Annotated in this window: 58 protein-coding genes and 6 pseudogenes (2 of these 64 cut by a window edge); 19 read left to right on the top strand and 45 right to left on the bottom strand. The window is 55.9% G+C overall.

Annotated elements, in window-relative coordinates:
* Positions 1-1,777: the 3' portion of a GcvT family protein gene (locus ACR0IK_RS16400; RefSeq protein ID WP_480642277.1), read on the top strand. 644 nt of this gene lie to the left of the window's left edge; 1,777 of the gene's 2,421 nt are visible here — the last part of the coding sequence; its start codon lies beyond the left edge, outside the window; the stop codon is at positions 1,775-1,777.
* A gap of 48 nt (positions 1,778-1,825) precedes the next feature.
* Here ACR0IK_RS16400 and ACR0IK_RS16395 read toward each other — a convergent pair whose 3' ends face one another.
* From ACR0IK_RS16395 to ACR0IK_RS16370, 6 genes and pseudogenes are all read right to left on the bottom strand, one after another.
* Positions 1,826-2,116 (bottom strand): hypothetical protein, encoded by a 291-nt coding sequence (locus tag ACR0IK_RS16395; RefSeq protein WP_480642276.1) that lies wholly within the window; start codon positions 2,114-2,116, stop codon positions 1,826-1,828.
* 7 nt (positions 2,117-2,123) lie between these two features.
* A pseudogene (locus ACR0IK_RS16390) lies at positions 2,124-2,526 on the bottom strand (IS5 family transposase); the annotation flags it as partial.
* Between the two features lie 557 nt (positions 2,527-3,083).
* Positions 3,084-5,012: a lanthionine synthetase LanC family protein gene (locus tag ACR0IK_RS16385; RefSeq protein WP_480642274.1), complete on the bottom strand. Its 1,929-nt coding sequence runs from the start codon at positions 5,010-5,012 to the stop codon at positions 3,084-3,086.
* A 416-nt stretch (positions 5,013-5,428) separates the two neighbouring features.
* A complete protein-coding gene (locus tag ACR0IK_RS16380) occupies positions 5,429-6,550 on the bottom strand; it encodes an aminoglycoside phosphotransferase family protein (RefSeq protein ID WP_480642272.1) in 1,122 nt (373 codons plus the stop codon).
* On the bottom strand, positions 6,520-7,047 hold the full coding sequence (locus ACR0IK_RS16375; RefSeq protein WP_480596065.1) for a hypothetical protein: 528 nt from the start codon (positions 7,045-7,047) through the stop codon (positions 6,520-6,522). Before ACR0IK_RS16375 ends, ACR0IK_RS16380 begins: the two co-directional genes overlap by 31 nt.
* Positions 7,048-7,583: 536 nt before the next feature.
* Positions 7,584-8,717, bottom strand: a pseudogene (locus ACR0IK_RS16370) (IS3 family transposase).
* A gap of 56 nt (positions 8,718-8,773) precedes the next feature.
* Between ACR0IK_RS16370 and ACR0IK_RS16365 the strand changes: the two are divergent.
* Positions 8,774-8,944, top strand: a pseudogene (locus tag ACR0IK_RS16365) (IS6 family transposase); the annotation flags it as partial.
* Between the two features lie 39 nt (positions 8,945-8,983).
* Here ACR0IK_RS16365 and ACR0IK_RS16360 read toward each other — a convergent pair.
* The 4 genes from ACR0IK_RS16360 to ACR0IK_RS16345 are packed head-to-tail and all read right to left on the bottom strand — an operon-like array spanning position 8,984 to position 11,439.
* The gene (locus ACR0IK_RS16360; RefSeq protein ID WP_480642271.1) at positions 8,984-10,243 is read right to left on the bottom strand and encodes an FCSD flavin-binding domain-containing protein; all 1,260 of its coding nucleotides are present in this window, start codon (positions 10,241-10,243) and stop codon (positions 8,984-8,986) included.
* Between the two features lie 24 nt (positions 10,244-10,267).
* Positions 10,268-10,657: a c-type cytochrome gene (locus ACR0IK_RS16355; protein ID WP_480642270.1), complete on the bottom strand. Its 390-nt coding sequence runs from the start codon at positions 10,655-10,657 to the stop codon at positions 10,268-10,270.
* On the bottom strand, positions 10,654-10,986 hold the full coding sequence (gene soxZ, locus ACR0IK_RS16350; protein ID WP_480594690.1) for a thiosulfate oxidation carrier complex protein SoxZ: 333 nt from the start codon (positions 10,984-10,986) through the stop codon (positions 10,654-10,656). The genes ACR0IK_RS16355 and soxZ overlap by 4 nt, the downstream gene beginning before the upstream one ends.
* Positions 10,987-11,001: 15 nt before the next feature.
* Positions 11,002-11,439, bottom strand: coding sequence for a thiosulfate oxidation carrier protein SoxY (locus tag ACR0IK_RS16345; RefSeq protein ID WP_480642269.1), 438 nt, complete (start codon positions 11,437-11,439; stop codon positions 11,002-11,004).
* Between the two features lie 180 nt (positions 11,440-11,619).
* On the opposite strand from ACR0IK_RS16345, the gene ACR0IK_RS16340 reads away from it, so the two are divergent.
* From ACR0IK_RS16340 to pqqE, 9 genes are all read left to right on the top strand, one after another.
* Positions 11,620-12,366: an ABC transporter ATP-binding protein gene (locus ACR0IK_RS16340; protein WP_480642268.1), complete on the top strand. Its 747-nt coding sequence runs from the start codon at positions 11,620-11,622 to the stop codon at positions 12,364-12,366.
* Positions 12,363-13,154, top strand: a complete 792-nt coding sequence (locus tag ACR0IK_RS16335; protein ID WP_480642266.1) for an ABC transporter permease — start codon at positions 12,363-12,365, stop codon at positions 13,152-13,154. Before ACR0IK_RS16340 ends, ACR0IK_RS16335 begins: the two co-directional genes overlap by 4 nt.
* Positions 13,151-14,752, top strand: a complete 1,602-nt coding sequence (locus ACR0IK_RS16330) for a sensor histidine kinase (protein ID WP_480642265.1) — start codon at positions 13,151-13,153, stop codon at positions 14,750-14,752. The genes ACR0IK_RS16335 and ACR0IK_RS16330 overlap by 4 nt, the downstream gene beginning before the upstream one ends.
* 9 nt (positions 14,753-14,761) lie before the next feature.
* Positions 14,762-15,445 carry a response regulator transcription factor gene (locus tag ACR0IK_RS16325; protein ID WP_480642264.1) on the top strand — a complete coding sequence of 228 codons (684 nt, stop codon included), beginning with the start codon at positions 14,762-14,764 and terminating at the stop codon, positions 15,443-15,445.
* 101 nt (positions 15,446-15,546) lie between these two features.
* Complete coding sequence (gene pqqA, locus ACR0IK_RS16320; RefSeq protein ID WP_085823998.1) at positions 15,547-15,648, top strand: pyrroloquinoline quinone precursor peptide PqqA; 102 nt, start codon at positions 15,547-15,549, stop codon at positions 15,646-15,648.
* 23 nt (positions 15,649-15,671) lie between these two features.
* Positions 15,672-16,568 carry a pyrroloquinoline quinone biosynthesis protein PqqB gene (pqqB, locus tag ACR0IK_RS16315; RefSeq protein WP_480642263.1) on the top strand — a complete coding sequence of 299 codons (897 nt, stop codon included), beginning with the start codon at positions 15,672-15,674 and terminating at the stop codon, positions 16,566-16,568.
* Entirely contained in the window at positions 16,565-17,314 is a 750-nt protein-coding gene (gene pqqC, locus ACR0IK_RS16310) for a pyrroloquinoline-quinone synthase PqqC (protein WP_480642262.1), read from the top strand. Before pqqB ends, pqqC begins: the two co-directional genes overlap by 4 nt.
* The gene (gene pqqD, locus ACR0IK_RS16305; RefSeq protein WP_480594696.1) at positions 17,314-17,586 is read left to right on the top strand and encodes a pyrroloquinoline quinone biosynthesis peptide chaperone PqqD; all 273 of its coding nucleotides are present in this window, start codon (positions 17,314-17,316) and stop codon (positions 17,584-17,586) included. Before pqqC ends, pqqD begins: the two co-directional genes overlap by 1 nt.
* On the top strand, positions 17,586-18,698 hold the full coding sequence (gene pqqE, locus ACR0IK_RS16300) for a pyrroloquinoline quinone biosynthesis protein PqqE (RefSeq protein ID WP_480642260.1): 1,113 nt from the start codon (positions 17,586-17,588) through the stop codon (positions 18,696-18,698). Before pqqD ends, pqqE begins: the two co-directional genes overlap by 1 nt.
* A gap of 3 nt (positions 18,699-18,701) precedes the next feature.
* On the opposite strand, the gene ACR0IK_RS16295 is transcribed toward pqqE, so the two are convergent.
* The 7 genes from ACR0IK_RS16295 to ACR0IK_RS16265 are packed head-to-tail and all read right to left on the bottom strand — an operon-like array spanning position 18,702 to position 23,913.
* Entirely contained in the window at positions 18,702-19,298 is a 597-nt protein-coding gene (locus ACR0IK_RS16295) for an ABC transporter ATP-binding protein (RefSeq protein ID WP_480642258.1), read from the bottom strand.
* Entirely contained in the window at positions 19,295-20,044 is a 750-nt protein-coding gene (locus ACR0IK_RS16290) for an ABC transporter permease (RefSeq protein ID WP_480642256.1), read from the bottom strand. Before ACR0IK_RS16290 ends, ACR0IK_RS16295 begins: the two co-directional genes overlap by 4 nt.
* A 6-nt stretch (positions 20,045-20,050) precedes the next feature.
* Entirely contained in the window at positions 20,051-21,016 is a 966-nt protein-coding gene (locus ACR0IK_RS16285; protein WP_480594679.1) for an ABC transporter substrate-binding protein, read from the bottom strand.
* 19 nt (positions 21,017-21,035) lie between these two features.
* The gene (locus tag ACR0IK_RS16280) at positions 21,036-21,284 is read right to left on the bottom strand and encodes a PepSY domain-containing protein (RefSeq protein ID WP_480642255.1); all 249 of its coding nucleotides are present in this window, start codon (positions 21,282-21,284) and stop codon (positions 21,036-21,038) included.
* 15 nt (positions 21,285-21,299) lie between these two features.
* Positions 21,300-21,737 (bottom strand): cupredoxin domain-containing protein, encoded by a 438-nt coding sequence (locus ACR0IK_RS16275; protein ID WP_480594677.1) that lies wholly within the window; start codon positions 21,735-21,737, stop codon positions 21,300-21,302.
* A 19-nt stretch (positions 21,738-21,756) separates the two neighbouring features.
* Positions 21,757-22,728 carry a YVTN family beta-propeller repeat protein gene (locus ACR0IK_RS16270; protein ID WP_480594676.1) on the bottom strand — a complete coding sequence of 324 codons (972 nt, stop codon included), beginning with the start codon at positions 22,726-22,728 and terminating at the stop codon, positions 21,757-21,759.
* A 12-nt stretch (positions 22,729-22,740) separates the two neighbouring features.
* Complete coding sequence (locus ACR0IK_RS16265) at positions 22,741-23,913, bottom strand: ABC transporter substrate-binding protein (RefSeq protein ID WP_480642315.1); 1,173 nt, start codon at positions 23,911-23,913, stop codon at positions 22,741-22,743.
* Between the two features lie 321 nt (positions 23,914-24,234).
* Here ACR0IK_RS16265 and ACR0IK_RS16260 point away from each other — a divergent pair, with 321 nt between their 5' ends.
* Genes ACR0IK_RS16260 through ACR0IK_RS16250 form a run of 3 tightly spaced genes read left to right on the top strand, consistent with a single transcriptional unit; the run spans position 24,235 to position 26,520 of the window.
* Entirely contained in the window at positions 24,235-24,774 is a 540-nt protein-coding gene (locus ACR0IK_RS16260) for an SRPBCC family protein (RefSeq protein ID WP_480642254.1), read from the top strand.
* Between the two features lie 10 nt (positions 24,775-24,784).
* Positions 24,785-25,705, top strand: a complete 921-nt coding sequence (locus tag ACR0IK_RS16255; protein WP_480642252.1) for a beta-propeller fold lactonase family protein — start codon at positions 24,785-24,787, stop codon at positions 25,703-25,705.
* Positions 25,702-26,520, top strand: coding sequence for a quinoprotein dehydrogenase-associated SoxYZ-like carrier (locus ACR0IK_RS16250; RefSeq protein ID WP_480642250.1), 819 nt, complete (start codon positions 25,702-25,704; stop codon positions 26,518-26,520). The genes ACR0IK_RS16255 and ACR0IK_RS16250 overlap by 4 nt, the downstream gene beginning before the upstream one ends.
* Position 26,521: 1 nt before the next feature.
* Here ACR0IK_RS16250 and ACR0IK_RS16245 read toward each other — a convergent pair whose 3' ends face one another.
* From ACR0IK_RS16245 to ACR0IK_RS16215, 7 genes are all read right to left on the bottom strand, one after another.
* Positions 26,522-27,076, bottom strand: coding sequence for a PQQ-dependent catabolism-associated CXXCW motif protein (locus ACR0IK_RS16245; RefSeq protein WP_480642249.1), 555 nt, complete (start codon positions 27,074-27,076; stop codon positions 26,522-26,524).
* Positions 27,073-27,915, bottom strand: a complete 843-nt coding sequence (locus ACR0IK_RS16240) for a substrate-binding domain-containing protein (protein ID WP_480642248.1) — start codon at positions 27,913-27,915, stop codon at positions 27,073-27,075. Before ACR0IK_RS16240 ends, ACR0IK_RS16245 begins: the two co-directional genes overlap by 4 nt.
* Positions 27,899-28,402, bottom strand: a complete 504-nt coding sequence (locus ACR0IK_RS16235) for a c-type cytochrome, methanol metabolism-related (RefSeq protein WP_480594670.1) — start codon at positions 28,400-28,402, stop codon at positions 27,899-27,901. The genes ACR0IK_RS16240 and ACR0IK_RS16235 overlap by 17 nt, the downstream gene beginning before the upstream one ends.
* 69 nt (positions 28,403-28,471) lie before the next feature.
* Positions 28,472-30,274, bottom strand: a complete 1,803-nt coding sequence (gene xoxF5 / locus ACR0IK_RS16230) for a lanthanide-dependent methanol dehydrogenase XoxF5 (RefSeq protein ID WP_480642247.1) — start codon at positions 30,272-30,274, stop codon at positions 28,472-28,474.
* 132 nt (positions 30,275-30,406) lie between these two features.
* Positions 30,407-30,802 carry a c-type cytochrome gene (locus ACR0IK_RS16225; RefSeq protein WP_480642246.1) on the bottom strand — a complete coding sequence of 132 codons (396 nt, stop codon included), beginning with the start codon at positions 30,800-30,802 and terminating at the stop codon, positions 30,407-30,409.
* 16 nt (positions 30,803-30,818) lie between these two features.
* Complete coding sequence (fghA, locus tag ACR0IK_RS16220; RefSeq protein ID WP_480642245.1) at positions 30,819-31,652, bottom strand: S-formylglutathione hydrolase; 834 nt, start codon at positions 31,650-31,652, stop codon at positions 30,819-30,821.
* A gap of 1 nt (position 31,653) precedes the next feature.
* Positions 31,654-32,766: an S-(hydroxymethyl)glutathione dehydrogenase/class III alcohol dehydrogenase gene (locus ACR0IK_RS16215; protein ID WP_480594666.1), complete on the bottom strand. Its 1,113-nt coding sequence runs from the start codon at positions 32,764-32,766 to the stop codon at positions 31,654-31,656.
* 163 nt (positions 32,767-32,929) lie between these two features.
* On the opposite strand from ACR0IK_RS16215, the gene ACR0IK_RS16210 reads away from it, so the two are divergent.
* A complete protein-coding gene (locus tag ACR0IK_RS16210; RefSeq protein ID WP_480642244.1) occupies positions 32,930-33,544 on the top strand; it encodes a hypothetical protein in 615 nt (204 codons plus the stop codon).
* A 30-nt stretch (positions 33,545-33,574) separates the two neighbouring features.
* Positions 33,575-34,354 carry a pentapeptide repeat-containing protein gene (locus ACR0IK_RS16205; RefSeq protein ID WP_480594664.1) on the top strand — a complete coding sequence of 260 codons (780 nt, stop codon included), beginning with the start codon at positions 33,575-33,577 and terminating at the stop codon, positions 34,352-34,354.
* A gap of 5 nt (positions 34,355-34,359) precedes the next feature.
* Here ACR0IK_RS16205 and ACR0IK_RS16200 read toward each other — a convergent pair whose 3' ends face one another.
* Positions 34,360-35,391 (bottom strand): quinoprotein relay system zinc metallohydrolase 2, encoded by a 1,032-nt coding sequence (locus ACR0IK_RS16200; RefSeq protein WP_480642242.1) that lies wholly within the window; start codon positions 35,389-35,391, stop codon positions 34,360-34,362.
* Between the two features lie 122 nt (positions 35,392-35,513).
* Here ACR0IK_RS16200 and ACR0IK_RS16195 point away from each other — a divergent pair, with 122 nt between their 5' ends.
* Positions 35,514-36,326, top strand: a complete 813-nt coding sequence (locus tag ACR0IK_RS16195) for a quinoprotein dehydrogenase-associated SoxYZ-like carrier (protein WP_480642240.1) — start codon at positions 35,514-35,516, stop codon at positions 36,324-36,326.
* A 20-nt stretch (positions 36,327-36,346) separates the two neighbouring features.
* On the opposite strand, the gene ACR0IK_RS16190 is transcribed toward ACR0IK_RS16195, so the two are convergent.
* The 13 genes from ACR0IK_RS16190 to ACR0IK_RS16130 form a co-directional block, all read right to left on the bottom strand.
* The gene (locus ACR0IK_RS16190) at positions 36,347-36,682 is read right to left on the bottom strand and encodes a hypothetical protein (RefSeq protein ID WP_480594694.1); all 336 of its coding nucleotides are present in this window, start codon (positions 36,680-36,682) and stop codon (positions 36,347-36,349) included.
* A gap of 47 nt (positions 36,683-36,729) precedes the next feature.
* A complete protein-coding gene (locus ACR0IK_RS16185; protein WP_480594661.1) occupies positions 36,730-37,404 on the bottom strand; it encodes a hypothetical protein in 675 nt (224 codons plus the stop codon).
* A gap of 45 nt (positions 37,405-37,449) precedes the next feature.
* Positions 37,450-39,705 (bottom strand): hybrid sensor histidine kinase/response regulator, encoded by a 2,256-nt coding sequence (locus ACR0IK_RS16180; RefSeq protein ID WP_480594660.1) that lies wholly within the window; start codon positions 39,703-39,705, stop codon positions 37,450-37,452.
* A gap of 2 nt (positions 39,706-39,707) precedes the next feature.
* Positions 39,708-40,865, bottom strand: a complete 1,158-nt coding sequence (locus tag ACR0IK_RS16175; RefSeq protein ID WP_480642238.1) for an FIST N-terminal domain-containing protein — start codon at positions 40,863-40,865, stop codon at positions 39,708-39,710.
* Positions 40,866-40,874: 9 nt separating this feature from the next.
* Positions 40,875-41,594 (bottom strand): response regulator, encoded by a 720-nt coding sequence (locus ACR0IK_RS16170; protein WP_480594658.1) that lies wholly within the window; start codon positions 41,592-41,594, stop codon positions 40,875-40,877.
* Between the two features lie 110 nt (positions 41,595-41,704).
* Entirely contained in the window at positions 41,705-42,886 is a 1,182-nt protein-coding gene (locus tag ACR0IK_RS16165; RefSeq protein WP_480642237.1) for a hypothetical protein, read from the bottom strand.
* Entirely contained in the window at positions 42,883-43,557 is a 675-nt protein-coding gene (locus tag ACR0IK_RS16160) for a hypothetical protein (RefSeq protein ID WP_480642236.1), read from the bottom strand. The genes ACR0IK_RS16165 and ACR0IK_RS16160 overlap by 4 nt, the downstream gene beginning before the upstream one ends.
* Positions 43,554-44,453: a vWA domain-containing protein gene (locus tag ACR0IK_RS16155; RefSeq protein WP_480642235.1), complete on the bottom strand. Its 900-nt coding sequence runs from the start codon at positions 44,451-44,453 to the stop codon at positions 43,554-43,556. The genes ACR0IK_RS16160 and ACR0IK_RS16155 overlap by 4 nt, the downstream gene beginning before the upstream one ends.
* Positions 44,450-45,427 (bottom strand): VWA domain-containing protein, encoded by a 978-nt coding sequence (locus tag ACR0IK_RS16150; protein ID WP_480594654.1) that lies wholly within the window; start codon positions 45,425-45,427, stop codon positions 44,450-44,452. Before ACR0IK_RS16150 ends, ACR0IK_RS16155 begins: the two co-directional genes overlap by 4 nt.
* Entirely contained in the window at positions 45,405-45,776 is a 372-nt protein-coding gene (locus ACR0IK_RS16145; protein WP_480642234.1) for a hypothetical protein, read from the bottom strand. The genes ACR0IK_RS16150 and ACR0IK_RS16145 overlap by 23 nt, the downstream gene beginning before the upstream one ends.
* Positions 45,773-46,750, bottom strand: coding sequence for a DUF58 domain-containing protein (locus tag ACR0IK_RS16140; RefSeq protein ID WP_480642233.1), 978 nt, complete (start codon positions 46,748-46,750; stop codon positions 45,773-45,775). Before ACR0IK_RS16140 ends, ACR0IK_RS16145 begins: the two co-directional genes overlap by 4 nt.
* Positions 46,675-47,631, bottom strand: a complete 957-nt coding sequence (locus tag ACR0IK_RS16135) for an AAA family ATPase (protein WP_480642232.1) — start codon at positions 47,629-47,631, stop codon at positions 46,675-46,677. Before ACR0IK_RS16135 ends, ACR0IK_RS16140 begins: the two co-directional genes overlap by 76 nt.
* 83 nt (positions 47,632-47,714) lie before the next feature.
* Entirely contained in the window at positions 47,715-48,641 is a 927-nt protein-coding gene (locus tag ACR0IK_RS16130; RefSeq protein WP_480594650.1) for a hypothetical protein, read from the bottom strand.
* Between the two features lie 194 nt (positions 48,642-48,835).
* Here ACR0IK_RS16130 and ACR0IK_RS16125 point away from each other — a divergent pair.
* A pseudogene (locus tag ACR0IK_RS16125) lies at positions 48,836-49,027 on the top strand (IS6 family transposase); the annotation flags it as partial.
* 75 nt (positions 49,028-49,102) lie between these two features.
* Here ACR0IK_RS16125 and ACR0IK_RS16120 read toward each other — a convergent pair.
* A pseudogene (locus ACR0IK_RS16120) lies at positions 49,103-49,339 on the bottom strand (IS6 family transposase); the annotation flags it as partial.
* Between the two features lie 90 nt (positions 49,340-49,429).
* Here ACR0IK_RS16120 and ACR0IK_RS16115 point away from each other — a divergent pair.
* Positions 49,430-49,768: pseudogene (locus ACR0IK_RS16115) on the top strand (transposase family protein); the annotation flags it as partial.
* A 258-nt stretch (positions 49,769-50,026) separates the two neighbouring features.
* On the opposite strand, the gene ACR0IK_RS16110 reads toward ACR0IK_RS16115, so the two are convergent.
* The 6 genes from ACR0IK_RS16110 to ACR0IK_RS16085 all read right to left on the bottom strand — a co-directional run.
* A complete protein-coding gene (locus ACR0IK_RS16110) occupies positions 50,027-50,371 on the bottom strand; it encodes a RidA family protein (RefSeq protein WP_480642231.1) in 345 nt (114 codons plus the stop codon).
* A gap of 14 nt (positions 50,372-50,385) precedes the next feature.
* Positions 50,386-51,501, bottom strand: a complete 1,116-nt coding sequence (locus tag ACR0IK_RS16105; RefSeq protein ID WP_480642230.1) for an NAD(P)/FAD-dependent oxidoreductase — start codon at positions 51,499-51,501, stop codon at positions 50,386-50,388.
* Positions 51,498-52,895: an FAD-dependent oxidoreductase gene (locus ACR0IK_RS16100; protein ID WP_480642229.1), complete on the bottom strand. Its 1,398-nt coding sequence runs from the start codon at positions 52,893-52,895 to the stop codon at positions 51,498-51,500. The genes ACR0IK_RS16105 and ACR0IK_RS16100 overlap by 4 nt, the downstream gene beginning before the upstream one ends.
* On the bottom strand, positions 52,882-53,193 hold the full coding sequence (locus ACR0IK_RS16095; RefSeq protein ID WP_480594646.1) for a (2Fe-2S)-binding protein: 312 nt from the start codon (positions 53,191-53,193) through the stop codon (positions 52,882-52,884). The genes ACR0IK_RS16100 and ACR0IK_RS16095 overlap by 14 nt, the downstream gene beginning before the upstream one ends.
* A 74-nt stretch (positions 53,194-53,267) precedes the next feature.
* A complete protein-coding gene (gene dctP, locus ACR0IK_RS16090; protein ID WP_480642228.1) occupies positions 53,268-54,260 on the bottom strand; it encodes a TRAP transporter substrate-binding protein DctP in 993 nt (330 codons plus the stop codon).
* Between the two features lie 36 nt (positions 54,261-54,296).
* Positions 54,297-55,565 carry the 3' portion of a TRAP transporter large permease gene (locus tag ACR0IK_RS16085; RefSeq protein ID WP_480642227.1) on the bottom strand. 30 nt of this gene lie beyond the right edge of the window, so only the last 1,269 of its 1,299 coding nucleotides appear in the window; its start codon lies off the right edge, out of view; it ends in the stop codon at positions 54,297-54,299.

Here is a 55,565-nt window from a genome sequence, read left to right as displayed (position 1 = left end):
GATCGATCTGCCGCTGCAGCCGACCGAGCACCAGTACTTCGTGACCGAAGCGATGTCGGACGTTCAGGCCCACGGCACCCGCCTGCCCTCGGTCTCGGATCGCGATGGTGAATACTATCTGCGTCAGGAAGGCAACGGCCTGCTGGTCGGTGCTTATGAGAAGGACATGAAGTTTTGGGCCGAGGAAGGAACGCCGCTGGACTTTGCCCATGACCTGTTTCCCGACGATCTGGAGCGCATCGAAGAGAATATGATGAATGCCATCGAGCGCCTACCCGCTGTGGGAGAGGCCGGGATCAAGCGAGTCATCAACGGCCCGATGATTTGGTCACCAGATTCCAATGTTCTGATGGGACCGGTCCCTGAAGTTGACGGCTATTTCTGCTGTAACGGCATCATCCCAGGCTTCTCACAGTCCGGTGGCATGGGTCTGATGGCAGCGCAGTGGATCATCGAGGGCGAAACCGAATACGACATGTTCGCCTGGGACATGGCGCGGTTTGACCGCTGGGCCACAAAAGAATTCACCAAGGCCAAAGTACAGGATCAATACGCACACCGCTTTGCCATCCATTTTCCGAACGAAGAGCGCAGCGCAGGCCGTCCGGCCCGTGTGCGCCCGATCTACGAGACCCAAAAAGCGATGGGTGCCGTCTTTGGGCAGAACGTCGGCTGGGAACATCCGCTGTGGTTTGCAGACAATCCCGGCATTGTGGACACCAACGGCTTTACCCGTCAGAACTGGTGGGGACCTGTGGGCGAGGAATGCAGGATGCTGCGCGACCGCGCCGGCATCATCGATATCTCGAACTTTGCCAAATATAGCTGCAAGGGCCCGGGTGCCGCAGACTGGCTGAACGCCGTCTTCGCCAACAACATGCCCAGGGCGGTGGGTCGTTCCTGCTTGACCCCGCTGATCTCGAAACGTGGTGGTATCGCAGGTGACTTCACCGTCACCCGCTTGGCCGAGGATGAGTTCTGGATCATCGGCTCGGGCATGGCCGAACGCTATCACAAGCGGTTCTTCAAACAGGTTCCTCTGCCCGAAGGCACAACCTTCGAAAGCATGACCGAAGCCATGTGCGGGTTCAACGTCGCCGGTCCCAAATCGCGCAAAATCCTGCAACAGCTGACCGACGCATCGCTGGCAACCGAGGATTTCCCGTTCATGCGCTCGGCCATGATCGAACTGGCGGGTGTTGAGGTTCTGGCGCTGCGCGTGTCCTTCACCGGCGATCTGGGGTGGGAACTGCACTGCCCGACCGAAAACCAGGCGCGCCTGTATGATGCGCTGATCGAGGCGGGCAAAGAGTTCGGAGCGGGCCCCGTCGGCAGCCGCGCGCTGATGTCTATGCGCGTCGAAAAGGGCTATGGTTCGTGGAGCCGCGAATACAGTCCGGAATACTGGCCACACGAAGTCAGCTTGGACCGTTTGTGCAAGTTCGACAAGGATTTTCTGAATAAAAACGCCGCGCAGAAGGTTCTGGAAAACTTGGCGCGTGAACAACTGGTTCTTTTGCGTCTGGACGAGGCCGGCGTGACCGCCTCCAACGCCGATGCAACCGGTGGCGAGCCAATCTTCAAGGATGGCGAAGGCATTGGGCGTGTGACCTCCGGCACTTATGGCTATACTGTCGGCATGTCGCTGGCCTTGGGGTTCGTCAAAAATGCTCAGCCAGGGGATGAGGTTGAGGTCATGGTACTCGGGCGCCCACACAAGGCGGTCATCCTGCACGAGCCGCCCTTTGATGCAGCGGGTAAAGTGCTGCGGGGCTAACCCAATCCCAATGAAGAACGTGCCAGCCGGATCGGCTGGCGCGTTTTATTAGTACGTAGAGCCTTTTTCTGTGGCGCGATTGAACGCCTGACCCAGCTCGTCTACCACGTTATCGACATCTTCCGTCGACAGGCGCATCCGCCGCACCATACGCAAGCGGCATTTACAGGCGTCCGATTTCGACAGGATGATCCCGCTTTCACGCGTGGCCGCGAAAATGGCAGCGTTGCTCTGCGGGTCTGGCTTTGTGATCTTGCGGTCCGTGACCACCTCAAAGGCCAGCATCCGACCGAGCACAGCGGAAAGCCGTTTCTGATGCACTGGCCCCAGCACAATCACCAACTTAGCCGGCAGAGATGAAGAACCGAATTGGGCGTCCAACGCTGTCAGTAATGGCGTGAAGCTTTGTGTTCATTCCACCCTTGATCCTACCGATCAGACTGCCACGCATCACCTTTTTCACCCGCAGGCTTGAGGCAGTGCGGTGCACTTTGAGGTATGTTGCGTCGATCATGATCGTCTTGTGATCCGTATCTTCAGCAGCCAATCCTTCCATGATCCGAGCGAACACACCCATGTTGCTCCACCGCTTCCATCGGTTGTACAGCGTCTTTGGCGGTCCATATTCGCGAGGTGCTTCGGACACCGCAACCCATTGCGGTTTATGAAGATAATCCCGCTCAAAGCACGCTGGTCGTTAACCCTTGGCTTGCATGGCTCTTCGGAAAGTAAGGCTGAAGACGCCACATTTATTCGTCAGTCAGACAGAATAGATGGCTCAGTGCACACCCCTGAAATTCAGGGCGTGACTCACGCAGTCGAGATCACGGCAACCATTTTAATGGGTCCACATCCTAGTTTCCATTTTTTAGCGGCTAATGATGGATGGTAGGTTTCAGAAAGAGGAGTACGGCACGGGGTTTTAAGAAGAGCATATTAACTTCGAAAATAGTAAAATTTCAAAACTTGGACTAATCATTGGGTTTCTCTAACCCAATCTCTTTGACACATTCGGCCAAAAATGTTCATCGACTAGAAACTGCTTGATATTGCCTGCTTGTCAAATCCTAATTGGGAGAAGGTGGTGCCTTGCCTCTCAGGAAGCCGTTTCGCGTGTGCAGTCACTCCAAAGGCTGAAGGGCGTGACGGTATGATTTGGCGTAGAAACGATGCAAAAGAATGCTGCGTCAGAAATATCTGCAATTGCACAAATACGCTTTGTGCGACAACCGTGAGATCAACATTCTCGGTTTTTTTCAAGCGCACTGAATGTGCCGGTCCGGGGAAGTTGCATCGCAGCGCCTGCTCACTCAGCCAAAGGCAGCTCAGGGCCGACCACAAATATCGGATGCTTGGTATTGAATCGGCCGAGGCCCAAAATATCAGGCACGGTGTGCGTCATTCGACGAAGCGCAAAAACGCCGATTCCGGTCAATCCTAGCATTAATCCAGGACCCATAGAGGTAATGCCGTTAGTAGGCTTCCCTTTCTCCGCAGCGTCCAAGTGCTTTGACAAGACTAGATGAGTACGACGCAAGATGTCGTCACTCTCCGGCAGTACTATTCCCAATCTTGCTGACAGCGACATCAAGATATCAACGTTACCGCAAATGCCATGACACAATGAAGTATCCGCCTGCGTTCCTCGCGCAAGCATTTCCAAGACTGAAACGCGGATCGTTTCAAACGCCGCAGCAGCGTGCTTGCCGTAGATGGCATTGCCCGTTATCTCCTGCGCCTCGACACGAGCGAGCGCAATTCCGGGTGCACCGTGGCACCAAAAACATGAAAAGGCGTGGGGAACACCCGTTGGCGAACGACGACGTGAAATCCCCCGATAATCCGGCCAGTTCAGCTTAGCCCGGTCAAAGTGGGCTTGCTCAAAACGGAGCGCGTCGATGCCTGCCTTTCTAAATTCATCGATTCCCGTCGCTGCGAACACTCTTAAAAGCGCCAGAGCTATTCCGGAGGAACCGTGCGACAGGCCGGTCAGTGGTAGCTCCTCCGGGTCGGCCTTCGATGTCCAGAACAGTCCATCGCGGCCGGCCTGCGCCTGTGAGATCAAGTGCCGACCAAAATTGGTCGCGCCTGCCAGCAGAGTTGGACGGGAACCCAGCGCTGCAACGGACAACAAACCTATAATCGTTCCCGCGACGCCGGACATCACATCAGCTTCGCCGCCTTCGACAGGAATGTGGGCAAGTTCTTCCGCCAGTTGGACTGCGTGCTTGCGCAGGTGCTGTTCCTCAAGCAAGGTGCCGATGCGCAGACAGGCCAATATGATCCCGGCAAACCCCGAATACAGGCCAAGACGGTCAGTTCCCTCTATGGAATTGATCCGGGCAAGCGTCTGGTGCGAAGCCGCGCGCGCTGTATCAGCGGCCAATTTATCCCCAGAAAGTGCGGCAAACTCCGATAGAAACCACGCTATGCCCGAGGTCCCTGAATAGAGATTGGGTCCAAGGGTGCGCAGTACCCGACCCTTTCCATCACTACCATGCATCGATGAGTTGGCAGCTTCGTATCCTGTCCAAGTACAGCGTTCCCCGTGGCAATGCTTGGTTGCAGTGAGCATTGCGGAAACGCGCTCGGCCAACAGCATCCAGTCGGCACAGCCCGGCGATCGGGCTCCATTGGTACGAGACCGAGTGAGTGGGCTCGACTCGACCAGCCAACCGGGGTTCGGCACACCCGGTGAATCAGCGCCCAAATAGGGGTTGCTAAGCCTCAATCCAGCATCGTCGAACCGCGAAACGATCTTGTCCAAACGGCCGGACTTGCTCGTGATACCGGCCTCATGTGCGGTCACCAATGCTTCGGCTATCAACTTGCAACGGTGAAGGCCGAAACTCTCGCCTCCACCGGGATCCTCTGCCAGCGATACGCCTCGACCGATGGCTAATGTCATTGCGGGTACCGGCCCGTAAAGATGTGGCATCAAATCCAAGTAAACCGAAGTCAGACGGTCGATTGCATCCGCAGCTGTTGCACTCTCAAGATACAGAACGGCACTATCGCATCGGTCATACCCTTCTGCGTTGTTTGCAACCTTTAACTGGAACGCGATACCGGCATCATTGAGTATACCAGTTACGCCAGCCATCAGAGCAGCGGCACCCGACTGCGCAACATTCCAGTAGCAACGCAGCAATTTAGTGCCCTCCCTCGGTTCAAGATCACCTGAAGCCAAGTAGAACCCCGGCGAAATGCCGAAATACTCTTTCGGGAACAACACTCGGGTCTCTTCGCTGTCGCCATTCGACCTGCATGACGATGCTGGCGCCCATATCGACAGCCCATTTCGCCTGACAAGACTTAGGTCATCTGTTTGGCGCTCTGTTTGCCACCCCCCTCGCCAGCAGCCGATTCCTTGATTGGCCTGCGACAGACTCTTTACGAATTCGGTCAATCCAACGTCCAAGCTGCCGCCATGCCTTGTCGATGTTGGCGCTGCATGACCACGTATATAGAAATCTGAGTAGAGGCGGTGCTGGACCGAACTGACCAAAAACGATCTGAGAGTGTCCGCCCCCACTGTCTCTCGGAGGTGCTTGGGTAAACCAGGAGATCGACGCCCGAACCAACTGTACCTGTAGTTCGCGTTGATCCGAAGCGCCGCAAGCAAGTCGTTGAGCTGCTGTCGATGAAGGCTCATGCGACTACACTTTGGTCAACTTGCAGATTTAGGATGTGGACGGCTGCTTCCTCCGGACGTTCGAGCATGTTTTGCGAAAGCTGCAGAAAGCAAATGATGTTCGAACTGATTTGCGACTGACCTTGGAGCTGCTCGTAGGCGAACTGAACCAGGATTGCTGCTGCATAGCGTACGATTTTTATCCGCGCTGCCGAAGCATCGACGATCCAGCGGCGACTTCGGTGCAAATACGCCGCACAAAAGGCTGACATGGATGGCTGCAGCGCCTCCAGTGGAAAACGCGCGCTGGCAAGCAGTTCTTCTGTTGGCGCCTCTCCGGCAACCGGAATGGAGTTGAGCCAAAAACGCAGGTGCTCGGCAACTATAGATGCGACATCCCAAAAGGGATCGCCGGCTTGGAACGTCTCCCAGTCAATCATTCTTAGCTGATGGGCAGAGCCAGACTCATTCTTCAGGACTATGAAGTTGTCCCATTTCAGATCGCCGTGGATCGGGCTATCTGCGCGCCAAGACGACAACATTTCGCGAAAGCTATCCGCAAAAACATCGTATTGTTGCAGGATAGTAAGAAGCTCGAGGTTTGCGGAGCAAATTTGCGAGTACATATCCAGCCGCGGCTGTGTCAGAGAAAACACCCAAGGCGGATCCGTTCGAACACTTTCCGGCACAGTAGAAGCATGCAGGTCCGCCAGAACTGACGCGACAAACCGTGCGATCCAGAGTGGGAAACGACGGCGCCTGGAAGTTTGAAATGCGGCGAGTGATTCTGCATCTTCGAAGAATTCCAATACCAGAATATCGTTGAACTCATCGTAGAAATGGCAATTGGGCACCTTATCAGAAACTCGGGTTTTGCCGCCGCCTGCGCCAAGCCAGTCGTAGAAGCGCGCCTCGGCCATGACTGTACTGAACCTATCCATTCGCTTGCCCTGCTTCAGGAAAAAGCCCCGCCCGGTCCCGAGAGAAAGGGCGAAATTCGAGTTGCGTCGTGATATGTCCAACACTGCCAGATCGTCATGGACGATCTGCTCATTTGTCAAAATCCCTCTTTCGAGAAGGTAAGGGATCACGCATTCCGGAGATAGCACTAGCAGCAGGCCGACAAGTTCGTTGGGCACAGGCCTTGGCTATTGTTTGGATTCGGGCATGCATTGTCGGTAGCCGTCGAAACGATCACAATAATCGTATTTGTTATAGTAATCGTAAGAATGGTTATTATGATTGTGGGATGGATGGCCGTGCCACCATCTCCTCCGATGGTGAAGCTCGACGCCACTCGTCCCATATGATCACGAGAAATCTGACCGCTGAGAAAGCCGGTCTGCGCTTGGGACGGAGTGAGCCGAGTGTGCGGCAGTTTGGCCTCGCTCTTCACCCAGAGGATACTCCCGCCAAGAGGCGCGATACGCTCGTCGATCTTTTTGCTTAGAATTATGTCATCTTCGTTGATTTCAAGGTAAGAGGTAAAAGTTGGATCCTGATACAACCTCCAGTTCCGACCCTTTATTCCCTTTCCTAGCCAGCCTGCAACCATTCGCGTTCCAGGCACATTCTCTGGATCAGAAATGACGAGTTTTGTGATTTCGTCCACGTCAATTTTTTTTGGGGCAGCCATAACAATTTTCCTTCGCGTCTCCAGTTCAAATACTTAGAAAAGTGAAAACCTAAGCCTAAGGTTCTCCAGAAAATCAAATCACGATCCCCTTCTCTGAAACTCGACGGGGACCCATTAATCATAGCACAAATCAGGTCACGACGGCTTCATAGCGCCGACGCCCGGCGGAAACGTGCCGATAGAGAACACCGTCCAGGGGCATCGATCTCAAATCAGATTAACGCGTTGCCGAAGAAATCCATGAGGCTATCCGGTATTATTGGAACCGATTTGGTTCGAGGCTCGTAACAAAAACTCTAGTGAGAAGGGCTGATCCACAGCAGGATTTCAAGCAACGAGACATCGCCTTCATCATACCCAACGGAAGTTGTTTGCCGGGTTCTTCCGTTGAGGTCTAAGCCGCGTTGGTCCATTTCTGTGCGCGATCTGTGAGATTGTCCAGCCTCCTATTTTGCTGTCGCAGCGAATGGCGGATTGACGGGCTACACTACAGTGATCAGAGTGAGCGGCCTCAACTGACTGGTCCAAGTTGGAAGTTAGTGCATGGTTGGCCTGTGATCCATCGGTGTGATGGTTTCGGCGGCTGGTGGGCGATAGCCCAGTGAACTTTGTGGGCGTTTTGTATTTTAGAGTCTCCTACATTGTTCGATCAGAATTTGAGCTTCGCTTGGGCTGTGGAAGACCTCACCGTTGAGCAGCTCGTCCCTGAACCTGCCATTGACGCTTTCGCCGTATCCGTTCTCCCACGGGCTTCCAGGTTCAACGTAAGTTGTCTTGGCGCCAACGGCGGCGATCCAGTCTCGGACAGCCTGGGCGACAAATTCCGGCCCATTGTCAGATCGGATAACCTGGGTGCGCCGCGAAGTATGAACAGGTCTGTCAGGACGTCGATCACGTCGGTTGAGTTCAGCTTCTGTTTCGCCCTGATCGCCAAGCATTCCCGACTGTGCTCATCAAGGATGTTCAGGGGATGGAAGGCTTTGCCTTCATTGGATCGGCAATGGACGAAATCGTAGCTTCAGACATGGTTGCGATGCCCTGGACGAAGCCGGATACACGATCCGTCATTTAGGTGAGCCTGCGAACGCCGACCTTTCCTCGGTTGTTTCATTGCACTTTCAGCCCCTCTCGGCAGCGCAGCGATCCTTCGACAGCCATATCGGCCGTATTGACGGGCCAGCTCGATCAGGGCGGCCACCGGTCGGTCTTCGCCTGCGCGACCTTGTGGGACGTTCCGTTGCGTGGACCGATTTTGTCCCAGCACGCGGCAGGCGCGTCTCTCGGAAACGTTCAGTTTGTTGCGTACATGGTTGATACAAACACGACGACGAGCGGGGCCAAGTAGGGCCGCACATTCAGGCCTGAAAATCAACCTCTGGATGGTTTTCTTTTCGGCCTTCATCCTGCGTGGCTTCCGTCAGGATCAGTTTGTCTGACGTCAGATCTGAAACCGCACGTCGCGGTCTCTCGTTCTCCTTTTGAAGCCGCTTCAGTTTTTTCAACTGGTCCACGCCCATTCCGCCGTACTTCTTCCGCCCGCAAAAACAGGTTTGTTCGACAACGCCAACCTGCCTGATCGTATCAAAACGGGACATGCCTTGCCCCATCAGAACTTCAACCTGCCATAACTTCGAGGCAATCTCTTCGGGCTTCGGTCGCTTGTTGGCCATCCTTGGTCCTCCGTTCTCCAAACATAACGGTGGACCAGTTCAGTTGGGGAGGCTCACGGTTCATCAAACGTCGGATCAGGCCCATGCCGGGTTACAAGTCTTTCGATTCAGCTGCATTTGTCCTTGCCGGTATCGAACTGGCACGCGTGATCCGCAAAGGTCAATTCACTCCTGGCCGCTCGACATTTCAGCAGTTTGCTCAACTGGCGGAGTATACTGCCAAATAGTTTTGTCTATTCTGCTCTGAAGAAATTATGCGACTTAACCTATTCAAACATATCTGCAGATATGGCGCCGTACCAATTCTCAGATTCTTCGTATGTTGATTTGCGTAGAATAGCGTCTTCGCCGACTTGACTGATAAAACCGTCAACGCGTGCTATTTTCTCTTCGGTCGCCTCATAGGTCGCACCGACTTTGACACCGTCACTGACCGCGATCAATGACCAACATGTGTTTGCGTATCTTGGCGGGAATATCCGTGACCCGGTCAGCGCACCGCGGACGGCATTTGCGCAGACCTTGGCTTGCGAATTGGCCGAAAAACCGGATTTTGGCATGTCACCCTGTTCACTTGCGTCGCCCAGAACATAAACATCCGGGTCAGCTTTTGAGGACATGTCAGCCGAGTTCACCGGAGCCCACCGGTCATCCGTAACGCCTGCGAGTACAGCAATGCGTCCGGCTTTCATAGCAGGAATGACGTTGCAAACGTCAACGGTCATTTCATCGCCGTCAATTGTCAGGGTCATCCGGCCCGGGTTGACCGAGACTTCCCCACCGCCAAATTCTTCGCCGATCCAGTCAATCATGCCAGGATAGTGCGTGGCCCAGCCGTCCTCGAATAGCGCCATTTTAGAGAATTTTGGCTTCGGGTCAGCAATGATAATTTTGGCGGTTGGGTTGGTATTCTTCAAAACATGGGCGACCATTGAAATTCGCTCGTAAGGACCCGGTGGGCAGCGATAGGGGTTTGGAGGCGCGACCATCGCATACACGCCACCTTCAGGCATGGCATCAATTTGCGCGCGCAACAGCTGGGACTGAGACCCCGCTTCATATGCGTGGGGCATTTTGTTCTGCGCAGATAGATCCCAGCCTTTGACAGACCCTTCAACGAAATCAATACCTGGCGCCAGTATCAACTTGTCATAGGGCAGCGCCTGCCCCCCCGCCAAAGTTACAGTTTTACCGACCCGATCAACCGCGATGGCCCAGTCATGGATGACATTGATACCGTACTTTGCGGCAAGCGCACCGTAGGTGTGCCCTATATCCTCGATCGTTTTCAGGCCACCAATATAAAGATTGGAGAAGAAGCAGCTGAAATAAACCTGTGACGGCTCGACTAGGGTTACATTAATTGCACCATCGCTATCCTTGGCAATGTAGCGGGCTGCCGTGGCCCCGCCGGCCCCGCCACCTACTACGACGACCCGGGGTTTTCCGCGGCTTTCCGCCAGAACTGCGGGTGCAGACAAAGCTCCTGTCACGGCACCCATAAACTTGCGTCTATTCCACGTCATCTGAACCCCTCCCTGCGGCTCTTGTCACTTCAGCGCGTTAAAGTATGCCGCCAACGCTGCTATTTCTTCATCCTTCAGACGCCCGGCCATCATCTGCATGATCGGATGTTCACGCTGTTTGCTCTTATACGCCAGCATCGCATCCACGAAGACGTTGGGATCAAGACCGACAATCTGTGGAATACTGTCCGTCTCGGCATTGACCTGATGACAGGTCACACATTCCGCAGACAGATATGCACCTAGTTCGACATCTCCGTCTTCCTCCTCTGCCTTTGCCTCGGCGATGGACAAAACGCCAAAACAGGCGCAGGTGGCGAGGATGGCCTTCCTCATCATTGTTCCACAGTTTTTCAACGCCCAAAGCTTGCGAATTCCGCGCGTGATCAGAACCACCACTTTCGCCAGCATCATGATACGACCGAGATCGCGCGGCTGTCGGTGTAGATTGCACCGTCATCGTCAAACCAACTGAAGGTAAAAACACCCGGACCCGGGACAATTGCCTGAAACTCGAAAAATGGGTTGGTCGAAATACCGGGGCCGATGTCGAGGTCGACAACTATCTCTCCTTCGAACTCACACAGAAAGCGATGAATGATCGACCGCCGAGTGGGCTGGCCATCTGAATCAAGGCGATGACCGGATTCCATGCGGTGGGTGATCAGGGTCTTGATCGTGACCACGTCACCAGCGCGGGCCTGTTTGGGCAACTTGACGCGGGTTTTGACACCTGTGGCCATGTCACATCTCCTCTGTCATGCGCAACCGCCCACAACGACCGAGACCGCCCGTGTACCACGGCGAACACTGCGGTCTGGCAGACGCGCGAGGGCCAAAACCTCTTGGGATTGTCCCAGACGCATGCGCGTTGAAATGGCGTGCGCGCCAGCCAAAGGCCCGAACCGAGCCCTGAGAACCGGCAAAACCGGATTGCCGGGCGCGATCAACATGACTTCCTCTGCAGAGACAGCGTTAATGGTCACCGGCACGCGATAGCCATCTTCGGCAATGGCTTCCATATCAATGGAAACGCCGCTGTCCTCAATCAGTGCTTCACCAGCAAAACCAGCGATCAATTCTTCCAGCGTCGCGACGTTCGGCAAAGCCACCAAATCCTGCGCGCGCGCAGGCAAGGCAAGGCACATCAAAGCCCAAAGGCTCACCTGTAGTGCATCGCGCCGATCTAAGGACATTGCGGTCCTTTCTCATTGGTCTGACGCCGATATTACCTGCGCCATCACTGTTCGGATACATAACATATCCGTGAACCTTCACATACTTAAGTCGCGGTCGGGCCCCAGACAGGAAGGTTGAGAAACGCGACCCGACATTGCAAGCTGCGGTCAAGCCCCATGGTTCGGGACGGAGGAAGAATGTCAAATACGCGGCACTCGGCAAAAGCCAATCCCGGTCTCGCCGTACGCGAGTTGAGTTTTTATTATGGTGCCAAAGCAGCTTTGGATGCTGTCTCTTTCGAGGTATCAGCAGGAACTTTCTGCGGGCTGCTCGGCCCGAATGGGGCCGGAAAATCGACGCTGGTGTCCTTGCTGACGCGGTTGCTTGTGGCGCCGGATGGTAAAATCAGTGTTGCGGGTCACAATCTGCGCCAAGCCCCCCGCAAAGCGCTAGCTAAGCTCGGCGTGGTCTTTCAACAACCAACCCTGGATCTGGGTTTGACGGTGCGCCAGAACATGACTTATTTCGCCGCCTTGCACGGGTTGCAGCGATCGGAGGTTCCTGCCCGTATCGACACAGCACTGGATCGGTTAAACATGCGGGAACGTGCCGGGGAGCGCGTGCGTGACCTGAATGGCGGTCATCGCCGCCGCATGGAGTTGGCGCGTGCTCTGTTGCATGACCCTACAGTGCTGTTGTTGGACGAGCCAACTGTCGGGCTCGATGCCGCGGCAAGGCAGGCGATAACTGACCATGTGCACGATCTGGCGGCACAGGGACTGTGTGTTCTCTGGGCCACCCACCTGACAGATGAAGTGCGCGACGATGACCAGTTGTTAGTGCTGCATCGAGGTCAGATTCTGGCTCGCGGCCAGACAGGCGACCTGCGAGGTGATCAAACGCTGTCCGATTGGTTCCTGTCGCAAACCGAGGTCCCGGCATGAGCGGATTCTGGGGTGTTGCACGCGCCATCATCGGGCGCGAGTTTCTGCGTTTCATCCATCAACGCGAACGGTTTCTTGCGGCTTTGGTCCGTCCTATGGTGTGGCTATTGATTTTCGCGGCAGGGTTTCGGGCGGCCCTCGGCCTGTCGATCATCCCACCCTATCAGACCTACATCACATATGAGACCTACATCGTTCCGGGCCTCTGTGCGATGGTTCTGCTGTTTAACGGGATGCAAAGCTCGCTCAGCCTTGTCTACGACCGCGAGATGGGCTCGATGCGCCTGTTGCTGACCAGTTCGTTCCCGCGCTGGTGGCTGTTGTTCTGCCGCCTGCTGGGATCAACGGCAATATCCATTATGCAGGTCTACACATTTCTGATGCTGGCTGCGCTGTTCGGAATTGTCCTGCCACTCCCCGGCTACGTAGCGGTTTTGCCGGGATTGGTTTTGGGTGGCCTTATGTTGGGAGCGCTGGGTCTGGTGTTGTCCAGTTTCATCAAACAACTGGAAAATTTCGCCGGGGTCATGAACTTTGTCATCTTCCCGATGTTCTTCCTGTCCTCGGCCCTCTACCCCTTGTGGAGAATGGCCGAAAGCTCCCCTTTGCTGCGCGATATCTGCGCCTTCAATCCGTTTACGCATGTGGTCGAATTGATCCGGTTTCTGTTTTACCTGCAGATCAACTGGGGGTCTCTGTTGTGGGTTCTGGCGTCAACTGTTGTTCTGTGCACGATTGCCGTATGGGGATATGATCCGGCCCGTGGTCTGATGAAGCGGAAAGCATGACGACCAAACCCGAAACCACCAAACGCAGCCTGCTTTTGAAAACCCGTTTAGGCCTCGGTGCGGTTGTGCTTGGATCCGGAACCCTGTTGACGGCGGCTATCCTCTATTTCGGTATGCAAACCGTCGCCAGCCGCCTGGAAACGGCGCTTGCTTCGGAAACCCGGATGGCACGCTATGCCGCTTTGTCGACCCAAGCCGCCACCTTTCTGGTGATCGCAACGGAATCGATCCAGACCGGCCAATCCGCCGAAACCCGACTGGATCGCCTTGCCCCAATTCGGGACCAGATCGGGACAACCTTTCTGCAACTTCGCTCTGATGTGGAAGAGGCCGTTGCCGCCGTTCAGTCGCTCGGGCTGGACGAGCAGTCCCGGTACGGCACCCAATCCCTTGGTCTGGCCAGAATGGAGGCGCTGCTAGCCAACACGCTGGACGGGCTTGCTGATACAGAAGCCGATCAGGCACGGCTGCGCGCCCATATCGAATCGTTTGCTTCGGCATTTGATCCCTTGCTCAGTCAGGCCGTGAATACCGAGGTTCTGTTTCGAAATTCCATTTTAGCCGGGATCGAAATGACGCGTTTGACGCTGACTTGGCTGGCATTGGCACTTGCACTATTCGCTTTGCTCAGCACGGCGTGGTTTTACTTTGGGCTGGTGCGACCACAATTCTCTCGTCTGGACCGGCTGCGCAACGCGGCAGTTCAGGTTGGCAAATCCGAGTTTGCTATTTCGCTGCCAGAAACCCGCAACGATGAGATCGGCCAATTGTATGGCGAGACCAATCGAATGGCGGGTGCATTGAAAAAACGCCAAGAGGAGGTTGATGCAGAATGGGCCGGATTGAACGAGACGATTGCTAAACGCACGCGGGAACTTCGTGCGGCAAACGATACCTTGTCCAAGATTGACGAGAATCGCCGCCGCTTTTTTGCTGATATCAGCCACGAGTTACGCACACCGCTGACGGTTATCATGATGGAATCGCAAATTGGCCAACGGGATAGTCAAACCGCGCCAGAGACTTTGGCGACGATCGAGTCTAGCGCAGCAAAACTGAACCAGCGCATTGACGATTTGCTGCGTGTCGCGCGATCTGAAACCGGGGAACTGGCTTTGGAACTGCGAAATGTTGCGCTGCGCACGTTGATGCAAACCGTTGCGCGTGACATTAAGCCTGAAATCGACAGCGCCAGCATGCATCTTGAAGTGGGCGAATTCCCGAATTGTACCTTGCATTGCGACCCGAACTGGATGCGTCAGGTCTTGCTTAGTCTTTTGCGCAATGCGATCCGGCACGCACGCGATGGCAAAGCGCTGTCGCTTTCGGGTCAATCAGAAGGTGGGATTGTTCATATACAGCTAACCGACAACGGTCCGGGAATTCCCGAGGGCGCGCAAAGTCAGATTTTTGAACGGTTTGTTCAGGGCGGGGCGGCGAACAGTCAGGGATTTGGCGTCGGGCTGGCTTTGGCCAGATGGGTCGTCGAGGCACATGAAGGATCGATCTCGATAACCAGCCCGGTCTTAAGTGATCGCGCTCTGGGTGCGAATGCCGGTACAAATGTCTGCATTCGATTGCCGTTGTCAGAGGCTTAGAATGATCCCATGGCCTCGAAACTGTTGATCATAGACGATGACCCGAAAATCACCTCGGCCCTTGTCCGGGGGCTGTCACTACACGGCTACTCGGCCGAAGCAGAGAACCGCGCCGATCAAGGGTTGGCGCAGTTGAAAAGCGGTGCATTCTCAGGTGCAATTGTTGATGTCATGCTGGGCGCCGACAGCGGTATCGAACTGGTCCGGTCTGCGCGCGAAGCTGGTGTCGCGATCCCTATACTGATGCTGTCGGCCCTCTCAGACGTCGACCACCGCGCGGCCGGGCTGGAAGCCGGAGCCGACGACTATGTCGTGAAGCCCTTCAGCTTTGACGAACTTGTTGCCCGGTTGCAGGTACAGGAACAACGCGTGCTTTCGCAACGTCCCGATCCCGCGCGGATATCAACACAGGACAGAACCCTCACCACCCGAGAAACACGCATTACGCTGACAGAACGCGAATTCGATCTGCTCGTGCTGCTCAACAGCAAAGCGGGAACGCCCATCTCACGCGGGGAACTGTTTGATACGCTCTGGTCGCAGGAGGGATCCAGTAACGAAAATGTGGTCGATGTCTACATTGGGTATCTGCGCAAGAAGCTGGGATCCGGTGATTTTGGATTTGAAATCATAACGATTCGCAATCAGGGCTTTTGCCTTCAAGGGGTGGCTCCATTGTCGGATGACACCTGAGTACCGACCAAAGTCTAAATCCTTCTTATGAATTAAGAGTCGCACGGGCGCATGAGACCTGCCACATTGATCCCTAGCACATCTTAAAGGAGGACCCCGATATGGCTTGGAGCAAACCTGTTATCCGCGAAATCGAGTGCGGTATGGAAATCAACATGTATGGCCCCGATCATGATGATGAGCGTGGCGGCGGCTTGATCTGATCAGACGCAAGCGCCAACATTAGATGACGTTGCGCGCGATAATACTTGGGGCCGCTGCTGGCGGCGGCCTTCCGCAATGGAACTGCGGATGTGAAAACTGCAATCTGGCACGACGCGGAGAAATTCCTGCGCAAACGCAGTCGTCGCTCGCCGTGTCCCCCGATGGCCAAAACTGGGCTGTCCTGAACGCTTCTCCGGATATTCGAACGCAGCTGGGCAATACGCCCCTCCTGTTTCCCACAGGGTTGCGAGAGTTGCCGGTTCAATCGGTGCTGGTGACAAACGGGGATATCGACCATGTCGCGGGCTTGCTCACGTTACGCGAGATGCAGCCATTCACGCTGTTTGCCACCAATAGCATTCATGGCGTCATTGGAGAAAACCCAATTTTTGATGCCTTGAATGCCTCTATTGTGAAACGCATGCCGATTTCGCTGAATGAGCCCTTTGAACTTGTTCCAAACCTAACGGCGACCTTGTTTCCAGTGCCCGGCAAGGTGCCTCTGTATCTGGAAGGGGACCATGTTCAAACCGATCTGGTGGGTGAACAAACTGTGGGTGTGGCGCTTCGTACGCAAGGAAAGACAGCCTATTATATCCCGGGCTGTGCTGCTTTGACGCCCGAGTTGCGCGCTCAGCTTGAAGGTGCCGACCTCTTGTTTTTTGACGGCACGCTCTGGCAGGATGATGAGATGGTGCGCGCAGGGCTGGGGCAGAAAACGGGTAAGCGTATGGGGCATATGTCGATGGACGGCCCCGACGGCTCGATCGCCGGGTTCGCTGATATGCAGATCGGACGGAAAGTCTTTGTTCACATGAACAACACCAATCCGGTTCTGCGCCCCAACAGTGCCGAGAAAGCTCGGGCGCAGGCCAAGGGTTGGACGATAGGTGAGGATGGAATGGAGATCACGCTATGACCCAAAGCCGCGAAGATTTCGAAGCCCGGCTGCGCCAGATCGGAGCCGAGCGCTATCACGACCTTCATCCTTTTCATCATCGCCTGCACAGCGGCCAATGCACCTCCGACGAAGTCCGCGCCTGGGTGATCAACCGCTACTACTATCAGCATTCCATCCCGATGAAGGACGCCGCCTTCATGTCGCGCGTTGAAGATCCGGCCCTACGTCGCGCCTGGCGGTCGCGGATCGAAGATCATGACGGTACAGAAGAGAACGAAGGTGGCATCCGGCGCTGGTTGCGACTGGCCGAAGCGGTCGGTCTGGATCCGGACTACGTCGCCTCATGTGACGGCGTATTGCCTGCCACCAAGTTTGCGGTGGACGCTTATGTGCGATACGTCCGCGAAAAAACACTGCTAGAGGCGGTTGCGGCCTCACTCACTGAGCTATTTGCACCCAAGATTCATGCCAACAGGATCGAAGGTCTGCTTCAGCACTACGATTTTGCGGATGACAGCTCACTTGCCTATTTCCGCAACCGCCTGAAAGAAGCCCCCAAGGATGTGGCCTTTGGTCTGGCGTGGGTATTGGATCATGCCGACACCGCAGAAAAACAGGAAGCGGCGTCCAAAGCGCTGATATTCAAGACTGATGTCCTCTGGTCGCAGTTGGATGCCTTGTGGGGTGCCTATGTTGAGCCCGCCCGCATTCCTCCGGGTGCCTGGAAACCGGACACTGGTCTGCTGATGCGGCGGGCATCATGATGCTGGCGCAGGAGGTCCCCTCGCTCCCGCGCGGTGTCCGTATCCATTTCGATTCCGTACGGGAAAAATGGGTGCTGTTGGCGCCTGAACGGGCCGTAACGCTGGATCAGATCGGGCAAGCGATCTTGCACGAAGTCGACGGCCAGCGCAGCTTTGGACAGATCACGGCAATTTTGTCCAAAAAATACAGCGCCCCGGAAGAGCAGATCGCCGAAGACAGTTCAGGTTTTCTGGATGCCCTGCGGGCGCGGCGTTTTCTGGATGTGATTTGATGCAGACAAAGACCCCACCACCCATCGCCATGTTGGCCGAGCTGACGCATCGTTGCCCATTGTCCTGTCCTTATTGCTCCAACCCGGTCGAAATGGCGAAGCTCGACAGCGAGTTGGATACCGAGACCTGGGCTCGCGTTTTCCAAGAGGCTGCCGCGCTTGGAGTCTTACAACTGCATTTGTCAGGCGGCGAACCCGCATCCCGCCGGGATCTGGTCGCGTTAGTCAAAGCCGCGCGCGTAGCCGGGTTATACACCAACCTGATCACTTCGGCGATCGGCCTGTCCGAACGACGCCTGAACGACTTGGATGAGGCTGGTCTGGACCATATACAGTTGTCTCTTCAAGGCACCGATGCAGCGATGGCGGATAAAGTGGGCGGGTACCGGGGTGGGTTTGACCGTAAGATGAAAACGGTCGAATGGATCAATCAAATTGGGTTCCCGCTGACCCTGAACTTTGTCCTGCACCGCCACAACGCGCACCAACTGCCACGGGCGCTGGAACTGGCACAGGAAATGGGCGCTCGGCGGATCGAAGTTGCAACGGTGCAATTCCACGGCTGGGCATTGAAGAACCGGGATGCTTTGATGCCCACGCGGGAACAGGCGCAGCAGGTGACGAAACAGGTGGCCGAAGCGCGAAAAGCACTCAAAGGGCAGTTGGTCATCGACTATGTCCCGGCGGATTATCATGATGACTATCCCAAACGATGTATGGGCGGTTGGGGCACCACCGGGCTGAACGTGGCACCTGACGGTCAGGTTCTGCCCTGCCATGCGGCACAGTCCATTCCGCATCTGACATTTGATCGGATACAGGAAAAACCGCTTGCGGACATCTGGTACAATAGTCGTGCATTCAATGCTTACCGCGGAACCGACTGGATGTCGGACCCCTGCAAAACATGCGAACGGAAAACCATAGATTTCGGAGGCTGCCGCTGTCAGGCCATGGCCATTATCGGAGACGCAAGCGCCACCGATCCGGTGTGCATCAAATCGCCCCATCATCAGGCTTTGCAGGATCAGGCAAACGAACATGCAGCCAAAGCGGAAGCGCCCTTTGTCTATCGCGTCTCACCCGGGGCAGCAACTGAACCTGCGGAGTAATTCCTACCCCAAAACAGCACCGTTTTGCCCGGATATCAGGTTGAGTATCCGGTCGGAAAGTCGTTGCGCTTCGGATTTGGAATGGGTCACAAACAGGGTGGCTGGGCCATGCTGCGCGATCAGACCCTCGGTTAGAGTCAGCATCGTCTCGGATGTTTCGGCGTCCAGAGAAACAAAGGGCTCGTCCATAATCAGAAACTCGGGCTGCCCGGCAAAGGCGCGCGCCAGCGATAACCGACGCTGCTGACCCAACGACAATTGCCCGGGAAACAAGTCCCCCTTTCCCTCCAATCCAACGTCGGACAGAGCGACTTCAGCATCGGCGCGGGACAAGCCCGGGTGGATCAGGATCAGATTATCAAAAGCAGAACGCCAGGGCAGCAAAGTGGGTTCCTGAAACACAATCGCCAGCCGATCCGGCCGCACGATCTGGCCGTCAAAGTCAGGATCGATACCGGCTACCAATCGCAGTAGCGTTGTCTTTCCGATACCCGATGGCCCGGTCAGCGCGACCGTTTCCCCTGCAGCGACATCAAAAGAAATGGGACCTAAGACAACATCATTACCAAAGCGTTTCTGCCGGATGTCGATGCGTATCATGCGGCTCTCCACCGTCGAGCCTTGCGCTCCCATGGCTGCAAAACCAACCATTCGACGACCAGCATGACCGCAATGAATGAAAACGCATAGACCAGCACCATAGCCACATCAAACAGTTGAAAATACAAGTGGATTTGAAAACCGACGCCAGATGAGCGCCCAAGAAACTCGACCACAAGCACGATCTTCCAGATCAGGGAAAGCCCGGACCGCGCAGCAGCCGCAATAAACGGGGCAATCTGCGGCAGGATCACATGACGCAGTCGTGTTTGCCTCGGCAATCGGTAGACTTGGGCCATTGCGTCTAAGTCCGGACTTAACGCTCTGCCCCCCTCGCGAAGGATCGTCGCAACATTAGGAATTTTGTTCAAGGTTACGGCCGTAATCGCCGCCACCTCGGTCAATCCGATCCAGAGATAGCACAGCACGATCAGCACCAAGGCCGGCAAATTCAGGAAGATGACCAGCCACGGGTCGAGCCAGCGGTTCAGCGCCTCTGAACGCCCCATGGCCAGCCCAATAGCCGTTCCCAAGGTCATCGCCAACGCAAAGGCCCAGATCACTCGCAACAAAGTCGCACCAAGGCTTCGCAGCAATTCCCCCGAGACCAGTTCCTTCTGAAACCGGGGGATCAGATCCCAGGGCTGCGGCAGAATCTGCGGGTCTGCGGTCAGAAAGGCCGCAACAATCCAAAACGCCACAAGGCCCGCGATGGACATAAGCGGCGTGAGGCGTGTGTCTTGCATCAAATCCTATTCCACGTCAGCAAACAGACCTTGTGGCACTTTTGTTGCTTCACCGACCAGCTCGGCTCCACCCAATTCGGTCATCAGTTCCAGCATCTTGTTGGCGGCATCCGCGTCAACAGGGCTGCGATCAGGAATTCCTGCGATCCAATCGGCTTTGAGCTGTTCAAACTGCGTGTCGGATTTCGCGTTCATACGAGGGCGGATCGCCTCCCATGCAGCAGGAGAATTGGCCAGCAGGTCCTTGGCGTCGCGGCTGGCGGCGAACAGGTTTTGCGCAAGGTCCGGGTTTTCGTTTAGAAAGCGCTCCTTCAGGTAATAGCCCAACAGTGGCGTGTTTAAGTCGAGGCCAAGCGCCTGCCCGGCATCTTCGACCGAAATCAGCTCTTTCATGCCCGACGCTTTCATCTTGGCCAGAAAGTGCCAGAAATTGATCGCCCCCGCGTAATCTCCTCCAAGAGCGGATTTGAAGATCAGTGGCGGAGCGCCGAATACCTGCTCGGTGTCGGCTTTCAGATCCATGCCATATTCCTGCGCTGCATAGGCACGCAGGATCAGCCAGGATTTGTCCAGCGGTCCACCGGCAATGCCTATCTTGCCACCTGCCAAATCCTTCAAACTGGTCGCAGGGCTGTCAGCGGGCACAACCACCCCTCCGACAGCTTTGGAATAAGGGATAAAGACATAGTCTTTCCCAGCAGCCCTTTGACGCGCCACCCAAATCCAGTCAGCGACGGCCAGATCAGCTTCGTCACCTTCGACCGCGATGCGGGTTGCGCCATTGTCGGCAAAAGGCTGAACATCAAGAATGAAGCCATGTTTCCTGTCCAGACCGTTCTGGCGAATGGTCTCCAATTCCCAATTCACCGTCCCGATCTTGAGTACCGCGGCGCGAATGGTTGGTAGGGTATCGGCGTCCAGAGCGCCCGCCGTGAAGACCAGCGCAAGGCAGGCGGCAAATAGTTTGATCATGACTTCATCCCTTCACCCGCTACTCCGCCTTTCTGCTGACTTCATTCAGATCTTTATCCAGCTTGATGTCGAACTGGTTGCCACCCTTACAGATGACGTCGTCCAGATCATAACCGTCGTCTTCAGCTTCGATGTCATCCGGATCCATCTGACATTCGATGGACGCAAGATAGGCTTCGATCTTTTCGACAATTGCCGCATCAATATCGTCGGCGAATGCTGGTGCCGCTATTAGTCCGGCAATCAACAAAACTCCCGCCTTTCTCATCATGCTATCCTTTCTCTATTGAATACTGACTGTGATACGTTGCGAGTCACCTGTAGAACCGGGGATGCGAATTTCATGGCTGCCGGGTTTGATTGCGATAAACGACAGCTCCGCTACGCCAGCCTTGTCGAACTCGATGCTGTCCACCGCCATCGGGCGGATTTCGATCTTGTTGATCACGATCTCATTCATCCAGATAGCGCGAAAGAAAGATGGCCCCTCGATCGCCAATTCCGCGGAACCATCGGCGGTAATCTCAAGCTTGTAATACGCGCCGGATTGCAGAACCACGTCCTCACCCAGCGGTTGCCCCGAAGCGAGCGTCAGCTTGATGGTGTCACCTCGGTTGCATTTCGCCAGAAGACCGGCAAATCCCAGATCATCACAGAGCGGGGCCGCCGAAACTGGCCCGCCTAACGTTGCAACCATCGCGGCAATCATGAGTTTTTTCATTCACGTCCCTCCCAGAACTTCAGTCAATGGTCACCACGCCCCAGGGCTGTTGTCCGACCTGTACCGATTTTATGGCTTTCTCTGCAGCCACATCGATGACCGTGATGTCGTTTGAGTTACCATTTGTGGTCAGCAGGTATTTCTCATCCGGCGTGAAATCGAGCTGCCAGACCCGCTGCCCAACTAGGATGTAATCCAAAACCTCAAGGCTTTGTGCGTCAACGACGGCAACACGGTTTGCAGGCCCCAGAGCAACAAACAGGCGTTTGCCATCCGAGGTTACCTTCGCTCCGACGGGCTGCAACCATTCCGGTTGCACCCCGGGCACCTCGAAGCTGATTTTGCCAACAACTGTGGGCGTTCCGTCCTCGGCTATATCCATAACCGAGACTGTCCCACCGATTTCCGAGGTCACAAACAGGCGATTGCCATCGGCGGTATATTGGGCATAACGCGGGCGCTGATCGACCAGGACGTTGTGCTTGATGGTGTAATCCTCAGTGGAAATGAAATGCGCCATATTGGTGGTCTCAGAGGTGTTGACCACAAATTTGCCGTCCGGGCTCATCCCCATGCCTTCGGGTTCGACGCCGACCGGCACCTCGGCCAGAATTGTACGGGTTTCAGTATCAGTGACCGTAACCAGATTGTCGTCCTCATTGGCGATGTATAGCCGTTTACCCGAGGGTTCCAGGATGAAAAGCTCAGGGTCGGGGCCCGAGGGCAAGCTGGGCAGTTCCTCATAGGTCTCGGTATCAAATACTCGGATGATATTGTCATCCGAGGCACAAACATACAGCGTTCCGCCATCCGGGCTGACGGTGATGCCACGCGGGCGGTTGCCGCCGGGAAATTCGGTGATCACCTCCCAGGTTTCGGTATCCACCACGGTGATGGTGTTACCCCGCTCGTTCGAGACAAAGGCCTTGCCCGCCAGCGCAGGACCAGAGGTCAGCGCGGCACAGGCAACGGTCAACAATAGTCGTTTCATCAAGACCTCCGGTTATTCAAATGCCCGACAACTGGATTCCGCCCGATCCAAACCCATTGTATCGAGCGGTGAGATCTGGTGCAGGAACCCCTCCTGCGGGCTGACACTGACGGTGATCGACCCGTCATACAGAAGGATCGGCTGGCGCAGTTGCCCGTTCCAATCGCGGAACGTCACTTTCTGTCCTTTGAAGGCGGCAAGTTCGAACTGGTCCGACAAGGCATAGTCACGCACGCCGTCAGCTTCTGCCGTACTGGCGCGGGTTACCGCCTCGCCAATCACCCGCAGTGCAAGCCAGGTGTTGTAATCCTCAGGTCGAACATAGCGACCCGTCAGTTCCTCGAAACGGGTTTGGAACTGGGTTGCACCCCATGCCTCATGCGCGCCATGAAATGTTGTCGGGCGCAGGCCACCCGATCCCATCACCGGGCGCGGGGTCCAAAGGTGGTAAGACAGGTAACGCCCGAAGTAATCGGTTTCGTCTGCAGCGATCACCACATCATGATCTCGCACATCTTGTGTATCCAGCGGCAATTGGCGCTGAACCAGCACATGGCCGGAATCCGTCCGCCGAGAGCCTCCGGTATCCGCAAAAGTCCGATCCTCTGCAATCTTCGCGCCAAACTTGGTAGCCGCGCGGCGATAGGCATCAGCCAATTTGATATCTTCAGGGTTTGAACCGGCCAGCAAGAACCAATCATCCCACTTCTTCCAGACCGCAAACTGCGCCACTGCATCAGCTGTCATGGCACGGGACGGAGCAATATGCAGCAGGTTGCCGCGGCAATTTGCATCCCGCAATTCGGTATCCGATGCCGACGCATTGAAAACCAGTACCCCAGCCTCCGCCGCCTTGTCCGCCAGGCGCAAAACGTCGGGGGCCTCGGCCAGAAGAACGATCAGGCGCACACCGTCTGATAGGATCTGGTCCATTGCAGCGTCGGCCTCTTCTGGTGAAACCGCAACGGTTGCAGTCTCGTAAGTATGTCCCAGAAATCCGCCGGTCGTGCTGTTATCTTCATCCCCGAGCGCGGCACCGGCAAAGCCCAGATCAGCCGGCTTTAGATCATATCGCGAGATCGGCAAAAGCGACGGGTAGTCGATCCGTAGCACCGCAGCTTTCACATCGATCGCCGCCGCAGTCACCGCAGACACACACCAGAACAGCGCCGCAAGCAGCGGCAGCACGCGAATAATCAAGATGCCCTCCCGTTGCCCGAGTGATCAGGCTGGCTCATCAAGGGCGAAACGCCCTAAGAACGGAACCGATACTTTTGGCCATGTTGTAAAACAAAGCGTATCAGCTTCATGATTAAGCTCGATTCTTATTTTATAAGAATGCCCGTATGCGGTTGATCTTGCTATGGTTTCCCACGACCCCCTACGGTTTCGCAGGGGGTCGTAGAGGGAGACCTGTTTAGCGTGATTGCACGTCAGTTTTGACCGGGAACACGCGGTCGAGAGGCCGTGCCAAATACCGCCAAGCGCATTCAGGGAGGAAACTGGATGAACCGACGAACGCTTCTTGCGACAACCGCTGCGTTACTGGTTCCGGGCATGGTCTGGGCCCACGGGCCGACCCGGCAGAAAGTCACGCTGACCGCCGAAGTCGCGGCCTCGCCCGAAGAGGTTTGGGCTGTTGTCGGGAACTTTGATGACATGTCATGGCATCCCGCCGTGTATGCGACCGAAGGCAAAGGCGGCAACGAGATCGACGCGACCCGGTTGCTAACACTCGGTCAGGAAGATGGGCCGACGATTGACGAGATTCTGTATAAATACAGCGACGAAAAGATGAGCTATTCCTACCGGATCACCGAGGTCGCGATTGAGGTGCTGCCTGTTACCAATTACTCATCGCACCTGACGGTAAAACCGCGCGACGGGGGCGGTTCGATCATCGAATGGCGCGGGGCCTTTTATCGCGGTTATCCAAACAACGATCCACCAGCCGAACTGAATGACGAAGCCGCCATCGCCGCCGTGACAGGGGTGTATCAGGCCGGCCTCGATGCGTTGATCGAGCGTTTTGGTGCGGCAAGCTAGCCGATCCGTGATGTTGCTTACGGTGCTCTCTGGCAGCCCGGTGCCGGCAGAGACGGCGTTCATCACTTGCCAAAACGGTGAGGAACTCAGTCGCATTGACCTTTCCGAAATGCAGGAAACGGCCCGCTGGCCGCTGCCGGGCATGCCTGCGGGCGTGGCCGTAGGTTTGGACGGTACGCTGTTCGCCGTGTCCCCGGATAGTAAAACGGTGCGGCGTTTGTCTGCAGAAACGGGTGAGGCGATAGCGCAGGTTATGCTCGATGGTGGTCCCATCGGAATCGCGCTAGACCCTGCACGCGGGCGGGTATTTGTATCTGATTGGTTCAACTCTCGTCTTTGGGTTCTGGACAGCGAAAGTCTGGAGGTTCTGACAGAACTGCCAACAGGCACTGCCCCGGCCGGGATCGCGATTTCACCCGATGGACGTTTTCTGGCATCGGCTGACAAGGACTCCAATCAGGTTTCGGTTTTCGATGCAGAGACTCTACGAACACTTCACATCATAACCGTTGGCACCCGCCCCTTCGGATTGCGCTTTGCCCCTGATGGGCGGCTTTTTGTCGGCAATGTCGGCAGCAATGATGTCAGCGTTGTCGATGTCGAATCCGGCGCGGTCATAGCTACGGTCCCCGTTGGCGAACGTCCTTATGGAATAGCCTTTGCCCACGATCGTGCATTCGTCACGAACCAATATGCCAATACGCTCAGCGTTATCACTCTTGAGACGTTGGAGGACGAAGCTCTGCTTGAGGTCGGGGAATACCCGGAGGGCATCGACGCAACAACCGGCGAGGATCTGGTGGTCGTTGCAAACTGGTTCGACAACACTGTCAGCATCGTGGACCCTAAGTCGCTGTCCGTGGTAGAAACGATAGAAACCTGCGATGGGCCGCGTGCCTTTGGTAGATTTCTGCAAGGAGGAAGACAATGAAGGCTTCTCACCTGATTGCAGCCCTGTTCTGCGTGCTGGTTGCTCCGGCCTGGGCATCGAACGAGGCGTGGGACAATGTCCGCGCGCTTCTCTATGGCGACCGGCCAATGCAGAACGGCGACGCGTTGATCGCGATCGATGCGCCCTATCGCACACCCGATGACACACGGACCGAGCTTGCGGCTCAGGTCGTTGCCCCCAGAGGAACGAATGTAGCGAAAGTGACCTTGGTGTTGGATGAAAACCCGATGCCTGTTTCTGCTGTGTTCGAATTGGAAGAACCGCTACCGAGCTTCTACTTCGATGTGACCATGCGCGTGAACGGCCCGACCCCGATGCATGTCATTGCCGAAACCACGGATGGCCGCCTTTGGGTGTCGGAAACCTTCGTCAAAACTTCGGGCCTTGGGGCCTGCGCCGCACCACCCGGAACTGACCCAAAACTGGCGTTGGAAAACCTCGGAACGATGGAGGCCGAACTTGTCGGTCGTGTACCTGCGCTGGATATGCGTTCACGGTTGTCCAATCTAGGTGCGGATCGCGCCAGCAAGATGGATTTGAACATTGATCATCCGTCGCATTCGGGAATGCAGATGGACCAGATTTCCCTGTTGTTCATACCGATGCGCTACGTGGAAACTGTGGATATTGATCTTGATGGCGCGGGTTATGTTCAGATGACCGGATCGATTTCACTGTCTGAAAACCCGAGGGTTGGCATATCTGTTCCGAGCCGGGCACAAGCAGTTGATGTAACGATGACGGATACAGACGGCACCGTCAGCCATTTGCACAAGAAGCTGGCGGGTTTTTGAATCAGTCGCCCCCAGCGACGGGCTGACCTGGAAACGGCTCGACCCGTTCGAGTGGATACCCCCATAAGGCCCAGCCATCGGTGCCTTCTGGGAACCAATAGACGTTGACGTACCCCCATTCGATTGCGCGTCTGGCGGCATTCCAACTCATCCAGCAGTCTTCGAGGCAGAAGAAAACAATACCATGCTCAACGTCACCATTGGTGCTGGCCTCTAACCCGGACCGAAAATAGTCAGCCGTGACGTCTGCGATTGCACCATAGCCGACATTGGGTAGCCAGATCGTTCCGGGGATGCTATTGCGCGGCTTGTCTCGCCAAAGCGTGCCCTCGGGCAGATTGGCTGGCTTAGGTGGCTGAGGCAAAACGTCGATGAACGCGGCGGTCTGATCTTGCCACAGCGCGTGTGCTTCTTCCGGACCGATTGTTGTGCCGCCGGTGACTTGATCCGGCACCGGCGCACGGTAGTGATCCATGCGGTAGTCACTGGGCTCGGGGACGGTCTGCGCCATCGCGGCGGTCGAGATGAACGCAAGTGCCATGAACGCGCGCATCATTGCGACAGGTCCAGCACCTCAGTCCCCAGATCATTCACAAGTGGAACACCGGCCTCGGCCAACACAGCATTGATCTCATCCTGATTGCGCCGGATCAGAGAATTCAGCTGCCGCTGCCAGACCTTCTCACCCTGCCGTACACCCATGGTGATGCGATAGAACAAACGCGGCGGCAGGTCTTCGTTGACAAGCGGGATCACCTTGAATTCTGGGTAGTCTGCCTTGACCAATGGTCCGCCCAGCGGACCCCAGAGGATGGCCGCATCAATCTCGCCCGATTGCAGGTCATCCAGCATATCGATAGCCGGACTTTCCACGCGTCGATCGACGAAAAGGTTGTAAGGCTTGGCCTGTCCGATCAGTCCATTCCGCGCCATATGCGCCGCCGGCGGGGTACCCGCCACGATCCCGATCTTTCGGCCCTTGAGCGCAGGGTCATTCAACCGATCCACCTGAGCCAGATCGCTGTCCATCGGCACAATCAACGCATAGGCCGAAGTATAGTAGTGGTTGGTATTCTGCACCAACTCATGACCTTGCGCATAGCCGATCACGACATCACAACGCTTCGCAGCGAGTGTGTTTCGAATGAAGCCTGTCGCTTGCGGAAACCAGACATATTGCACCGGCAATTCAAGCTTTGCGGCAATCAGTTCGGCCAGCCGGTTTTCATATCCAGATCCATCCTCGGACGATACGGGATAATTGGCAGGGTCAGCGCAAACGCGAAAGGCTGTCTTTGACACCAGATCAGAAGTTTGGGCCTGTGCAGGCTGCGCCTGACCAAGCCAGACGCCAAGCACCGTCAGAACAAGACAGGCCTTAACCCATGCACGCATCTTCATCCTCGCGGATCACGTCGGACTTCGCCTCTTTCTTGGGCGGGCGACCTCGTGGGATCGCACCGGATCCATGAGCTTTCAAATATACATAGATATCATCCAGAAAGCACATCACGTTCGGGTTGTCGCCAAATCCCGGCATCACCGAGTTTTCAGCGGCATTCACCACCTGTCGACCATTCGTGACGATGTCGACAAAGTCATAATAATCCATATCCAGCGCTGACTCTTTTAGAGCCGGCGCATAGGTCGAGCCCTCACCATCCGGACCATGACAGACATGGCATTCCGCGTGATAGCGCCGGAAGCCTGAAAATGTCATCCAGTCCACAGTTCCATCCTCGGCCACGTTAAATGTCGGGATATCGTCTTCGGTGTAGTACCGCCCATCCTCGGAATAAGAGACCGCCAGATTGTCAGCAATCGCGGCAACGGGAAAGCAGGACAAAAGAACAGATGCCAGAAGACGTACAGAGTGGTTCATGGAAAGCTCGTTTTTTTACAGGTGAAAACCGGCGCGGTCCGGTCGGGTCGCGCCGGTCAGTTCTTTGGCTTAGTTCGGCAGTGCGAACACAGTCAGCTGACCACCCAGCGCAGTATAGTCACTGAGAGCGGCATAGCCACCCACGGCGCCCAGACCGTCATTTGGGTTAGTCAAACCAGCCGCCAGACCAATACCGGCCCAGCCACCAACACCTGACAGGATGCCGATATACTGCTTGCCACCTTGCTCATAAGTCATCACGTTGCCGATGATGCCGGACGGTGTTTTGAACTTGTACAGCTCTTCACCGGTTTCAGCGTGAACGGCCTTCAGATAGCCTTCGAGCGTCCCATAGAATACAACATCACCCGCTGTTGCCAGAGCACCGGACCAGACCGAGAACTGCTCGGGTAGCGACCACTTGATGCTTCCGTCGGTGTTGTCCCACGCGATGAAATTACCCATACCACCATGGCTATCCGGTGCCGGATACATCGCCAGAGTCGCGCCCACATAAGGCTGACCAGCGGTATAGGAAACGCGGAATGGCTCATAGTCCATGCAGACGTGGTTGGTGGGCACGTACATCAGCTGAGTCTTCGGCGAATAGGCTGCAGGCTGTTGGTCTTTGGTGCCCAGAGCTGCCGGACAGATACCGGTCGAGTTCACGTCCTCGCCGTTCTGTTCCGTCGAATACTGAGCGACCACGGCCGGGCGACCATAGGTCTCGCTGTTGGGATCCATGTCGACGCCCGTTGTCCAGTTCACAACCGGGTCGAACTTTTCGGCCACCAGCAGCTCACCCGTGACACGGTCCATGGTGTATCCCAGGCCGTTGCGGTCGAAATGGGTCAGCAACTTGCGCTCGGTGCCATCAATTTCCTGTTCCGTCAGGATCATTTCATTGATGCCGTCATAGTCCCATTCGTCGTGCGGGGTCATCTGATAGAACCATCTGGCCATACCGGTATCGATATCACGCGCCATGATGGTCATGGACCAGCGGTTGTCGCCCGGGCGCTGCGCCGGGTTCCAAGTCGACGGGTTACCCGTGCCATAGTACATCAGGTTTTCGTCCAGATCCGCAGAATACCAGCCCCAAGTGGTGCCGCCGCCGATCTTCCACTGATCACCTTCCCAGGTATTTGTACCCGAGTCTGCGCCAACCGGCTTACCCAGATGCGTGGTCTTTTCAGGATCAACGAGGATGTCCGAATCCGGCCCCATGGAATAGGCTCGCCAGACTTGCTCGCCCGAGTTCATGTCATAGGCCGTAACCGATCCGCGCACACCAAACTCACCGCCCGAAATGCCAACAATGACTTTGTCTTTGATGGGCAACACAGTGGCTGTGTTGGTTTCACCAATCGCCGGGTCACCATTCTGGACTTCCCAAACAACGTCGCCAGATTTGGCATCCAGCGCCACAACTTTGGTGTCCGCCTGATGCAGGAAGATCTTGCCATCCGCATAGGCCACACCCCGGTTTACGGTGTCACAGCACATCACCGGAATAACGTCCGGGTCCTGCTTGGGCTCGTATTTCCAGACGATCTTGCCGTCATTGGCCAGATCCAGAGCATAGACAATGTTCGGGAACGGCGTGTGAACATACATCATGTCGCCAATCACCAGCGGCGAACCCTCATGCCCGCGCAGAACGCCGGTCGAGAAGGTCCACGCAACCTGCAGATCACCAACGTTGTCGGCGTTGATCTGGTCCAGTTCGGAGTAGCGCTGATTTTTGTAGTCACCCGTTTGGATCGCCCATTGTTTCGAGTTCTCCATCTGGGCAATCAGGTCGTCATTGGCATATGCCGCAGTGGCCAGCGCAATGGCAATCCCGGAGGTCCAAAGCGATAGATTTTTCATTCAATCTCCTCCCTTTCGTGCAGCGTTCTCGCTGCATTACAACACCTCACCCAGGTCGGATTGCGGTGTCTGTTGATGCTCGCCCAGACCGGCCCTTTTGCGGTCACATCGACGGGCGAGCAATGCAATCTCTTACGAACCTGGCTCCTCAAAGGTTGCAAGATATGCGATGATGTTGGTGCGATCGTCCTCTTTGCGCAGACCAGCGAAGGTCATCTTGATTCCCTTCGCATAGTCGCGCGGTTTCGTAAGAAACGCGTCCAGCTCCTCGGGTGTCCAGACCAGCCCTTCTTCGGACAGCGCGATGAGGGTCGGGGAATAGCCAAACCCCTCAACGGTTGCAGCCTGACGCCCAACGATACCGTTCAGCATGGGACCGACTTTGTTTTCTGCTCCCTCGCCCACAGCGTGACAGGCTTTGCACTTGCGGAAGACTTTCTCACCCGCTTCGGGATCGCCTTCGGCACTTGCAAAGGCGGGTGCTAGCATGAGGCAGGTTGCCGTGATTACCGTTCTGAACACTATCATTCTTTCCTTGCTGTTTTCATTGGCTGAGACGTTCAGCGTGCCATTCGACATGATCACGCGCAAAGCTGTTCACGAAGAAATATGAATGATCATACCCTTCCTGAATTCTGATCTGTCCGGGCTGGCGGCGCTTGGCCATCATGTTGGCCAAAGCTTCGGGTTTGAGCAGATCGAGAAACTGATCATCCGCACCCTGATCGATCAGCAGATCCCCTTTCCAGCCGTGTTCTTCCAACAGCAATGTCGCGTCATGCTCGACCCAGGTGTTTTCGTCGTCACCCAGATAGCTGCTGAGCTGTTTGCGGCCCCAATCCGAACGTGTCGGGTGCGCAATCGGCGCAAATGCTGAAAGAGATCTGAATTTGTCAGCGTTCCGTATCGCGATCGTGATCGCGCCGTGGCCGCCCATGGAATGACCCGTGATCCCGTGACGATCCTGAACCAGAAAATTCTTCACAACTATGTCGCGCAACTCGTCAACGATGTAGTCATACATTCTGAAATGCGACCGCCAAGGATCACGGGTGGCGTTCACATAAAAACCTGCCCCCTGTCCCAGATCATAGGCATCATCATCGGCAACGTTGTCACCACGCGGAGACGTATCGGGAAACACAACCGCTACACCATAGTCCGCCGCCGCCTCCTGAAAACCGCCCTTGGTCATCGCGTTTTCATGAGTGCAGGTCAGTCCGGACAAATACCACAGTACAGGCACCGGCCCAGATCTGGCCTGAGGCGGCAGGTAGATGGCAAATGTCATCTCGCAATCGCATGTCGCGGAGGGATGGGAGTAGACAGTCTGCTCCCCTCCGAAGCTGCGGTTTTGCGAAATGACCTTTAGATCCATGTCAGTACTCCACCACCGCGCGGATCGACTTACCTTCGTGCATCAGGTCAAAGCCGTGGTTGATCTCATCCAGCGTCAATTTGTGTGTGATCATGGGATCAATCTCGATCTTGCCGTCCATGTACCAGTCGACGATTTTCGGGACATCCGTCCGACCTTTGGCACCGCCAAACGCCGTGCCGCGCCACGACCTGCCGGTGACCAGTTGGAAGGGACGCGTCGAAATCTCGGCCCCGGCGGGTGCGACACCGATGATGATGCTTTCACCCCACCCTTTGTGCGCGCATTCCAAAGCAGTGCGCATCACGCCAACATTGCCTGTGGCGTCAAAGGTATAATCCGCACCCCCTCCGGTCAGTTCGACCAGATGCGCCACGATATCGCCGCTTACATTCGAGGGATTCACGAAATCGGTCATACCGAAATGCGTTGCCATCTCTGCTTTGCCATCGTTCAGATCGACACCAACGATCTGATCCGCACCAGCCATGCGCAGACCTTGGATCACGTTCAGGCCGATACCGCCGAGACCGAACACAACGCCGCGCGATCCGATCTCGACCTTGGCGGTGTTGATTACGGCCCCGATACCAGTGGTGACGCCGCAGCCGATATAGCAGATTTTGTCAAACGGCGCGTCCTTGCGCACTTTGGCCAATGCGATCTCGGGCACCACGGTGTGATTGGCGAAGGTCGAACAGCCCATGTAGTGATGGATCGGCGTGCCATCAAGCATGCTGAACCGGGTCGTTCCGTCCGGCAACAGACCCGCCCCCTGTGTAGCGCGCACTTTTTGGCACAGGTTCGTCTTGGGGTTCAGACAATACTCACACTCGCGGCATTCGGGGGTGTAAAGCGGGATCACGTGGTCCCCAACCTCAAGGCTGGTGACGCCTTCACCAACCTCCAATACAACCCCGGCACCCTCATGGCCCAGAATTGCAGGAAAAATTCCTTCAGGGTCATCGCCCGAACGGGTGAACTCATCCGTATGACATAGTCCGGTTGCCTTGATCTCGATCAGGACTTCACCTGCCTTCGGGCCATCCAGTTCAACCTCCATGATTTCCAAAGGTCGTCCCGCCGCCACAGCAACCGCCGCGCGTGTTCTCATTCTGTCTGTCCTCCCTTGCAGCGGAATCATTCTTAGACCGACTGCTTGGTTAGAGTATGAGGGCCAGCCCCGTGTTCTAACAATTAAGACAATGGTGTGTATTGGGTTGAATGGACTTGGCGCGCAGATTTCATGCATACTATCCGCGTGGAGGAGAGCTGAGATGTCGAACGGCAAGCTAATTGTTATGGCCCTGGTGTGGCTCGGCACGGCTGGACCAAACTTTGCCGCAGATTTTTCCGATCCAACCTGGCCGTGTATTCAACGCAAGGTCGAAGATCTGTCACTGGGTCTTATGTGGCCACACCAGATCGCCGATAGTGAATCCGCCCAAAACGACGCCGACATTGACGAAATTGCCGGGCTGCTGGCCCTGAGACGAATTGAGTTGGAAGACCTTCAGCCCCGCGTTGCGGAATTTGCTGCGCGCTACAATGGGGATCCGGATGTTCTGGGATTGGTGTTTCAGCGTGTCTTCGACTCATTATCGAAACGGCGCAAGCGCATAATAGCCGGGATAGGAGAGTTTTCGCTTAACCAGATCGAAATGGCCGAAAAGATTGATCTTGCCCGCGTGGAAATGGAGCAGGCCTTGGCTGCCGACCCACCGGATTATGACCGCGTTGACGCCCTTGAAGAACAGCTGGATTGGGACCAGTTGATCTATACAGACCGTCAGCGCTCGATCACCTATCTTTGCGAAACTCCGCAAATTCTGGAACGCCGTCTGTTTGCGATCTCGCAAATGCTTCAGCAATTGACGTCGGATCAGGGATAATTAGCCGGTCAACAAACGCAGGAGGGACGCATGAAACCCCTACTGATCCTCTTACTAACCCTTGCGCCTCTAACAGCCCTTGGCCAATCACCGCTGAGTGGTGTTGACATGACATTGCCCAAAATGACCGAGGCGCAAATGACCCGTGCCGACGTTGTTGCCCGGCTCGACGCAGCCACAACCGACACCCCCGCCGATTTTACCCGGGTCTGGCTCAACAATCTGGACCTGTCCGGACTGGATTTCAGCAATGCGACCCTGCGAGCGACCTCATTAAACGGCGCCAATTTGTCGGGTTCAAAACTGGACGGCGCAGTTCTGAGCCAGTCCTGGATGATCGGAGCGAACCTTTCAGGCGCATCGCTTGTTGGGGCCGAGTTATTCCAGACCCAGCTCAGCAAGGCGGACCTGACCGATGCCGATTTCACAAATGCCAGAACCGCCGCTGACTTCACCAAGGCCAATCTGACCCGAGCGGTGTTCAAAGGGGCAGATTTTTCCGCCGATATGCGCAACCAATCCATGGGCCTAATGCGTGGCGTCCTGACCTCGGCGTACGGGTCAGATGTGGATTTTGCCAATGCACAAATGTCGCGCGCCGATCTGGAATTTGCCAAACTGCCCAACGCAAATTTCACCGGTGCGGACATGTCGATGACCACATTGGGTGGGGCAGACCTGACAGGGGCCACATTGTCAGGTGCTGATTTTACGGATGCCGATTTGACCGCAACGCGGCTGACCGATGTTCAGGGCGCAGATCAGACCAATTTGAAAGCCGCAAAGAACCTGAACCGCGCCATTCGCTGACAGGGCTATTCCCATTCAAGTTCGGTAAATGCGACCGTGGCGTTGCGCGGGTTATAAGCGTCAAACAATTCCCATTGTTCCGCTTCACTTTGAGCGATTGTTTCAACCGCATCGCCCAGTCGCTGACCCGTGTCGATTGCGGCGCGTGTGTCAGTTTCCAACACATCCAGATAGCGCACCATGTCCTCGGCGCCTTCTGGCCAGGCCAGGATCGGGCCACCATGGCCGGGCACGATTTGGGTAATATTCAGCTCGGTCATCTTTTTTAGAGCACGCTGCCAGCCGATCAGCTGGCCGTCCAAGGCTGGGGTGTGCCGATGAAACACCAGATCGCCTGCGAACATAACGCCGGTGTTCACATCCTTGACCGTCAGGTCATTCCCGGTATGAGCTCTGGACCAGGCACGCAGGATCAGTTTGCGCCCACCCAGATCAATCTCTTCCTCGGATTCAACAGCGATATCGACAGTAATTGGCCCAACACCCACATAGGCGTCGGAACCGATAACGGCGCTCAGGCTTTCAACGTAATTGCTCAGTCGGTCCAGTAACGCTCTCTCCAACCCCACATGGCCAATTATCTGCGCCCCTGTCAGGGTCAGCGGCGCAGTTCCGAGAGTGTGATCGGGGTGCATGTGGGTCAAAATGACGTGACTGACGGGTTTGTCCGTCTCTGCCCGAACTGCGCGCCAAATGGCTTCTCCCATCCAGGGAGCTGTTCCTGTGTCGATCACTGCAACACTGTCTAGTCCGATGACAAATCCGATATTCGACACGTCCCCCAGATTGTCCGCGTTAGGCTCTTCAATCAAACCGCGATGCACGAAAAGGCCGGGGGCAACTTCATCAAATTCCAATACCCTCCCAATGGCTTGGCAGACGGGTTCACCGCTGTGACCGTCGGAAAGCGACGGAGGTTGCGCCTTTAGTTTCTGTTCGCACTCAGCTTGATTTTCAGCCTCGTAGCCCGGCAAAAGCTGCTCTCTGCAGGGCTCGGTCGCAGCCTGCGCGCATAGCAAAATCACGGCTTCAAACATGGCAACCCTCCATCCCGAACCTTGGCACAGTTCACTGCCAGAACCACACCGCCTTTCGTCGGCATATTATTTCCCGGGGTTTTGTGGCATAATCCGCGGCACCGGTTGCCGGAGGAAAACACATGGCCAGAGCAATTGCACCCGCAGCGATCCTTTCACTTGCGCTATCCTTGCCCGCTTGGGCGGAACAGCCGGTCAAGAATCCGCTAGTCGACAGCGAAACCTGGCTCGACCTGCAATACGATGTGGTGGGCGATGTTCAAATCGGGAGTGCGGATACGCTGCTTTCACTGGACGCACCCTATAGGGCACACGACGCGGCAACGGTGCCCATTGTTCTGAAGCAACTTGATCCAAATGCCAAAATCTCTGCCGCCACTGTGGTGATCGACGAAAACCCCGCGCCAATCGCAGGTGTCTTCACGTTTTCACCTGCCATGGGTGAGTTGGATTTCGAAATGCGAGTCCGCGTGAACCAATACTCGAATGTCCGCGTGATCGCAGAAACGCCGGAAGGTCTCCACATGACGGGCCGGTTTGTCAAAGCCTCGGGCGGCTGCTCGGCACCAGCCAGTAAAGACCCCGAGGTCGCTTTGGCGTCGATGGGTAAGATGAAGCTGCGCAGCTTTGGGCAAGAAGCGCAGATTTCTACACCACGCCGTGAAGCACAGATCATGATCCGGCACCCGAACTATTCCGGCTTACAGCGCGATCAGGTTACGCAATTGTTCATTCCTGCGCATTTCATCGACCACATCGAAGTCTGGCAGGGGGATGAGCTGTTGTTCACCATGGACGGCGGTATTTCGATCTCAGAGAACCCGGCATTTCGCTTTTCCTATAACGACAACGGCTCAACCATGTTGACGGTCAAGGCAACGGATACCGAGGGCAACACATTCGAGAAAGATCTGCCCAAGGCTGCGGCAAGCTAACCGGCTGGTTCCCGTTTCACTCAGAAACAGACAACTTCTGCTTCGGCCTGCGCCCGGCGCAGGTCAGCTACCATGTTTTCGGCCAGTACAGCGCTTTTGAAGAACGCCATTCGCTCGCCCCCGACCCGACGCATCGAAAGGACAGTCTCCGCCTGTTCGTATTGTTCATAAGGAAGAATTGAAGCGATCAGATCGATTGAACATGAGCACCGATCCAGCATCTCGCGGGTCTGGCCGTTGGTCACCATGCATGCGAATACGTAATCCGCGCGCGCAGCGGTAGGGTAATCGTTGAGCCGGTCGGCGACGCTTTGTGCTGACGCTGTGATCGGTGCAACCAGAACAGCCGCGACCATAGCTGTACAGGTCATGCGGATACTTTCCCACCTAAGGTCTAGGGCTTTCATTCGCGACCCTCCTGCACGCCTTCAAACTGCATCTCCGATCGATAGATTGCTGCGCCTTCGCCTTCCGGTGCGGCTTCTGCAACCAGGCGCAGATACCATCCCGGAACCTCCTCTGACACCGTGACGCTGAGGACGAGATCTCCGAACCCTTGCATCCGGTCCCGGTTAGGATCCTCAGCGAAAGGACGCATGAGGATGGTCTGTACGGAGATGGTTTTGCCGTCAACCACAGCCTCACCTTCGACAACCTCGGCAGGTTGAACCAGCGCATCTTTGACACGGTTTCGAATGTAGAATGGGCTGCCTCCGGCGGATTCAGCCATATCCCGGATGGCGCTTTCGTAAAAAACCATGATCATCGGATTCCCGACGCTGGCCGGGAAAACGCCCATAGCGCGGTGTTTGTCGTTTTGACGAAACTCCAGATGCGCCATTTCGGCCCCGTCTTCCCTGAAACTGAGAGCGATATCGCCGGTATCACGTTCGGCTGCATCGGGCCTGATCTGGTTCGTGACGGTGCGCTGGTAGATCAGTTCCTTATCCCTTGCGATAGTGTCCAGAACCCCATCCTGAAACAGCAATTCATAAGCCTGTTCTGCATCAATCGAGGCCGCAGACGCCGGATTTAGACTCCAAATCGAAATTGCGAGCCCGTATAGAAACACTCTCATGATCTTGTCCTCCCATTGAAGAGAGTATGGGCTAATCGCCCCATGTCACCGCCGACTTTTGTCGGTGTCGAGCGTCTTGGTAACGATGGCGCGCTGAGTCTTCCATATGATCAAAGACCGGAGCCGAGGCAGTTTTACCGGTTTCGTCATGACCGAAATCTCAAGCTGTAATCCGTCTTTGCGCAAGGCTTCACTGCGATCCGCGGTGATTAAGATTGCCGGAACCTGGGTCTGCGTCATTTCGCGTATCTGACGAATTGCGTTCACTCCGGTTTCACCATCATCCAGTTGATAATCCGCCAGAACGATATCGGGCGGCATTCCGATATCTCTTATGAATTGCAATGCCTCCTGCGGCGACCGGGCTGGCATAACGCTGGCACCATTTTGTTCCAGCCACTGCGTCGTGCCAAATAGAACATCACGGTCATTTTCGATCACTAAAACGATGAAATCGAGCGGCACATCGCTCGTGTTCGCAAGAAGATCAAGGGGTTCAACGGCACTTTGTCCTGCTTCGACCCTGTCCATTTCAATGCTGAACACAGATCCAATACCAGGTTTTGACCGAAGCGACAGCTTATGGCCCAAAAGTCGGCAGGCGCGGTCTACCACTGACAACCCCAGTCCCATACCAGACCCCAATGGCACATTGTCGGCCCGTGTGAATTCTTCGAAAACGCGTTCCTGATCTTTGAGCGCAATACCAATACCCGTGTCCCAGACTTGCAAGATGACCTTATGACCACGCCTGCGACAGCCCACCAGAACCCGGCCTCCGGGTTCGGTATATTGGATCGCATTTACCACCAGGTTCTGGATCGAGCGAAACAGATAGACCGGATCAGAGTTTACAGTTTCCGAGCACGGAACAACATCAAGCCTCACGTTCTTGGTCTCGGCAACCAGCGTCTGATCGCCTTGTATCCCCTCAATCATCGACGCAAGACTGACATCCGTGGGTGAGACCGTATCCGGATCAGTAGTTTCTAGCCTTGAGATATCCAGCAATGAATGCAACAACTGTTCGGTAGAGCCGAATGCACCGTCCAGCCGCTCCATCATCTCATACAGCTCGGTCTCACGCGTGATCTCCAGCAAGGTAGAAATCATCAGCTTTGCCGCGTTGATCGGCTGAAGCAGATCATGGCTGGCCGCTGCAAGGAATCGTGTCTTGGAAGATACTGCGGCTTCAGCTCGTTCCTTCGCGATCCGCAGTGCCTCTTCCACCCGCGCTTTTTCTTCGTACTCCTGAACCAGCTTGGCGTTTGCATGGGTTAATTCAGCCGTGCGTTCCATGACCCGGTTTTCCAGAGTTTCGGTCGCACGCGCTTCCAGTGTCACGTCTTTAAGTTCGACCAGAAAACCACCATCTGGCAGTTGGTTGACTTGTATGTCCAGAACCCGATCCGATCCGTCGCGCACACGTTTGCGCAGCCAACCCCGACTTTTTAGTTCGTGCTGCCACTTACCGATCCTGCGTTCATCATCGGCCTTGATCAGCCCGCGCGTCCGCATCAGATCCAAGAGCGTTTTCACAGGTACGTTTCCCTGCAACAGAGAGAGCGGCAGGTTCAGAATCTCTCGAAACCGCGCATTATGCATCATGATCTGGGACTCTGACGAGAAAGTGCAGACACCAGAGCTCATGTTTTGAAAAACCGCCTGAAGGTAGTCTTCCTGTCGGTCAATCAGAGTCTCTTTCTCATCGCGGTTTCGACGCACAACCGAAGTGATATCGGTCAGCAAAATAACCACGTTCTGCGATGACGTGTATTGCGCGCTGAGTTGATACCAACGGTCGCCACGCAATTCGATCACGTCGCTTGACACCATGCCCGTGTGGCAATTGCGCTCCAGCGTATCCAACATGTTCGAGATACCATGGTCGGACGAAACGAACTCAGGGCTGCTTTGCACCAATAGAAAGAACCGTCCCAAGCTGAGACCCGGCCCGACAATGTCCGACATATCCGGGAAGATTGCCTGAAACAGCTCGTTACACAGGTTCAACTCACCATCGGTGAACAGCGCGAACCCTTCTTCCATGGAAGACAGCGCTTTGACGAGACTCTTGCGGGTTTGCTCACGTTCGTATCTGGCGCTTTCAAGTTCGGTGGTTGCGCGCGCCAGATCACGGCTCTGCTCCATCACCTGCTGCTGCAACTCAATCGCGGACTGAAACGCTTGGAAGGCAGACGGACCTACATCTTTCTGGCGATTGGCGCGCCGTATAAGCGCATCAATTATCTTGGCTTGTTTCGAGACCTGAATCTCGAGCGGATCGTCTGGATTCAGCATGGTCAGCTCAGGTCCCGCTTCTCTGGTTCAAAGAAGGCGACCCCCACAAAGGTCTGGTTCATGTGTACACCGGATTGTTGCTCTCCGTAGGTGTTGAAACCAACAACCCGGTGGGATTGCAAAACGTCAGAGACCTGCTTGCTCAGCTGTTTCTGTTCGATTTCCAGTTTGCGCAGAATACAGTCAAACCCTAGGATGAAATCAGGTGCCGATCCGGCATTGTCACGCACATCAAGCCCGGCCTTGAGGGTTTCGATGATCTCCTTCCCGCGTCCCAAAGTCATGATGAGGCCATCATCAATCGCCGCGAGAAAGGACAGTGAACCTCCCTCCATCGGTTCGCGAATGGCGCGCACGTAGTAATTCAAGTTTTGCCGCAGAAGCAGCGGGTTTTCCGCAAAGACCAGCGGCGAAAGATCCTCGGCCGCGCATCCGACTAGCCGCGCATATTCCTGTGCGGCCGGAGCGCCATTGATTTCATAGACCACGCGCTCTTCCGGATTGGCATCGGTGATAATGATCTCCGACCCGATTGGCAGGAAATGGTCAAAGCCGATGCCTTGAAAACCCAGGTTGGTCTCAATCAACAACAGGACGGCTGCATTGCTGTAGGCACTGCCGCCATGTAAAATAAACGTTTCTTCATATTGAAGGCCATCTCCGGCAGAGCCGCCAAAAATCGGCAATCCATCAAGAACCGTTTCCAGAGTTGAGACCAGCAGATCTTCTTGCTTGGACAATCCATCTGAAAACACCAACGCCAATCTGTTCCATCCAGCCGTATGACGAAACCTCTCGGCCTGACGTTGCGCTGTGGCTGCAATTTCCGTCGAGTCCAGCGGTCTGAGCTCCTCGAACAGAATGGAGGAGCATCGAAAGTTGGACCTGGGAAAGGCCAGCAACAATAGCGCATCCGATTCATAACCCGATCGCGTTATTTGCCCCGCAGTAGTGCAGCCGAAAACTGGAACGCCCGCAAGCTTCCAGTTTAGGCGACGCGATATTTCCGCAGGATCATGGTTGCTGGGAACAAAGGCCAAAACGAAGCAAGATGAGAGGCAATCAATGCCCGCGCAGGCTTCTTCAACGGCGATTGTCGGGTCCGAGCTAGTGGAGCGGCCAATAGCAATAAAATTCGGTCCATGTTCCAAATCCCGCATGCAAGCCCCCTAGTGTTGAAGAAAGGATTTGACCTCCGGCTCATGTCGCGCATGACGGGCGACAACCGAGTCGACCAGAACAGCAGCTTGGGTCCGATTGCGCACACCAAGGCGACGCAGCAAAGCGGTGATATGCGCTTTGACCGTCGCCTCCGCCAGCGACAGCTCATATGCGATCTGTTTGTTGGATTGGCCCACGCATATCAGCTTGAGAATTTTGACTTGCTGCGGGGTGAGCGACGAAAGTTCGGGACTGGATTGATAGACAATGCTTTCTGCTGGCTTTGTCTCTTCAACTCGGCTGAATTCGACAGGCACATACTTACGGCCAGCCGCAATCTCCTGGATCGCAATCTTGAGTGTTTGCGCTGGCGTATCCTTGGGAAGAAACCCCATCGCACCGTGATCCATCAAAGAGCGCACAAGCTCTCCGGATGCAAGCGACGAAATAACCAGAACCGGCACCTTCGGACAGCGCTGTCGGAACTGTTGAAAACCCGAAATACCTGTGACATCCGGCAATTTGAGGTCAAACATGATCAGGTCAGGTTTGAAGCCCTCGCCAAGTATTTCAAATGCCTGCGCAAGCGTGTTGGCTTTTTCAATCCGGCAATTCTCGAAATTCAGTTGCAACGCCGCAGCCAATGCGTCGCTAAACAGCGGATGATCATCAACGATAAGGACGCTGGACACTTGGTCTACCGGTTCAGGGCATCCCGCAATATGCATGGTTTCTCCTCCAATGGGAAAAGTACAGCATTTCCTGATCAGTTCAACTGTTTCATTTTGATACGAGCGAAAGTTGCCTTAGGTAACAAAAGCTTGATGACTCTGAGAGCCTAATTGTTGAGGAACTTCCTGGCAAATTCATTCAAATCAGGTGCTGCCGCCTTGGGATCGAATACCTGCCGGTCAAAGTCTCGTATTTGCTCAAGGCGTCCGGATGAGGATCCGTCACGACGTAAGATCGCAACAGCAGCTTGTCGCAGCCCGTCTGCACGACCGGCCTTGGCGCAACCCCGCAATTCTCGGACCAGTGGATCGAACACTCCAAATCGCTGCAATGCCCTTGAAGCGGCCACTTTGTGCCCCGACATGCCCAAAACCAAAACAGCCAGAAAGACGACAACGGCGATTGCGAATACCGGCCATTCCAGCAACCTCACAGGGCGCGCTAACTCCTCGGGGCTGTCAGAGGGCACCGCTCCGGTGACCGTGCCGTAGGCAATGCGTTGAGGTGAAATCATGACCTCGCGAGCTTCGCGCGCGAAGGTGTCGAAATAGCTGAATCGCAGGGGCTCAACGACGCCCGACGTGTCGTTAGACGGGCGAATGGTCCAGCGCCAGAATGCGTAGGTCACTGGCCCTTCCGGTGTCAGTTCGACAAGACGTTTCTCAGGATGCGCAAAAATCAGGGCCGAAGGTGAGGTTAACTCTGGCATCGGTGGTATCATCTCTGGGGTGGCGCCCAACGCTTCCAGCCGGATCACGCGCAGGACACCCTCACCCGGAGCAAGTTGATCCGGGGCATTCGACCACTGGTCCGAGATTTGCAGTTTGCGCACCGGAAACCACCAATCCTTCGTTGTAGGGGCTTCTGCCACCTGAATGGTTAACGGCTCCGATTGAATCTCATGTTCGAACCAGTCGTCATTTTCGTCAGTCAGGGTCAGCCGGTGAATGAATGGACCAATCGCAAGCTCGCCAGCTTCGACCGGGTAGACCGCCATGCGTCGGGTAAACACTTTGTATTTCCGGCCATTGATCCTTTCTTCGGACCAACTGTCCGGCCCCAGCTGCGCCCAACTGAACCCCTCAAAATCGGGTTGGACAAGTTCTTCCCGAGTGATGTGCCGACGGTAGACACCTCGGATCGTCAAAAGCACCATCTCACGAGTGAAGGGAACAGAGGTGTCGTCTTCGATGGTGACCTCTATCGATGCCTCGGACGGCAAAACAGTCTTTGACTGCGCCAGCACATGAACCGGGAAAGCGATAAGAAGTAAGACCAACCACTTCATTCCGGACTCTCCGCTTCGGGAGGCGAAAGACCCAGCTTCACCCTGCGCTTGTGTTCCTGCGCAATCCGTGCCGCCATAAACTCACCAGGAACATCGGACAGCTGATTGAGCCATCGTTGGTCGGCAACCATGAACTTGTCATCAAAGATGCGCCGCACGCCCAGTCGCCCGCGGCTGTCTAATTCTGGCAATCCCAGCATCGTGTTCGAATTCGTGACCTCACTCCCCGTTCCAGCCGCGCGCGCGTTCCCACGGGCCACAAAGCTTTCCGCTTTGGGACCTGACTTGCGTTCCGGAAAAAGGCCCAATGCCTCTGGATCGATCTGCTGCCCCGCGTAATAAGCGGCCAACACATCGAAATTCGCCTGAGCGTCCGGGATACCTTTGGCAATGGCCTGATCATAGGCCTCCAGCGCGGCAGCAAATTGACCATTTTGGGCCTCGGCATTGCCGAGATTGTATAGGTTGCCGGCGCTCATGAAAGCTTCGGCGGCTTTTTCGAATTCCCCAGCACGATAGAAGGCGACACCTTGCCAGTCCGAATTGGAGAACAGGTTCGCCGCCATCGGATATAGACCAATAGCCAATGCAACGCGCCCAAATGGGGCAGCTCCTCCCAAGACAAAAGCAAGAGCAATGCAAGCAGCACCTGCGATCGCGAACCACCTCATGCGCGCTCCCTCCAAAACATCAACAAGAGGGGGAGCAGTGCCAAAAACAACAAATACCGCCCCAGATCGTGCCAAAACAACACGGGGTAGTCTGCCTGTTCCAGCCTGGTTGCGGCGTCATCAGCCAACCAAAGCGCCAGGTCATCTGTCTGGTCCAATGTGAACACCGCGCCACCGCCGACACCGGTATGCGTTTGCATCTGCGCCGTCGGAGTCTGCAACGACACCACAGACACGCGCGCCCCGCGCGACGCTAGAGACGCGACTTGTTGCAGCGAAGTTGAGCCCAATCCGTCACCATCTGTGAATATCACCACGTCCCCGGCAAGGATCCCCGCCTCCTCCAATCGCTGAAGCGCCAAAGCCAGTGCACGTACCGGGCGAGATCCTTTGTCCGGCACGGTCTCGCCATTGATGAGAGAGAAAGTTTGCCCCAATTGGCGGTGATCCGTCGTCATGTCCGTCGCGACATAGGCATCACCTGCAAATACAATGATACCACCGGGCCGGGATCCAAGAGCGCTGATGCCAAAACGCCCCATGCTCAGCATTTGTGGCCAGCGGTTGTCTTCCACCACGCTGTCTGACGCGTCCACAAGGAACAACACGCCATCCAGATTGCGATAGGTTTGCGCGTCGCGCCGTTCGATGGCCGGGCCAGTCAGAGCAACTGCAATGATCCCGCTGGTCAGCAGTAAGGCAACTGGCGTGAGCGGGAACGAACCACCTTCGATCCTGCCAATCGCCGCCATCGCTTTCATTAGCTGAGGATCGGTAACCTTGTCCCAGGCTCCGAACCCGCCGGTGCGGGGCAAAATCCACCAGCTGACCGCGCATATTAAGATCACGGAAAGCCCCCAAAACGGCCTGAGCAGAGTGAAATCCAATTCACTCATTGCGCCTGCCTCCACGCCGCCATCAGGGCAAGTGCCGCTGCCATTGCTGCGGGCCATGTCCAATAGGACTTGTGGACCTCAGCCGTAAGGCCCGCACTATCTGTCGCTTCTAACCGATCCAGCGCTTGCGTCACGTCGATCAGATCATCGGTGGTTTTGACGCGAAAAGCCTCGCCCCCTGATACCTCGGCTATAGTGCGCAGGGTGGCCGCATCAACCACTCCGCGTTCACCTACCTCTGCGCTTTGCAGGTCTTTGGGACCGAGCGCTATTGTGTGAACCCGCACGCCTATTTCAGCCGCCAATTCCGCCACGCCTCGGGGGTTCGTGGCCCCCGCGTTGTTCACCCCATCCGACAACAGGATCACAACGCGGGACGCCGCCTGACTGTCAGTGAGACGCTTCAAAGCGAGGCCCAGACCATCGGAAATGTTGGTAGCGCGGCCCGATATACCTATCGTGGCCTCTTCGATCCGTCGCGCAACTGCCTCAGTATCGAATGTGAAAGGCGTGGCGAAATAGGCTTCGGACCCGAACACTATCAATGCCACTCGGTCGCCAGCGCGGCGTCTGGCGAACTCGGACCCGACACTTGTCACCGCCTCCAACCGGGTGATTTGGCGCCCATCGAGATAAAAATCATCCCGCACCATCGAACCTGAAAGATCCAAAACGATCGCAAGGTCCCGCCCTGAAACCTTCAAGGCGCTGACGGGTTGCAACTCACGAGGACCGGACAAAGCAACGACAATCAGCGCCCAAACGGCCCACAAAGCAAGGCGATCTGCCAAGGGCCGGTTCGCGGCGTTAACCCGAGGACTTGCCGCCAGCAGCATCCCGCCAATGCGATCTGGAACCGGGAACCCGCGTTCAAAAACTGGCCGTGGTTTGATCAGACGAACGATCACCAGAGGCAACGGCAACAAAAGCAAGACCCAGGGATCAGCAAGTTCAAACACGACCCGCAACCTCATCTTGCAGAGTCTCCAGATCGGGGCCTCCGCCGGGTTTATACAGCTCACCCCTCAGTTCCGCATAACGCGTCGGGTTCTGAGCGCGTAGCCTGTGCAAAAGCGCCACCTTGCGCCGATCCGCAGACCAACCCGGTTGATCTGCAAAGTGATCGGGAGGTTCCATCGGTTTGTTTGCGGCAGTCTTGACACTCAGAAATCGCAGGATGCTGACGCAACTTACTGACGCCAAAACCGCGATACCAAAGACAACCGCATATTCTGCAATCACCCCGCCTGCAGCCTCAGCAGGTAAATGGATGTCCCGCAGACTGGCCAGCATTGTGGCCTCAGAGAGGGCCGTCTCGCTCATGACACGTATCTTGACACAAAGGCTGACGAAATGCGGCGAGACGTTTGCTCAACCGGGTCGCTGGCATTCAAAACAAGCGCCGTATGTGCGGCAACCATCTGATATATAGCCACATCATCAGGCGCTGCCTCACTCAGATAAACGCGCCTTTGCTGCCCATCTGAAAGTTGGATCGGATACCAGCCGCTTGGCATCTCATGTGTTTTGCTTTCAGTCACAAGGACAAGACGTGGGTTTCGGCGATGATCAAGCCGGTCCAGCAGGTCAGAAAACCCATCACCCTGCTGATCAAAGCCAGACGCGATGATGATCTCGGACCCGGTGGGCGTCAGGCGTTCAACACCAGCAAGCGCGTGTTCCAGCGTCCAACCCACATCCTCACCCTTCTGCAGGCTATTCAGACTGCGCACATGGGCCTGAACCAGACCGCCAATCACATCCAACATCCCCCGCGTTTTTCCGCGCGGCGGCACAATGATGGATGTGTCGGTCGTGATCGCCAGCAGACCCACACGCCCGCCACTTTCAACCATGTGCCATCCGATCAACGCCAGAGCCTCAGCTGCGGCAACCGAGAGAAAGGCGCGCTTCAGGCCCCAGAACATCGGCGCGCGGAAATCGGCAACCAACAGGGCAACCCGATCCCGCTCCTCTTGAAACTGTCGGATATGCAGGCGTCCTGTGCGGGCGGTTGTTCCACGATCCAGGTGGCGAATATCATCACCCGCCACATACTCGCGCACATCTGCAACCTCGATACCCTGCCCGCGCTTTCGGGTCAGAAACCCTCCGGGCAAGGCCGCCATTGCCGGGTTCTCGTGTTCAGTCAACGCAACATGCCGCAAGGCGATCAAGGCATCAGTTGTCAGGCTGACGCCCGCATGAGCCAGCACGCCCGTCACAGCGGCTCGACCACATTCAGAATGTCCGCCACCAGTTCGCGGGGCTTTTTGCCATTCGCGATGGCGCGCCATGTCAGCACCATGCGATGGGCAAGCGCATCGGGCGCAACTGCCGCCACATCCTCGGGCAGGGCAAAATCGCGACCTCGCAAATAGGCGCGCGCGCGCGATGCCGAGGCCAAAGCCAGCGATCCACGGGGCGAGACCGCATGTTCTACTTGTTCAGCAATCGGGCCCGTACGGGTCGCGGTCACGAGGCGCACAATATAGTCGCGCAATTCCGGGGCCACATGCACTGCCTGCGCTTCGGTACGCGCAATCATTAATTCCGCAAGCGTCATCTTCTGAACATCTGGCGGACCTTCCTGCGTTTCAGCAATCACCAAGTCGAGAATCTGACGTTCCGTTTCCAGATCCGGCAAAGTTAGCACGACGTGCAGCAGGAATCTGTCCAGCTGCGCCTCAGGCAAGGGAAAGGTTCCGTCATGTTCAATCGGATTTTGGGTGGCAATGACCAGAAACGGATCCGGCAGTGCGTGTGTTTCGTTGCCAACCGTGACCTGATGCTCTGCCATGGATTCCAGCAGGGCGGACTGCACCTTTGGTGGCGCGCGGTTGATCTCGTCTACCAAAACAAGCGTGTGAAACACAGGCCCCGGAACAAATTCAAAACGGCCTTCATGGGGCTGGTACACAGGCGTTCCGGTCACGTCCGAGGGCATTAAGTCGGGCGTGCACTGGATACGGGCAAAACTGCCCTCGACAGCGTTCGACAGCCATTTAACGGCGCGAGTCTTGGCCAGCCCGGGCGGCCCTTCCACAAGAAGATGGCCGCCTTCCAGCAGGGCGATCAGCAAGGATTCTACCAATCGCTCGTGGCCAACAAGCCCCTGCGACAAATACCCAGACAATCCCGCAATCGTGCGCGGCGGGTTTTCAGGCCTTGTGTCCATAATTCCTCCCATAGACCCTGAGGCGCAATGCCTGCACTCAGGCTACCCGGAGTCACCGGTTCAGCAAAACACAGCAGATGGTATTACCTGGGCACACGAACGGATGTGGAGCAGCCTTCGTCAAACAAGGCCGCAAACTGTGGATCAGCCAGAGTTTCATCCGCCTGAGCCCAAAGGCGATCATATTGCTTATCAATGTAGTCGATAAAGCCTGAGTCAATGGTTTGATCCGCTGGAGATTGCGCAACGGCATGCATCATGAAGATGTCAAACGCACACAGACCGCTGGGGTTCGAATTCAAGAGTGCGCGCATAAAATCATGCGAGCTCCATGGCAGGCGCTGCAGGTTCACCGGCGTTTCCTGCAGCTTGGATAAGAACCCCGTTGACTTATCATATAGCAGGATGTCCATGCCAAATGTGAAGGACTGATACAGCTCTTCCAATAAAATCGATTTGTGAAAGTCTTTCTCAAGCTTGCCAACGCGATCATGAACCGGTTGCTTGACCACGATATGGGTCCCCTGCCCCCGACGACCAAAGAAAGTCTGCGCCATCGCCGGAGACGTCACCACATAGGCGCGACCCTCAGGTAATCCAAGCTGATGCACGTCGCTGAGCCAGTCGATATCCGCTGACAGATCGCGGTTGGGAGGGTGTCCGGAGTATAACCGCAAAATCACGGTTCGGCCGGTTCCGCAGTCCCGCGCCGAAGGGCCGGCGTACCGCATCGGAGTCGGGTGCCCAAAACTGTGTTTCAGCAATTCTCGAAAGGTATTCAAAACTTCCAAAGTTTCGGGATGCGGCCTTTCGCCTACAAGGCATAGGGCTGCACCCACCAGATCACGCCCGTTTATGTGAACGGGAATCGCCATATCGCGCCCCAACATGGTTGAGCGCAGTTCATAACCCCATCCTTGCTGCGCTAGCTCGATATAGTCGCGTTTTTCCGCATGGAGCGCGCTTGCCAAGAAAACAAACATGGTGATTTGCATCAGAAGATAACGCATGCAATCCCTCGTGATGTGAAGTGCATCATATCTAAAGCCCATACACCATCCAAGGGTTGTGTCGGAATCTGTTGCTGAGTTTTGGCCATTTGCGGTCGCGCGGTCTGAGGGATCTGTTGCAAGCTTTTTGCGATTGACGCTGACTCTGCTGTCGACTGATTGGCTGCAAAAAGCAATTAGTCGAAAGTCTATACATGATCTCTTTCAAGGGTGCTCAATATCCGAAGGACGTTAACCTGTTCGACATGTTTTTCTGTGTCCGGTACGGCGTGTCATACTAGGACCTGGAAGAGATCATGGGTGAACGAGGCGTAACGGTAAATCACACCACGCGGAACCGTTGGGTCACGCGATACTCTCGCGCCATTGCAGAAACTGCGCGGCGCTGAAAGAAGTCAGCAGCCACGAAAGTCTTCGCTCGCATGAAGGAGATAAACCCATTCACCCTTCACTTTCATTTAAGTCTCTTCCATGCGCCAAGTTCGATCCGCAGCATGCCGTCGAAAACTCGTGGCTTAAGCCACGAGCCCGGTCTGTTTTCCTATCAATCGGTTCAGCGTCGAACGATCCAAGTCAACACCGCTTTCGGCCATGATTTCTACCAAATCCCGGTACGAGACACCGTAATGCAGGTAGAAGAAGACCGCGTGTAAGATTACATCCTTTGGAAACTGCGCACCTTTGAATGAAATCGTCATCGTCCGCACGTCTCTACCGAATTTCGGTCCGCAGATATCACAAACGTTTCGGTTCAAACAGAAAAACCCACAAGTAGGCGGCACGTCCCCAGGATCCACCTCCGGGTGAATGCCGCTGGGCTGCCGAGGAGAACTGACATCACACCCGGCCAGACATCGGACTATTTCGGCCTTTATATTGCCATGGATGACAACCTGCCGGAGCCATTCGTGCTGCTGGCCGACAAAAGCAAAGATACCGTCCGCATTTGCACCGAACTGCACAGTCGCAGGATTTGACCGGTGATCCCAATGCGAAAGTCTCGAAAGAGGTGCGTTGGAGTGGATTGTCCTCTCTACCGGCTGTGAAACCTGATCCGGAGATGCTTCAACAAACAGAAGAATGCTCGGCGTGCGGCAACCCGATGTGACAAGACAGTCGAAAGCTAACTCAGCTTCGTAGATATCACTTCAATCCGTCTCTGGATCCGCCATTTGTCAACATAACCTAGGTATTTGTTGTAACCCTTTCGAAACACCCGCTCAGAAGGGTTACAGCAATGTTACAGAATCCCGGTTATTTCGAGCCTTGAATTATTAAGAGTTGATGAGGGAACTCAAATTGGCATCTGAACGAACTTACTGCAGACAATAACCTGAGTTTGAGGGACCACTTTACCTAACCTTTTGAAACCCAACGGTCTTAACCTAGTCGTATGCCGCAGTGACAATCATCTCGACCTTTAGTATGTCGCGCGCCAGCTTAGCTTCGCCACAAGCGCGGGCTGGCGCGTGGCCTTCTGGCACCCAAGCATCCCAGACGGCGTTCATCTCAGCGAAATCCGCCATGTCGGCCAACCAGATCACACATTGCAATATGCGGGTCTTGTCGCTGTCCGCCTTATCCAACAGATCCTCGACCTTGGACAGGATGTCGCGGGTCTGATCCGCAACTGTAGCGGCATCCGAGGTCTGGCCGCACAGATACGCAACGCCATTGTGCTTGACGATCTTGCTCATGCGAGTACCGGTTTCAATACGTGTGATTGCCATGTTTGATATCTCCTTTACAGGACCTTGCGGTCAAATCGGTCGATACGGAAAGATGACAGATTGAAACGACCTTGACCGCCAGTCACCAAATCCGCCAGAACCTGCCCCACGACAGGTCCCATTTGAAATCCATGCGCAGAAAACCCGAACGCATGGAAGGCACGCGGAGCGTTTACTGCAGGGCCTATAACAGGAAGATTGTCCGGCATATAGGCTTCTAACCCGGCCCACATCCGGTTGATGCTGGCCTTGCGCATGATCGGAAAAAACTCTGCTGTAGTGCGGCACGCAGCAGCGAGTTTAGCGTAGTCCAGCCGTGTGCGGTTGTTGGCGCGGTCGGCAAAACCCTTGGCACCACCGCCGATCAATACCGTGCCGTTTTCGAACTGCTTGAAGCTGAGCTGGCGGCTGATCGCACCAACGACCGGCTTGGCAAAACGCGGCATCCGGGCAGTGATCATCAGCATCGGTGCAGAGTGGCTGAGGGGGACGTTGTCGCCGATCATCAGCGCAATTCTATCCGCCCAGGCACCGGCACAATTGACGACAGTTTCGGCCTCATATGTGTGCCGCACACCCTGCGCCAACCACGTTTCTCCAACGCGCCGAAGGCCAAGTACCTCTTCACCTTCGACAATCTGTGCGCCCAGTTTTTCCGCTGCCAGACGAAATGCCGACGTCGCCTTGTAGGGGATGGCGTATCCATCCAGTTCCGAGATCACACCACCAACGCAGTCGGGATTCACATAAGGTAAGCGTTCCCTGAGTTCAGCCTGATCGATAATCCGTTCATGTGTGTATCCGGCGCTTTGCATCTTGGCCTCGCGGGCCTGCATGCTGGCCAGATCCGCCTCATCCACCGCAATGTTGACCAGTGTCTGGCGACGAAATCCGGTGTCATGACCCAGATCCTCATCCAGTGTCTGCCACATCTCCATGGATGCTTTCGACAATGGGACTTCGACCATATCTCGGCCCAGCAGCCGCACCCCACCAGCGTTGACGCCCGAGGCATGTCGTCCGGAGTAGTCCTTTTCAATTACGATCACCGAGGCACCCTTGCGGGCCAGATGGTATGCGGTTGCGCAACCTTGGATACCGCCGCCAATAATCAATACGTCCGACTTCATTCGGCAGCCTCCGCCGACACCGTGCCGTACCGGCCAAGCTCATCCACAGACAGTAGGCGCTGAGGGCTGCGCAGGCGGTAATACCCAACGGTTTCGGGACTTTCTTCACGCCACTGCGCCAATAGGCCTGTCACCATATGGCCGCATTGCCTACCCTGGCATGGCCCCATTCCGCATCGGGTCAAAGATTTCAGTGCATTGGGGTCGCGCGCGCCTTGTTCAAACCCCTTGCGCAATTCGCCCAAGGACTGTTCTTCGCAGCGACATACCAAAGTCTCTGCGTGTCTCGGCAATCTCAGCGCCTCGGTCGGGCGGTAGAGACAATCGATGAACCGGCGAAAAGGTATCAAGGCGGACAAATAGTTCAGATCAGCGCGTGTCTTTTGATCCCTGTCGGCTTGGGCAATCCGACCAAGGCGATGCAGGATATTCTGCGCTGCCACGCGCCCGGCGGCACGCGCACCGTTGGCACCCACAATTCCGGCTCCATCGCCAGCGACCGAAATATGCGCGACCGAGCTTTGGCCAAATGCGTCAACCGTGGCCTGCCAACACGTTTGTGTGTTGTTCCAATGATGCGCAAGCCCTAACGCCCGGGTCATGTTCAGAATGGGCTGGACGCCATGATGCAGAAACACGGTATCGGCCAAGACCTCGAGTTGCCGGCCCGATGACAAAAAACGCAGCCCTTTGGCCCTATCATTGCCGATCACCTCCAGGTTTTCGGCGTATCGGTAAGTGGTAACGCCCGAAGCACGGATTTCCCGCAACAAAGACAAACCCTTACGAAGGTCCCCAACCTGCCGCAAAGCACGCGGTATCATAGGGGCGGCATTCAAATAATGCTGTCGCGGAGTGGTGTCGACGAGAGCGGCCACAGGTACACCAAGGCGCAGATACTGCGCCACAATCAGGTACAACAGAGGACCCGATCCTGCAAAGACGGCTCCATCCGCAACAACTGCATCCGATTTCAGCATTACTTGTGCGGCACCGGCTGTCATAACGCCAGGCAGGGTCCAGCCAGGGATCGGCATGGGTCGTTCCATCGCCCCGGGACACAACAGCAATTCTCGACTATGCAATTCGCGAGTGTTGCCCTGATAAGAAAAGAGAATTCGACCATCATCCCCAAGATGCCAAACGTCTGCACCAGCAAGATGTATTGCCCCCGATTGTTCAAACTGGGTGATCAGATCGGCTCCGGCCGCGTAGTCCGGCCCAAGACTGGCAGCGTCCGGCAATGGGCTACCTGCTGCGGAGCGATAAATCTGCCCCCCTGCCCGTTCCGCGCGGTCCAGCACAGCCACATCAACTCCGGCCCGCGCCAATTCAATGGCGGCAGACATTCCAGCTGGGCCAGCCCCGATGATCGTGCAGTCAAAGGCCTTCATCGGGCGCCTCTGTGTCTTCGGTAATGTCTTGTGTGATGACTTGCATTCCATCAGCCACGCGACGCAGGCAGGCTTGTTGATTGGGAAGGCCATCGATTTCGACCATGCATTCGAAACAGACGCCCATGGCGCAGTATGCGCTGCGTGCTTCTCCCGATAGGGCCGCCTTGCGGGTCACGACCTGACCGGTCACAGCCATCACGGACCAGACCGACTGGCCACTGCGCGCATTAACCGGTTGACCATTGACGCTCAAAGTCACCAAATCGTGGTCATCGTCTTGCAAGGATCTGAACATAGGCTGATCTCCATAGGCTGGCAGGGCAAGGCGCGGGGAGAGGCACGCCTTGCCCAATCGTGGGGCCTGACCGGTTACTCGCCGATCTTGTCAAGGATGGACTGACCCCAGTCCTGACCAACATCCTCCAGGACCTGAGGCCAGACTTGCGCGCGCACATGGGCGGCAGTGGCAGCAAGCTCTTCGTCCGTCAACGAGACGATAGTTGCGCCATTGTCAGCCAGCTTCTGCTCGAACGCGCCTTGATCGGCCTCTGCAGTGTCCCAGCGCTTGGCTTCGAACTCCAGCGCGGCCTTTTCCAACGCCGCACGATCTTCGTCGCTCATGTCGGCCATCGTGCCTGAGTTGATGATCATGTACCAAACCTCAAAATGCGTGTTGACGGGCACATAAGCGGTGGTCACATCGCGGAATGAGGAATAATAGCCCTCGGCCCCCGATCCAACGACACCGTCAACAACGCCAGTCTGAACCGCAGTGAACGCCTCCGAGAATGGTATTGGCGACGAGATGTATCCCAGAGCATCGGCAGTCAGCTGAAAGCTCTTGATCCCCGGAACGCGTACTTTGATACCTTTCGCGGCGGTCGGGTCGCCCGCGCTCACGGCGTCAGTGTTCAGAGCAACGCCACCGAAATACACCGGATAGGCGGCCAGCATGGTGATGTCCTGTTTGGCATAGAGATCTTTCATCGCAGCGTGAATCGCTCCGCCGGGGCCGTAGATCTTTTTTGCCTCTTCCCAGTTTGCGGCCACATAGGGGAATGCTGAGATCTGCATGCGGCGATCAACAGCCGTGGCAGCGGGTTGAACGGCCATGTCAATGGCGCCAACCGAGATGCGTTCCTGAACCGAGGTGTAGTCGCCCAGAGCAGAGGCCGGGAACAGGTTCAGTTCAAGAGAACCGTCAGTGGCGGTCTTCAGATCGTCTGCAAAGACGCGCAGCTCATTGTCGATGGTGGCACCCTGGGGGCGGATATGGCTGATCTTTAGCGTGTCGGCGGCGGCGATGCCCGCAGTTGCCACAACGGCCGCAGCCAGACAGGTGGATTTCAGAAAGTTCATCATGGAAAAGTCTCCTCCGTGGATGATGAAGTGGGCGGCTTAGTAGCCAAAGAAGCGAGGCAGCCACATCGACAGGTCTGGCCAGAAGCTGGTCAAAAACACGACGGGTAAATAACCCAGCAGGATCAGGGTCATGGCGGGTCGGATCACCTTGGTGACAGGCACCTGGCCGATACGCGCACCGAGGTACAGGATCGAGGCATAAGGCGGTGTTACACCTCCCATCGCGGTGTTGACGCCCATAATCGCAGCAAACTGGATAGGGCTGACACCGATTGCCTGCATCAATGGCAGCAGTAGCGGTGCGATCAGAATGATAGCGGTTACGTCATTGACCACCATGCCGACCAGGAACAACAGGACATTGATGAGGACCAGCAGCAGCGCTTTGTTCTCGGTCACCGAGAAAATTGCCTGCACGATGGCCTGCGGCACGCTTTCCAGCACAAACATCTGGCTAAGGATCATCGAGAACAGGATCATCAGCATGATCGCCCCGACCGACGTTGCGGCCTCTTTGCCCGCGCCGAAGAACGTGCGTACATCCAGCCCCTTGTAGATCAGAAAACCTACCGGGATCGCATAGATCACGGCCACTGCGGCGGCCTCGGTCGGGGTCATGATGCCGCCATAGATACCACCCAGAATGATCACCGGCATCAACAGGGCGGGCGTGGCCTTGAACCCGCGTTGGGTTGCTTCGGACATGAAGGCCGTGCCTTTGAGGGGCTCATTTAGTTGCAGTGGAAATTTGCGCGCCATCCGGATATTGACCGCCGAAAAGCTCGCCATGATCAGCAGGCCGGGTCCGAGCGTCGCCAGGAAACAGGCCAGGATCGATGTATCAGTCACCCAACCATAAACGATCATCGTCACGGAGGGTGGGATCAACAGGCCAAGAAGTGATGCATTCGCGATCAATGCCGTTGCATATTCACGTGGGTAGCCCTGCTTCTCCATTTCCGGAATCAGCAGCGGACCGATCGCAGCAACACCGGTCAGACCCGAGCCCGAGATCGCACCGATCAGCGCGCAGGACACCGTGGCCACAACACCAAGCCCACCGCGCAAGTGACCGATAAAGATGTTGACGAAATTGAGAAGACTTGCCGCAATGCCGGAGACAGACATGATCGTCCCGGCCAGAACAAACAGCGGAATGGCCAGCAGCACCGGGTTACCCAACTGCTGGAACCCCCACAGCATATTGCCCTTCATGACCACGTCACCGGCGAAATACATCACCATCAGACCGGCACCGAAGCAATAGGGTAGCGGAACACCCAAAGTCAGCAGAATGACCAGAAC

It is taken from the genome of Ruegeria sp. BF7 (assembly GCF_056538605.1).
This window is presented reverse-complemented; position numbering and strand designations above follow the sequence as displayed.

Bases quoted from the DNA above. Each gene is read 5' to 3' on its own strand.
- ACR0IK_RS16250 (WP_480642250.1), top strand. From the start codon at position 25,702: ATGAAGGCTTCTCACCTGATTGCAGCCCTGTTCTGCGTGCTGGTTGCT.
- ACR0IK_RS16200 (WP_480642242.1), bottom strand. From the start codon at position 35,391: ATGTTTGAAGCCGTGATTTTGCTATGCGCGCAGGCTGCGACCGAGCCC.
- ACR0IK_RS16255 (WP_480642252.1), top strand. From the start codon at position 24,785: ATGTTGCTTACGGTGCTCTCTGGCAGCCCGGTGCCGGCAGAGACGGCG.
- ACR0IK_RS16150 (WP_480594654.1), bottom strand. From the start codon at position 45,427: ATGAGGTTGCGGGTCGTGTTTGAACTTGCTGATCCCTGGGTCTTGCTT.
- xoxF5 (WP_480642247.1), bottom strand. From the start codon at position 30,274: ATGAAAAATCTATCGCTTTGGACCTCCGGGATTGCCATTGCGCTGGCC.
- ACR0IK_RS16280 (WP_480642255.1), bottom strand. From the start codon at position 21,284: ATGAGAAAGGCGGGAGTTTTGTTGATTGCCGGACTAATAGCGGCACCA.
- ACR0IK_RS16360 (WP_480642271.1), bottom strand. From the start codon at position 10,243: ATGACGTGGAATAGACGCAAGTTTATGGGTGCCGTGACAGGAGCTTTG.
- ACR0IK_RS16165 (WP_480642237.1), bottom strand. From the start codon at position 42,886: ATGAAGTGGTTGGTCTTACTTCTTATCGCTTTCCCGGTTCATGTGCTG.
- ACR0IK_RS16285 (WP_480594679.1), bottom strand. From the start codon at position 21,016: ATGATCAAACTATTTGCCGCCTGCCTTGCGCTGGTCTTCACGGCGGGC.
- ACR0IK_RS16290 (WP_480642256.1), bottom strand. From the start codon at position 20,044: ATGCAAGACACACGCCTCACGCCGCTTATGTCCATCGCGGGCCTTGTG.
- pqqC (WP_480642262.1), top strand. From the start codon at position 16,565: ATGACCCAAAGCCGCGAAGATTTCGAAGCCCGGCTGCGCCAGATCGGA.
- ACR0IK_RS16340 (WP_480642268.1), top strand. From the start codon at position 11,620: ATGTCAAATACGCGGCACTCGGCAAAAGCCAATCCCGGTCTCGCCGTA.
- soxZ (WP_480594690.1), bottom strand. From the start codon at position 10,986: ATGGCCACAGGTGTCAAAACCCGCGTCAAGTTGCCCAAACAGGCCCGC.
- ACR0IK_RS16335 (WP_480642266.1), top strand. From the start codon at position 12,363: ATGAGCGGATTCTGGGGTGTTGCACGCGCCATCATCGGGCGCGAGTTT.
- ACR0IK_RS16275 (WP_480594677.1), bottom strand. From the start codon at position 21,737: ATGAAAAAACTCATGATTGCCGCGATGGTTGCAACGTTAGGCGGGCCA.
- ACR0IK_RS16295 (WP_480642258.1), bottom strand. From the start codon at position 19,298: ATGATACGCATCGACATCCGGCAGAAACGCTTTGGTAATGATGTTGTC.
- ACR0IK_RS16195 (WP_480642240.1), top strand. From the start codon at position 35,514: ATGGCCAGAGCAATTGCACCCGCAGCGATCCTTTCACTTGCGCTATCC.
- ACR0IK_RS16185 (WP_480594661.1), bottom strand. From the start codon at position 37,404: ATGAGAGTGTTTCTATACGGGCTCGCAATTTCGATTTGGAGTCTAAAT.
- ACR0IK_RS16210 (WP_480642244.1), top strand. From the start codon at position 32,930: ATGTCGAACGGCAAGCTAATTGTTATGGCCCTGGTGTGGCTCGGCACG.
- ACR0IK_RS16160 (WP_480642236.1), bottom strand. From the start codon at position 43,557: ATGAGGTGGTTCGCGATCGCAGGTGCTGCTTGCATTGCTCTTGCTTTT.
- ACR0IK_RS16155 (WP_480642235.1), bottom strand. From the start codon at position 44,453: ATGAGTGAATTGGATTTCACTCTGCTCAGGCCGTTTTGGGGGCTTTCC.
- pqqE (WP_480642260.1), top strand. From the start codon at position 17,586: ATGCAGACAAAGACCCCACCACCCATCGCCATGTTGGCCGAGCTGACG.
- ACR0IK_RS16325 (WP_480642264.1), top strand. From the start codon at position 14,762: ATGGCCTCGAAACTGTTGATCATAGACGATGACCCGAAAATCACCTCG.
- ACR0IK_RS16205 (WP_480594664.1), top strand. From the start codon at position 33,575: ATGAAACCCCTACTGATCCTCTTACTAACCCTTGCGCCTCTAACAGCC.
- ACR0IK_RS16345 (WP_480642269.1), bottom strand. From the start codon at position 11,439: ATGTCCTTAGATCGGCGCGATGCACTACAGGTGAGCCTTTGGGCTTTG.
- pqqA (WP_085823998.1), top strand. From the start codon at position 15,547: ATGGCTTGGAGCAAACCTGTTATCCGCGAAATCGAGTGCGGTATGGAA.
- ACR0IK_RS16140 (WP_480642233.1), bottom strand. From the start codon at position 46,750: ATGGCGCGCCATCGCGAATGGCAAAAAGCCCCGCGAACTGGTGGCGGA.
- ACR0IK_RS16105 (WP_480642230.1), bottom strand. From the start codon at position 51,501: ATGAAGTCGGACGTATTGATTATTGGCGGCGGTATCCAAGGTTGCGCA.
- ACR0IK_RS16190 (WP_480594694.1), bottom strand. From the start codon at position 36,682: ATGGTCGCGGCTGTTCTGGTTGCACCGATCACAGCGTCAGCACAAAGC.
- ACR0IK_RS16235 (WP_480594670.1), bottom strand. From the start codon at position 28,402: ATGAACCACTCTGTACGTCTTCTGGCATCTGTTCTTTTGTCCTGCTTT.
- ACR0IK_RS16225 (WP_480642246.1), bottom strand. From the start codon at position 30,802: ATGATAGTGTTCAGAACGGTAATCACGGCAACCTGCCTCATGCTAGCA.
- ACR0IK_RS16110 (WP_480642231.1), bottom strand. From the start codon at position 50,371: ATGGCAATCACACGTATTGAAACCGGTACTCGCATGAGCAAGATCGTC.
- ACR0IK_RS16130 (WP_480594650.1), bottom strand. From the start codon at position 48,641: ATGCGTTATCTTCTGATGCAAATCACCATGTTTGTTTTCTTGGCAAGC.
- ACR0IK_RS16100 (WP_480642229.1), bottom strand. From the start codon at position 52,895: ATGAAGGCCTTTGACTGCACGATCATCGGGGCTGGCCCAGCTGGAATG.
- ACR0IK_RS16170 (WP_480594658.1), bottom strand. From the start codon at position 41,594: ATGCATATTGCGGGATGCCCTGAACCGGTAGACCAAGTGTCCAGCGTC.
- dctP (WP_480642228.1), bottom strand. From the start codon at position 54,260: ATGATGAACTTTCTGAAATCCACCTGTCTGGCTGCGGCCGTTGTGGCA.
- ACR0IK_RS16135 (WP_480642232.1), bottom strand. From the start codon at position 47,631: ATGGACACAAGGCCTGAAAACCCGCCGCGCACGATTGCGGGATTGTCT.
- ACR0IK_RS16175 (WP_480642238.1), bottom strand. From the start codon at position 40,865: ATGCGGGATTTGGAACATGGACCGAATTTTATTGCTATTGGCCGCTCC.
- ACR0IK_RS16330 (WP_480642265.1), top strand. From the start codon at position 13,151: ATGACGACCAAACCCGAAACCACCAAACGCAGCCTGCTTTTGAAAACC.
- pqqD (WP_480594696.1), top strand. From the start codon at position 17,314: ATGCTGGCGCAGGAGGTCCCCTCGCTCCCGCGCGGTGTCCGTATCCAT.
- fghA (WP_480642245.1), bottom strand. From the start codon at position 31,652: ATGGATCTAAAGGTCATTTCGCAAAACCGCAGCTTCGGAGGGGAGCAG.
- ACR0IK_RS16215 (WP_480594666.1), bottom strand. From the start codon at position 32,766: ATGAGAACACGCGCGGCGGTTGCTGTGGCGGCGGGACGACCTTTGGAA.
- ACR0IK_RS16270 (WP_480594676.1), bottom strand. From the start codon at position 22,728: ATGAAACGACTATTGTTGACCGTTGCCTGTGCCGCGCTGACCTCTGGT.
- ACR0IK_RS16260 (WP_480642254.1), top strand. From the start codon at position 24,235: ATGAACCGACGAACGCTTCTTGCGACAACCGCTGCGTTACTGGTTCCG.
- ACR0IK_RS16240 (WP_480642248.1), bottom strand. From the start codon at position 27,915: ATGCGTGCATGGGTTAAGGCCTGTCTTGTTCTGACGGTGCTTGGCGTC.
- ACR0IK_RS16145 (WP_480642234.1), bottom strand. From the start codon at position 45,776: ATGAGCGAGACGGCCCTCTCTGAGGCCACAATGCTGGCCAGTCTGCGG.
- ACR0IK_RS16180 (WP_480594660.1), bottom strand. From the start codon at position 39,705: ATGCTGAATCCAGACGATCCGCTCGAGATTCAGGTCTCGAAACAAGCC.
- ACR0IK_RS16245 (WP_480642249.1), bottom strand. From the start codon at position 27,076: ATGATGCGCGCGTTCATGGCACTTGCGTTCATCTCGACCGCCGCGATG.
- pqqB (WP_480642263.1), top strand. From the start codon at position 15,672: ATGACGTTGCGCGCGATAATACTTGGGGCCGCTGCTGGCGGCGGCCTT.
- ACR0IK_RS16355 (WP_480642270.1), bottom strand. From the start codon at position 10,657: ATGATGCTGGCGAAAGTGGTGGTTCTGATCACGCGCGGAATTCGCAAG.
- ACR0IK_RS16375 (WP_480596065.1), bottom strand. From the start codon at position 7,047: ATGGCTGCCCCAAAAAAAATTGACGTGGACGAAATCACAAAACTCGTC.
- ACR0IK_RS16095 (WP_480594646.1), bottom strand. From the start codon at position 53,193: ATGTTCAGATCCTTGCAAGACGATGACCACGATTTGGTGACTTTGAGC.